The organism is Janthinobacterium longum (genome assembly GCF_051380735.1).
Taxonomy (GTDB): domain Bacteria; phylum Pseudomonadota; class Gammaproteobacteria; order Burkholderiales; family Burkholderiaceae_D; genus Janthinobacterium.
Map to the genome: position 1 here is coordinate 56,923 of NZ_JBNYXQ010000005.1, position 55,431 is coordinate 112,353.

The following is a 55,431-nucleotide window of genomic DNA, read 5'->3' on the forward strand; positions in this document are numbered from 1 at the left end:
TTGCTGGAGCGCATGGAGCATGAAGAACTGTGCTCGTTCCCGCCAGTGATTGTATATACCGGACGCAACCTGAGCCGCGAAGAAGAAGCTGACCTGATGAAGTATTCGCGCTCGATCATTATCAAGGGCGCCCGTTCGCCCGAGCGCCTGCTCGATGAAGTGACGTTATTCCTGCACAAGGTCGAGTCGGAACTGTCGACCGAGCGCCAGGGCATGCTGCAGCAGGTCCGCAGCCGCGAGCGCGTGTTCGAAGGGCGCAAGATCCTGCTGGTCGACGATGACGTGCGCAATATCTTTGCACTGACCAATGCGCTGGAGCAAAAAGGCGTGGTGGTGGAGATCGGCCGCAACGGCTTTGAAGCGATCAGCAAGCTCAATAGCGTGGACGATATCGACCTGGTGCTGATGGATGTGATGATGCCAGGCATGGACGGCCTGGAAGCGACGCGCCAGATCCGCGCCGACGGCCGCTACAACAAGCTGCCGATCATCGCCATCACGGCCAAGGCCATGAAAAACGACCAGGAAGAATGCCTGCAGGCCGGCGCGTCCGACTACCTGGCCAAGCCGATCGACCTGGACCGCTTGTACTCGCTGCTGCGCGTCTGGATGCCGAAGATGGAACGCATCTGATGCTGATAGACTACACGGAGGCGCAGTTGCGAGCGTTGCTCGATGCCATCTATCAGCGCTACAGCTATGATTTCCGTGATTATTCCACGCCCTCGCAGCGCCGCCGCCTGAACCACGCGCTGGGCCGCCTGCACTGCAGCAGCATTGAAGAGCTGCAAGCCAAGGTGCTCAATGATGCCGGCGCCTTTGGCCAGCTGCTGCAGATGCTGACCGTCCCCGTCACCGAGATGTTCCGCGATCCGGCGTTTTTCCTGGCCCTGCGCGAACAGGTGGTGCCGGTGCTGAAAACCTATCCGTCGCCGAAGATCTGGGTGGCCGGCTGCTGTACCGGCGAAGAAGCGCTGTCGCTGGCCATCATCTTGCATGAAGAAGGCTTGCTCGAGCGCAGCCTGATCCACGCCACCGATATCAATCCGGTGGTGCTGGACAAAGCCCGCCTGGGCGTTTATCCCTTGATGCACATGCACGACTACGGCGCCAACTATATGGCTGCAGGCGGCCTGGGCAGCCTGGAAGAGTATTACACGGTGGAACATGCGACGGCGCGTTTCGACAGCCGCCTGCTTGATCGCATCAATTTTGCCGACCACAGCCTGGCGACGGACAGCGTGTTTGCGGAAACGCAATTGATCTGCTGCCGCAATGTACTGATCTATTTTAATAAAACCCTGCAGGACCGCGCCCTGGGACTGTTCCATGAATCGCTGTGCCACCGGGGTTTCCTGGGGCTGGGCAGCAAGGAAAGCACCAATTTCAGTGCCTTTGCTACGCAATTCGAGCAACAGCCGGGACCGGAAAAACTGTATCGCAAGCGAGCGCAGTTCGGCGCCCAGCGACCAGAGACGCGGCACAAGCCGCGCCAGCATGCACAGCGAGACGAAGCAATACCAGGAAACAGACATGATGAATGACAACCAGACCCGTACCAAATTGCTGATCGTCGACGACCTGCCGGAAAACCTGCGCGCACTGAACGCGCTGATACGCGAAAACGACCGCAGCGTGTACCAGGCTTCATCGGGCGAAGAAGCATTGGCCTTGCTGCTCGAACATGATTTCGCGCTGGCCATACTCGACGTGCAGATGCCGGAAATGGACGGCTTCGAGCTGGCCCAGCTGATGCGCGGCACCGAAAAGACACGCCATATCCCCATTGTGTTCGTCACGGCGGCCGGCAAGGAAATGAATTTCTCGTTCCAGGGCTATGAAAGCGGCGCCGTCGACTTCTTGCACAAGCCGCTCGACATCAATGCCGTGCAAAGCAAGGTGAATGTTTTCGTTGCCCTGCACCAGCAGCGCGCCGAGACGCGGCGCCAGGTGCAGGCGCTGGAACACAGTCGCCAGCAGCAGGAAGCATTGCTGCAGGAGCTGCGGGCAACGCAAGCCGAACTGCAACGCTCCTTGCGCATGCGCGACGAGTTCATGTCCATGGTAGCGCACGAGCTGCGCACCCCGCTCAACACCCTGTTCCTGGAAACCCAGATGCGCACCCTGAACCTGGAGCGGGGCAACCTGGCCGCTTTTGCGCCTGAAAAACTGCCGAAGATGGTGGCGCGCGACGCCCGCCAGATCCGCAGCATGGTGCGCCTGATCGACGACATGCTCGACGTCTCGCGCATCAGCAGCGGCAAGCTGTCGATACGGCGCGAGCCGGTCGACCTGGTCGCGCTGGTGCGGCGCGTGGCCGAGGACCTGGCGCCCTGCCCGGATCAATTGCGGGTGCAGGTGCAAGAGGACGTACACATCGAAGGCTACTGGGACGGTTTCCGCGTGGAACAGATCGTCGTCAACCTGATCAGCAACGCGCTGCGTTATGGCGAAGGCAAGCCGGTCGATATCGGCCTGGCAAAAACCCGCAACAGCGCCGTGATCGAAGTGCGCGACCATGGCATCGGCATCGGCCCCAAGGACCAGGAGCGCATTTTCGACGCTTTCGAGCGCGTGATGCACCAGGACCGCACGGGCGGCCTGGGCCTGGGACTGTTCATTACCAAGCAGCTGGTCGACGCCCACGGTGGCGCCATTACCCTGCAAAGCCAGCCCGGCCAGGGCGCGCTGTTCAGCGTGACGCTGCCGCTGGCGGGGTCATGAGCATGGATAGCATGCACACTCCGGCACCAGCCCCCGATTTCCTGTTGCAGCTGGACCGCAGCTTGCGCCAACTGGAAGACACCGGCGACATACTGTCCGTCTCGGCGCGGCTGCTGGGCCAGCAATTGCAAGCCCAGCAAGTGGCCTGTTTCGACATCGGCCAGCAGTTGCACTATGCCACCTTGCAGCATGCCTGGAGCGATGGCCTGTTGCCGGGCGCGGCCGGCGAGTACTTCCTCGGTGAAAACGCCGCCGGTCTGGCTGCCGAGCTTGAAGCGGACCACCCGGTCGCTGTCGACGATGTCTGCCGCGACCCGCGAACGGCCTCGCCAGGCGCCCTGGCCACCTTCGAGCGCCTCGGCATACGGGCCTTTTTGAATATTCCCATCGTCAAGGACGGACAGCTGGCCGCCCTGTTCGTGGTGCACAGCCGCGCGCCGCGTGCCTGGCAGGAGGCCGAGATCGCGTTGGCCGTGCAGGCGGCCGAACGCATCTGGGCCAGCTTGTTGTGCGCCCAGGCCCAGGCACAGTTGCGCACCTTGAATGCAGACATGGAACGCCAGGTAGCCGAGCGCACGCGCGAATTTGGCCTGACCTGGCGCATCAGCCCCGATTTGCTGGGCGTGCTGAATCTGGAAGGCCGTTTCGAGCATCTCAATCCCGCCTGGGAAGCTACCTTGGGCTGGTCCGAGCAGGAAGTGCGCAATATGGCCTTCATGAGCCTGATCCACCCGGACGACCGCGATGCCACTGCGGCGGTCTGGCAGGCGCTGCTGCAGGGCCAGCCCGCGCTGCGCTTTGAAAACCGTTACCGCGACAAGGCGGGCGGCTGGCACTGGCTGCAATGGGTGGCAGTGCCGGAAAATGGCAAGATCTATTGCAGCGCGCGCGACGTCAGCGAAGAAAAGGCCGCTGCGCAAGCCTTGCGCACGGCCCAGGAGTCGCTCGACCACAGCGTCTCTGCCCTGCTGCAATCGCAAAAACTCGAGGCGCTGGGCAAGCTGACAGGCGGCGTGGCGCATGATTTCAACAATGTGCTGCAGATTATCTCGGGCAATCTGCAATTGCTGCAGATCACGGTGGGCAGCGACCCGCAGGCGGCCAAGCGCATTGCCAGCTCCAGCGCCGCCGTCGAACGCGGCGCCAAGCTGTCGGCCCAGCTGCTGGCATTTGCCCGCCGCCAACCCCTGAAACCGCTGGTCACCGATTTGAAAGCCCTGCTGCGCTCGACCGAAGACCTGCTGCGGCGCGCTGTCGGCGAAACGGTCGACACGCAGATGCATATTGCCGACGATGCATGGCAGGCGCTGGTCGACCCGAACCAGCTGGAAAACGTGATCCTGAACCTGGCCATCAATGCGCGCGACGCAATGGATGGCCGCGGCAAGCTGACGGTGTCCTTGTTCAATTGCGCACTCGACGGCACCGAAGACCTGGCGGCTGGCCAGTATGTCCAGCTGGCCATCAGCGACACCGGCAGCGGTATCGCGCCCGAACTGATCGACAAGATTTTCGAACCCTTCTTTACCACCAAGAAAGAAGGCGAAGGCTCGGGCCTGGGACTGTCGATGGCGTATGGTTTCCTGAAGCAAAGCGGCGGCCACCTGCGCGTCGAAAGCACGCTGGGCATGGGAACCACCTTCCGTATTTTCTTGCCGCGCTCGCTCGATGGCGTGACGGAACTGCCCTTGCAATTGACAGGGCCAGTGCTGGGTGGCACGGAAACCATTTTGGTGGTGGAAGACGATCCGCACGTGCAAACCACGGTGGTCGACATGCTGCGCGGCCTGGGCTACAGCGTGCTGAAGGCATCCGACGGCCAGGGCGCGCTGAACATTGTCGCCGGCGGTGTGCCGGTCGACCTGCTGTTTACCGACGTGGTGATGCCCGGTCCCGTAGCCAGCACCGAACTGGCGCGCCAGGCGCGGCAATTGCTGCCCGAACTGGCCGTGTTGTTTACCTCCGGTTATACGCAGGACGCCATCATGCATGGCGGGCGGCTCGATGCGGGTGTGGAGTTGCTGAGCAAACCCTACCGTCGCGAAGACTTGGCGCGGCGTATCCGCCATCTGCTTGCCAACCGCCAGCATGTTTCCGGCCTGCAGCAGGAACTGGAGCAACCATCGCCACCGGCTGCCGCGCGCACCGGCGGACGCAGCATCTTGCTGGTGGAAGACAACGAGGACGCGCGTGCCATGACGAGCGAATTGCTGGACATGCTGGGCCATGAAGTGACGGCGGTAGGATCGGCCGAAGAAGCACTGCCGCTGCTGGCCATGCAGGGCCTGGAAATCTTGCTCACCGATATCAGCTTGCCGCGCATGTCGGGCACCGAACTGGCCGAACTCGCGGCCAGGGAGCATCCGAACCTGCAAGTGGTGTTTTCTACCGGCCATGCACCGGCCAATTCCGGCGTGCAGGATCCAGCCGCCCGCTTCCTGCTCAAGCCGTTTTCGGTGGAGCAGTTGCAGCAGGCACTGCAGCCAGACCAATGACGCTTCAGCGCAGCGGCAGCCCTTCCAGCGAGCGCGGCAAGTAGATCTTGAAGGTGGTGCCGGCGCCCGGTGCGCTTTGCACGCGGATATGGCCGCCGCTCTGGCGAATAAAACCATCGGCCATGGATAAGCCCATGCCGGCGCCCTCGCCTTCTTCTTTGGTGGTAAACAAGGGGTCGAAAATCTGCTCGATCACTTCCGCGTCCATGCCATGACCGGTATCGGTAATGGTCAGCAATACATATTGGCCGGGCAGCGCATCGGCGTGGCCGGCCGTAGCGGCCTGGTCCAGGGTCACGTTACTGACGGAAAAGGTCAGCCGGCCGCCCTGCTCCATCGCCTCGCGCGCATTGATGGCCATGTTCAGCAGCACGTTTTTCATCTGGGCCGGGTCAACCAGCACAGGCCACAGCCCCACGCTGACAAAGGTTTCCTCAATAATCAGCTCGCCCAGGGCGCGCCGTATCAATGCCTGCATGCTTCCCAACAGCTGGCCGAGGTTGGTGAGCGGCGGACGCCAGGGTTGGCGGTGGGCAAACGCCACCAGTTGCAAGGCTTGCTCACTGCGGTCGCGCTCGGCCGTACGCTGCAGCAAACGGCTTTCCAGCGCGGCGTTATGGCCGGCTAGCTGTTCCAGCCGATCCCGTTCGATCACGTGCGAGATGCAGCGGGCCGCCAAGTTCATCCGGTCGATATCGACCTGGGTCGGGTGGCGCGCAACCTGGTAGAACTGGCCCAGCACGCCCAGCACATGGCCACGCGCGCCAAACACGGGCGCGACCCAGCAGGCGCGGTAGCCATGCAGCATCGCTTCCTTGCGCCCTGCACTCCAGCCCGGTTCACGCGCGATATCGCCGCAATACACGGGCGCGCCGGTAAACGCCGCCGCGCCGAACGGCGAAGGATGGGGCCCGTTGTCGTCATGCCGCAAGGCCTGCCGCAAGTCGTCTGGCAAGTTGGGCGCGCACAGGCCGCAAAAGCGGTCGGCCTCGTCGATCAGCGCGATGCAGCTGTGCAGTTGGTCGCCATCAGTATCGTCATCGCCTTGCAGCGCCAGCAACAACTGCGCCAGCGTGTCCTCCAGGCTGGCACCGGCGGCGACCGCACCGAGCGCCCGGTGTTCCGCGTCCAGCAAGTGTTGTATGTCGTGAGCGTGCACCGTATCCATCAGGCTGAGATTGAAGCCGGAATATACCATGGCGTAAAGTTTCTTAGAAAGCAATGCGAAATACTGTTTTTTTAAAAAATGCGAGCTGCAAGCAGGTTTTTGCACGATGAGCGCCATGTTAGAGTGTTGTTTTGCTTTTATCTGACGAAAAACACCCGATGACCTCGTCTTCTTCCCTGCTCGCCGCTGCCTTGCTGGCAACCTCTCATTTCACCGTCGCCGCCCCCATGACCCTGGACGACTACCTGGCCCTGAACGGCCCGCAAGCCACGGCGCAGATCGCCTACGGCCCCGCCCCCTCGCAATACGCCCAGCTGTTCCGGCCCAGCGGCCCCGGCCCGTTCCCGGTGGTGGTGCTGGTGCATGGCGGCTGCTGGACGGTCCAGTTTGGCGGCATCAAGCAGATGCGCAACGTCGCCAACGCCCTCAGCAGCCAGGGCATCGCGGTGTGGAACGTGGAATACCGCCGCGTCGACGAGGAAGGCGGCGGCTACCCCGGTACCTACCAGGACATGCATGCGGCACTCGACAGCCTGCAAAGCCACGCCAGCCAATATCAGCTCGACACCAGCCGCATCCTTGCCATGGGCCACTCGGCCGGCGGCCAACTGGTGCAATGGATCGCCGGAAGAAGCAAACTGCCGAAAACCAGCCCGCTCTACCGTGAGAAATACCTGCCAGTCAACAACATCGTCAGCCTGGGCGGCCTGGCCGACCTGCGCCATGAAGAAACGCTGATCAAAAGCAGTTGCGAGCGCGACATCAGGCAACTGGCCGGCAGCGCCAGCGTGGAACGCCCAGACATCTACAGCGACACCAACGCCGCCGACCTGATGCCCAACGGCACGCGCACGGTGTTGATCACCGGCGAGCTCGACACCATCTCGCCACCGCGCGTGGCGCATGATTACGCAGCGAAAGCCGTGAAGGCCGGCGACCATGCGGAAGTGCTGATCTTGCCGGGGGCCAGTCATTACGATGAGATTGCGGCGACGTCGCCGGCGTGGAAGATGATTTTGCCGGTGATCAAACAGATGCTGGGCCTGCAAAGCGACAGCCAATGAAAACCCTGAAATTCAATATTTTTGGCACGCTGATCGCCGTCACAGGCGCACCCGGCGCATGGCGGGCGTTTTACCTGGGCGCCGAAGGAAAGCGCCGGCCGGCCGACTTTATCGTCCCGAACGACATTGCCGAGGGAGACCTGTGCGAATACCTGGCCGACCTGTTCCATGAAGAAGCCACACCGCGCAACAACACCGCAACAGAGATCAACCATGAATGAACTGCCCACTGCCGGCATCGGCCATAACGATGCGATGCGCAAGAAAATCAGTGCCGCCGTCGCCAAACGCAACCTGGCCAGCGCCGCCAACAATACAAAATGGGACGAGTTGATCCACTACTTCCGCGAACGCGAAGACTGGTGGCCGTCCTACCGCTACAAAGCCGTGACAGGCTTTACTTCCGGCTGGGACGTGGAGTGGCTGTGCCACCTGCCCTTCCCGTTCGCACTGGTTGAATGGTTCGATATCGGCTTGAAAGAACTGGAGCCGTCAAAAGGCAGGCTGCTGGCACGTACCTATATCGACCATACGGAAGAAATATCGGAAGTGGTCAAGAAAATTGGAATGGAGTTCGAAGTACGCGGAGATGTGCTGCGCATATGGGGCTATTTGCCGAAGTCCTACGACGATCTTCCACCGACATAGCACAAGAAGGAAAAAGAAATGGCAGCTTGGCAATTCGATCTGATCCTTGTGACTGCTGGGGAAGCGATGCTGTCAGTCAGCGAGTCTCGAGCTATACAGGAAAGTTTGATGACCTGCTTCGGGTCCCCCTGGTTGATGCTGGAGAACTGGCTTGTGTATGGCACTGAAAACGGGACGCGTGTGGATTTGCTCTTCGATGAGACAGATATCCTGGAAGTGAGTGCAAGGCTGAATGTCGGGGCAGACAATGAAAAGGTCCTCGACGCTCTGTGCGCGATGGCAAGGCAACTTGACTGCCACTACCTTGACGAACAGGCAAAACAACGGCTCTTGCCCGAAAAAGAGGTGCTGCTGCAGGCAATGATGTCCTCGAAGGCAGCCGGTTTTGTAAAGAATCCAAACCGCTACATCGACAGATTAGCTGCAGCAACTGCAAAGCCTGGCAACAGCCAGGGTTAAAGCGACCCAAGCCACAAGTCAAGGCTCCCCGGGCCAAGGAAGGTTCGGTTCAGGTTGGACGAATCAGGCACCTGAACTCAATCTGTAAGCATCCCCCAAATTCAAAAAATCCTCACACACTCGCCATATCCCGATGGTAAAATAATAGTTAGACACCTAACCATTAGACGACTTACCTTATGATTTCTATTGAAGAGCGCTTCTCCGCTGCGCTCCACAAGACGGCGCGCGGCTGGCGCCATGCGATCGATCGCAGGTTGAAAGACCTCGATCTGGGCCAGGCCAGCTGGATGTGCATCGCCATGATCGCCAAATCGCCGCAAGCACCGTCGCAGAGCGAGCTGGCCCATCAACTGGGGGTGGAGAACCCGACCATGGTGTCGATGCTGGACCGGCTGGTGAAGTCCGGCTTCGTGCAGCGCCAGCCATCCGAACTGGACCGTCGCGTGAAGCTGGTGGTGCTTACCGAGGCGGGCATGCAAGTGTATGAAACGGTGCGCAAGGAAGCGGAAAGTTTCCGCAAGGAGCTGCTGCAAGGTGTCGATGCGCAGCAACTGCTGGCCGCCACTGAATTGCTCGAAGCACTGCAGGCGGCAACGGAGAAATCGGTGTGAGTTCCGTCACAGCCACCGCCCTTCCCGCCTCGGAAGACCCCACGCTGAACCGGCGCATGATCACCATTTCCATCATGCTCGCCACCATTATCCAGGCGCTCGACGGCACCATCGCCAATGTGGCCCTGCCGCACATGCAAGGCAGCTTGTCCGCCTCGCAAGACCAGATCACGTGGGTGCTGACCTCGTTTATCGTGGCGGCCGCAATTGCCACGCCGCTGACGGGCTGGCTGTGCGACCGTTTTGGCCAGAAAAAGACGTTTCTTGTCTCGGTGGCGGGCTTTACCATCGCTTCCGTGCTGTGCGGCTTGTCGGGCACCTTGTCCGAGATCGTTGCCGCCCGCCTGCTGCAAGGCGTATTCGGTGCGGCGCTGGTGCCGCTCTCGCAGGCGGTGCTACTGGACATCAATCCGCGCGAAAAGCACGGTTCGGCCATGGCTATCTGGGGCATGGGCGTGATGATCGGGCCTATCCTGGGGCCGACGCTTGGTGGCTGGCTGACCGACAGCTACAGCTGGCGCTGGGTCTTCTTCATCAATATCCCGATCGGTGCGATGGCGTTTTATGGCATCTGGCGCTATATCCGCAAGGACCCGCCGAACCGCCGCATGAATTTCGACATGTTCGGCTTTGCCACCCTGAGCCTGTCGATCGGCGCGCTGCAGATGCTGCTGGACCGGGGCGAACAGAATGACTGGTTTTCGTCGACCGAAACCTGGATCGAAGCGATCGTGCTGGCCATGAGCTTGTGCTACTTTATTGCGCACACGGCCTTGCGCCCGGCCGGCAAGTCTTTCCTTGACTACCGGCTGCTGAAAAATTCGAACTACGTCAGCGGCCTGCTGTTTATCTTTATCGTCGGCCTGGTGCTGTTCGCGACCCGTGCGCTGACCCCTTCGATGCTGCAGGGGCTGATGAATTACCCTGCCGCGATAGCCGGCCTGGTGACAGCCCCTAGCGGACTGGGCACCATGATGGCGATGCTGATCGTGGGCAAGCTGACCGGCAAAGTCGATACGCGCGTGCTGCTGGGCCTGGGGTTTTCAATCACCGCGTTCTCCCTGTGGCAGATGGCCAATTTCACCCTGGACCTGGTGCCGAAGACCGTGGTGTGGAATGGCATTATCCAGGGCATCGGCCTGGGCCTGGTATTCGTGCCGTTGAGCGCGGCCACGTTTGCCACCCTGTCGCCGCAAATGCGGGCGGAAGGCACGGCCATCTATAGCCTGGTGCGCAATATTGGCAGCAGTATCGGCATTGCACTGGTGCAGACCTTGCTGGTGCGCAATACGCAGATTGCCCATGCATCGCTGACCGAGCACATCAATATCGCCAACCCGGCCCTGCACGATCCGGCCATCGCCAGCGTGTTTGACCTGTCCACGGGCCCGGGCATGGCGGCACTGAATGCCGAGATCAACCGGCAGGCGTCGATGATTGCCTACCTCGATGACTTCTGGATGATGATGTGGCTGACCATCCTGGTGCTGCCGCTGCTGCTGTTGATCAAGCCACCGAAGAAAAATGCGCCGGTCGTGGTCGACCACGCGGCAATGGAGTAACCCTATGTCCGCATTACCTCTCATGAAACTTTCCTGCACAATTTTGGCGCTGGCCCTGGCCGGCTGCGCCAGCATTCCACCCGACACACATGTGTTGCCGCAGCAGGACCTGGCAACCAGGCAGCTGGCCGCCGATATTCACCTGGCCAGCGAGGGCTGGCCGGCTGCCCAGTGGTGGCGCCAGTTCCAGGATACGCAACTCAATGACCTGATCGAACAGGCACTGGCATCGAGCCCCGGCCTCGACGTGGCCAATACCCGCATCGGCTCGGCCCTGGCTGCGTTTGACTTCCAGCATGCGGACCGCGATCCGCGCGTGGACGTGAACGCCAGCGTCAACCGCCAGCGCTATTCGGCCAACGGCCTGACGCCGGCGCCTGTCGGCGGCAATTACTACAACGAAGCGGCGGTCGCCGTGCAAGCCCATTACGACCTCGATTGGTGGGGCAGGCACAAGGCGCAGATCGCGTCCGCACTCGGTGAAGTCAACGCGCGCCGCGCCGAATATGCGATGGCCGAACAGATGCTGGCGGGGGAAATCGCCAGCCACTACTTCAGCATGCAAAACAGCTGGGCCCGCATGGACAATCTGCATGCGCTGGTGGCCTTGCAGCAATCCCTGGTGACGGACAAGGAAAAGCGCATCGCAAACGGCCTTGGCGTCAACGACGACCATCTGTCGGCACAAACGCGTTTGAGCCTGATCGAGCAGCAGATCGCCTTGCTGGAAACCCAGATCGTTACCGAACGCGAAGCCTTGCGCGCCCTGTTGGGTGCGGACGGCACGGCGCTGGCCCAGTTGCGGCCACGCGCGGCGCAAGCCTTGCCGCATGAATTGCCGGGCAAACTGGGCATCGAACTGCTGGCGCGCCGGCCCGATCTGCAGGCGGCGCGCTGGCGGGTGGAAGCGTCGCTGAACCGCATCGAGGCGGCGCAGGCCGCGTTCTATCCCGATATCGACCTGGGCGCCTCGGTTGGCCTCGATGCGGTCAAGCTGGGCAAGCTGCTGGCGTCGGGCAGTCGCACCCTGTTAGTGGGGCCAGCCCTGTCCTTGCCGCTGTTCGACAGCGGCCGCCTGCAAGCCCAGTTGAGTGGCGCGCGCAGCGAGCGCAACGAACTGATCGCCGACTATAACCAGAACGTGTTCAATGTGGTGCGCGACGTGGCGCAAGCCGCTGCGCGCATGCAAGGAGTGGAAAACCAGCTGCGCCTGCAGGGTGAAAGCCTGCGCGCCAGCGAAGCCCAGCTGCGCAACGCCCGCGCCAGATTGCAACAGGGCCTGGCCGACCGCGCCACCGTGCTGAATGCGGAAATGACCGTGCGCGGCCAGGTGGACCTGGGCATGCAGTTGCAAAACCAGCGCCAGAACGCGGAAATCAAGCTGAACCTGGCACTGGGCGGAGGCTACCGCGGCGCCAGCGATTTTGCCTCTACAACGATCACCACCAAATAATCCATTCGAGAACCGACCATGAGCAACGACAACACTGCTGTTTCCACTGAAAATCCCGGCAAGCGCAAGACCGTGCTGATCGCCATTACCGCCGCCTTTGTGTTGGCCGGCCTGGGCTGGGCCGTGTATTACAAACTGGTGCTGTCCAAAGAGGAAGTCACCGACAACGCCTATGTGGGCGGCAACCTGGTGACCTTGTCGGCCCAGGTAACGGGCAATGTCGATGAAATCCGCGTCGACGAGACGCAGATGGTGAAGGCTGGCATGCCTTTGATCAGCTTGAACGCCATCGATGCGGACCTGGCGTTGCGCCAGGCCGAAGCGCGGCTGGGCAATGTGGTGCGCCAGGAGCGCGAGCGTTATTCCAGCGTGGCGCAGTACGACGCCGTGATCGAACAGCGCCGCCTGGCATTGAACACTGCCCAGGGCAATCTGGCGCGCCGCGCGCCGTTGGCGCTGGATCACACGATTTCCGGTGAAGACCTGGCGCATGCGAAACAGGCAGTCGACGATGCAAAAGCGGCCCTGACGGTGGCACAGCGCCAGGCCGAATCTGCCAAGGCCGGCGTGGCCGGCGTCAACCTTGCCAGCCATCCGGCCGTGTTGTCGGCCAAGGGTGACGTGGTGCAAGCCTGGCTGGCCGTGCGCCGCAACGCCGTGATCGCGCCGGTCTCCGGCTATGTAGCCAAGCGCAGCGTACAGCTGGGCAGCCATGTCACGCCGGGCACGCCGCTGATGTCGATCGTGCCGCTGGACCAGTTGTGGGTTGACGCCAATTTCAAGGAATCGGAATTGCGCAATATCCGCATCGGCCAGGCAGCGACGATAGAAACCGATCTGTACGGCAGCAAGGTGGTATATCACGGCAAAGTGCTGGGCATGTCGGCCGGCACCGGCAGCGCGTTTTCCCTGTTGCCGGCGCAAAATGCCACCGGCAACTGGATCAAGGTTGTGCAGCGCGTACCGGTGCGTATCACCCTGGACCCGAAAGAGCTGGCGGCCCATCCACTGCGCATCGGCCTGTCGACCACCGTCACGGTCGACACCAGCCATGCCGAAGGCGCGACGCTGGACCAGCCCATGGTGGCGTCAGTTTTATATACCACCAGGACACTGAGCCAGCCGGTGGCGGACGCGGAGAAGCTTGCCGATACCATCATTGCGCAGAATCTGGCGCACTGAGCAGGCGGCCAGGTGTTTACCATGCGCACAACACCGGGTGGCTTGCACGCTCCGGAGGGCCCGAATAAACGGCGCTTTCAGCTATACTTTCGCCTGCATAAGATTAACAAAATTTAAGCTGGATCAAAACGCGCTGCATTTACGGACATGTCTCTTTAGCCCTATGAAAATCGACCCAAGAAAAATAATTATCGCCACCTTGCTGGCATCGCCAGCCTTTGCCATGGCTGGCGAACTGGAACAACAAATGCAGCGTTGCGCCGTGCTCGGCGACGCCAGCGCCCGCCTGGGCTGCTTCGACGTTCTGGCCAAGGCGGCGGAACAAGCGACCAACGCCACCGGCGGCAATGCGCACGCTACCGGCGCCGCCCTCGCTGCGGCCGAGGCCGTCTCGCCCAGCACCGCGGCCAATCCGGCCGGGGTTGCTACCCCGGCTGCAGTGAACGCGGCCGTGCCAGCCGTCGCACAGAGCGGCGTCGCCCCTCCGGAAGCGCCAATTTCGCGCGTGACGCAGGTGTGGGAACTGGACGAACCGTCGAAACGCGGCCTGTTCAACCTGCGTCCGCACCGCGACAATTATTTGCTGCTGGCCAATTACAGCAGTGCCTCGAACGACCAGCCATTCCGTGAATTCACGCCTGGCGGCATCAAGTCGCAGCACGTGGAACTGACTTACCAGCTGAGCTTCAAGATGAAAATGCTGGAAGATATCGCCGGCTTGCCATTCGACCTGTGGCTGGGCTACACCCAGCAAAGTTTCTGGCAAGCGTATAACCGCAAGGCATCGAGTCCTTTCCGCGAAACCAACTACCAGCCTGAAATGATGTTGATCCTGCCGATCAACAAATCGCTGGCCGGCCTGGACTTCAAGTACGCCAACTTCGGCCTGGTGCACCAGTCCAACGGCCAGACTTCGACCCTGTCGCGCAGCTGGAACCGTCTGTATGCAGAGCTGGGCATGGAACACGACAATCTTGCCGTCACGGCACGCGTCTGGAAGCGCCTGGACAATGGCAAGTCGGACAATGACAATATCGACATCATCGACTACATGGGCCACGGCGACGTGCGTGTCAGCTACCGCAACGAAGGCCATGAGTTTTCCGCTACCATGCGCCGCAACTTCAGCGAGAAAAAGGGTTCGATACAGGCCGGCTGGGCGTTCCCCCTCAAGGCCAACCTGAAAGGCTATCTGCAGGTGTTTTCCGGTTATGGCCAGAGCCTGATCGACTACAATTATTCGCAGAAGTCGATCGGTGGCGGTTTTATGGTTGATTACTGATCCACAGGCAGGATGCAATTCAGTTAGCCCCCTACGCCACCAGCAAACCTGCAAAACGGATAAAGGCCCGAGTCGCCCGCACGGGTCCTCCGGGCCAAGCGGGTCCGAAAAATGTCGAGGGCAAGGCGCAGCGACGACAACAGTACGCATGTACGGTTAGGAGCTGCAACGCAGCCATCGGCATTTTCTCGGGCTCGCGTCTCCGGCCCGCCATTCTTGGGTTTTTACGCCTTGCAAGCTCAACGACGGATCAACGACGGCTACCACCACCTAGCACCCGCGCCGGCAGCATCACAACGGCGCGCAGCAATTCGAACACGCCTTCGACACCAATGCCAATCAGGCGGAACGGCAGCAAAAGCAGCCAGGCCAGCGGATACAGCACCAGGGCCAGCAACGCCAGCGGCCAGCAGACGATCAACAGCAGCAGCCACAACACGAATCCCAGCATCATCTTCTCCCGAAATAAATGTGCGGAGCAAGCCGCGCTTGCCCCGCTACCGAGATACCACTATAAAAACATGCGCGCGTTGTGGCAACGCCAATGCGACGCAATGCACACTGGCGTGACGAGGGGACCAAAAACGGGAATGAACGGTGGCCGCTTGCAGCCGTGGCTTATTGGCCGACGCAGATCACTTTCGTGATGTATTCGTGGGCGTTGGGTTTCTTGCTGGTGGCCCATTTGATGGCCTGGTTGGCTTCGGCGATGGTCATCACCGTGGCTTTTTCTTTTGACTTGATAAAGGAAACGCCTTCGAAGACGCCTTCCTTGCTGCGCATGACCTTGGCAAACACGGGCGGTCTGGTTTCGCCGTCACTGATTTTGTTTTGCTGCACGAGGTAGCGCTGATCGATCTGTTCCATAGTAATAAAGCTGTCCGGTGGGTAAAACACGGAATATACCCTGAATGGCACAACGCCGCAGGAGCAAATGCCGCGGAGTTGTCATTTCAGCAATAAAACATCAGGCGTAGACGACAGTCTGCGCGGCCGGCTGCAGGTTGACGTCGTACAGTACTTGCACGTTCATGGCCGCTTCCAGCGAAGGAATCGAGCCGCCGGCGCGGTACTGGAAGCTCACTTGCAGCACGTCGCCCGCTTTCACCGCCATCGGCTGGGCCAGCGGCAGGCACATATAGTGATTCAGCCAGTCAATGGTGGTGGACCGCTCGGGCACCACCGCCAGGATATTCTTGGTCACGAAACGCAGGGCGTTCAAGGTACCACTGCGCTCGACGACAAACTTGCCGTCAAAGCCGAACAAGGTGTCGGTCGGCTGGGTAAAGTCGATAATGCTGTAGACGGCCGGCGGCGCCAGTTCCAGCACGCCAGGGTGGATCGCCGTGGTTTCCTGGAATTGCACGATGGGCGCATAAAAACCTTCGAAGTCGTATTCCTGCTGCATCGGCTGCACGGCCATGATGACCGCTTCCGGCACGAACAATGGCAGCGGGCCGCCGAAGCGGGCCAGGTAGCGGCGCTTGAACGATTCGATCACTTCCACCTGCTTTTCGCGCAGCATCCCGACGTGGATCATCTCGCAGATGACAACGTCCACCGGCTCGGGCGGCAGGTACTCGAAGGCGTCGGCATGCACGACTTCGACCTTTTCGCCATTCGCATTGAGCGCAAGCATCTTGCGCGCTTCCCTGACCATGTCGGGATTGAACTCCACGCACCATACCTTGTCTGCCCTGGCGGCCGCAAAGCACGACAGCACGCCGGTGCCGCCACCCAGTTCCAGCACCTTCATGCCCGGCTTGACCGCATAATCGATGGCCGACTTGAAGCCATGCATGCGGTTCTGGTCCATCAGCATATTGTGATGGTAATGCACGGGGATGAATTGCCCCAGATAACAACTCTCGATCTCGCGTTCATTCAGCATGGGTGTCCTCATGGGGGCTGGTTCCGTGTTCGGTTCGATTTTGTCGTTCCAGAAAGCAGTGTCATCGCATGGGCTGCGTGCGGGCCGGCGGCAAACCAGCCGGCGCCTGGCGTAAAAGGGACTGCCCATTGCGTGACTCCTGATTAATGCGACACAGGCATTATCGTCAATCAGGAGCAAACACCATCGTTGGAGATGAGGGGCAAATGCGTGCCAGTTCGGAAATGGTTGCCGGCTGCTTCAGTTGCGGCGGCTGCGCTCTTGGCTGCGCTCCTGCTGGAATTTGTCGATAATCGCCGCCACGCCGGGCTTGTCGGCCGCCAGCGCAAACTGGGTGGCAGTCCAGCCGTGGCTGCTTTTCAGGCTGGCATCGGCGCCCGAAGCGAGCAGAAGTTTGACGGCCTCTTCCTGCCCTTCGCGGGCGGCAAACATCAGTGGCGTGATATTGGTGGGAGCAAACGCGTCGACCTTTGCGCCGCGCGCAAGGAATAGTTTCATGATGGGCACATCGCCGGCCGAGGCCGCATAGTGCAGCGCCGTCCAGCCGCTCTGATTGACCTTGGCGCCCTTGGCCAGCAAGGCATCAACCGCCTCGCGCTTGTGCTTGTAGGCAGCCATCATCAGCGCCGTATTGCCATTCGCCGAGCGCGCTTCCAGGTCGATGCGTGGCGTTTCCAGCAGCACCTTGAAGGCCTTGTCGGCATCGTCGCGCAGCGCAATAACCAGCGCGATATCGCCGCGCTGCTGATCGGGCAAGTTGGGATCGACGCCCTGCTGCAGCAAATCGCGCACGGCCAGGGCGTTGTCGATCGATACGGCGCGGTAAAAACTGGCCTGGTCAGGCGCTGCCTGGGCCGCAAAGGCGCAGCATACCAAGGCAGCCGCTAGCGTTTTTTGCATAAGGTTTTGCATGAGATCTTTACGCTATCTGATTGAAAAGCTTGAAGAAATTAGCGGTCGTCTGCTCTGCAACCTGGGCCAGAGGAATGCCTTTCAGGCTGGACAGGTATTCCGCCACATGCGCCACATAGCCCGGTTCATTCATGCGGCCGCGAAACGGCACCGGCGCCAGGTAGGGCGAGTCGGTCTCGATCAGGATGCGCTCAAGCGGCACTTCCAGGGCGACCGCCTGCAGGTCTTTCGCGCTCTTGAAGGTGACGATGCCCGAGAACGAAATATAGAAACCCATGTCGATGGCCGCTTTTGCCACCTCCAGCGACTCCGTAAAGCAATGCATGACGCCGGCCACGCCGCCATCGGCCACGCCAGCACCTTCTTCACGCATGATGCGGATGGTGTCTTCACTGGCCGCTCTTGTGTGAATAATCAAGGGCTTGCGCGTGATTCTTGAAGCTTTGATGTGAGTCCGGAAGCGCTCGCGCTGCCATTCCAGGTCACCAGTCAAACGGAAATAATCGAGCCCCGTCTCGCCGATGGCTATGATTTTCGGGTGATCCGCCAGCCGCACCAGGTCGTCGACCGAGGGCTCGGGCGTGTCCTCATAATCGGGATGCACGCCGACCGAAGCGAAAATATGCGGATACTGCTGCGCCAGGGCCAGCACTTGCGGGAAATCCGGCAAGTCAACCGACACGCACAAAGCGTGCGTTACCTTGTTCTCGGCCATTTTGGCAAGAATCTCGGGCATGCGAGCGGCCAGCTCGGGGAAATTGATATGGCAGTGGGAATCGATATACATAATCGAGATTGTACTAGACCCGGCCCTGCGCTGTTCAGCCTACCCGCTTGCCAAGAATAATCAAGTCGCGCTCGACCCCGTCCAGATTCGCCACCCGGGGCAAATTGGCCCACTGCTCAAACCCGAACTTCCTGAACAAGCCCAGCGATGGCGCATTGTGCCCAAAAATAAAGCCCAGTACCGTATGCACGCCGACTGCGGGTGCATGCGCGATCGCTTGGGTCAGCCCGTAAGCACCGATGCCCTTGCCCCTTGCCTCGGGAGCAATATATACCGACAACTCCGCCGTGCCCGAATACGCTGGCCGGCCATAAAAATTCGAATACGATAGCCAGCCCAGAATGGCGGGCGTAGCGGAGTCATGCGTTGCCGACTCAATGATCCACAATGGCCGCCGCTCGGGCGTGTGCTCGTTAAACCAGGCCAGGCGCGACTCCACCGTTACCGGCTCCGTATCGGCCGTCACTTCGCGCGAAGCAATCGTGGTGTTGTAGATGGCGACAATGGCAGGCAGGTCGGCAAGTGTGGCAAGGCGGTGGCGATAGCTCATGTGATATCTAAGATAATGATTGCAAGTAGTTGATATTATTTGTTTTTTACTGGCAGCTTGCCGTGTAATCAAGCAGCATGTCTTCCAGGAAAAGCTTAGGCGACAAGGGATGGTCGGCAATCGCGCGCCGCTCGTTGGCAGCCTTGATGGCGGCCATCAGGCGGCTGATATTGATGCGTGCGGCCAGGGCCTCGAGCTCGCGCCGGTGGCGCGGATAGTAGCGGATGGTGCCGGCCAGCTTGCACGAAAACACGTCATATAGCCAGCGCTGCAAGCACGCCACCAGCGGCGCCAGTGGCGACTTTTGCAGCTTGTCGGCGGCTTTCAGAGCGGCCTCCACGCCGGGATGCGCCAGCACCTGCAGCAATTGTTCGGTTTCTTCGCGGCCACCCGATTCGGACTGGGCCAGCGCCGCCAACGGCGCGCCGCCCTGCTCGCGCAGCCAGCTGTCGGCGTCGTTCAAACCCTGGGCCTTCAGCCAGGCCAGCGCCTGTTCATGGCTGGGCATGGGCAGGGCAAACTTGCGGCAGCGCGACAGGATGGTCGGCAGCAAACGATCCAGGCTGTTCGACGCCAGCAGGAACAGGGTGCCCGGCGGCGGCTCCTCCAGGGTTTTCAGCAAGGCGTTCGAGGCCGGCGTATTGAGCGCCTCGGCCGGATACAGCACCACCACGCGCAAACCCTGGCGGTGCGTCGAGATGTTCATGAAGTCGGCCAGGTTGCGGATCTGTTCGATCTTGATGTCTTTCGACGGCGTCTTGGTCTTGGCGCTTTTCCTGGCGCTTTCCTCACCCTCGCCGTCCTCGGGCAAGTCGTCTTCCAGTGCCTCCGGGCGCACGCGCCGATAGTCGGGATGATTGCCCTGCACAAACCAGCCGCAGGAAGCGCAGGCGCCGCAGGCATGGCCGTCGGCCCGCACGTCTTCGCACAGCAAGGCCTGGGCAAAGTGCTCGATGAAGTCGGCCTTGCCGATGCCTTGCGTGCCGTGGAACAGGATCGCGTGCGGCATGCGCGGGCGCATGGCCTGCAATTGCAGCCAGGCGTCCTGCTGCCATGGATAAAGTGAATTAGTCATGTTAATCAATCACTTGCCACGTTCTTCTCAAGCAGAATATCAAGCAATTTTACCAGTTCAAGCTGGATCTCGGCGATGCTTTGCGTGGCATCAATCATGCGGAAACGGGCCGGGAACTGGGCCGCGCGGCGCAGGTATTCATGGCGCGTGGCAGCGAAAAAATCGGCCTGCTCCTGCTCGAACTTGTCGAGCGTACGCGTACTGTCCAGGCGGGCGCGGGCCACGTCCAGCGGCACGTCGAACAGGAAAGTGAGGTCGGGCTGCAGTTGCGGATGGACCCAGGCTTCCAGTACTTCCATCTTGCGCAAGTCCATGCCGCGCCCGCCGCCCTGGTAGGCAAAGCTGGCATCGGTAAAACGGTCGGAGATGACCCACTCTCCCCGCTCCAGGGCCGGCGCGATCACTTGCGCGATATGTTCGCGGCGGCTGGCAAACATCAGCAGGGCTTCCGTTTCAAGGTGCATTTTTTCATGCAACAATAGTTCGCGCAGCTTTTCGCCCAGGCTGGTGCCGCCAGGTTCGCGCGTGGCGACCAGTGTCACGCCGTGCTGGCGCAGGTAGTCGGCAACAAAGCCGATATGGGTCGACTTGCCCGCGCCATCGATGCCTTCGAAGGTGATGAAGCGGGCGGTAGTTAATTGAGTCATGAAGCAGCTTATCTTGAAATGTTAACGCTGGTATTTGTTCACGGCGCGGTTGTGGTCGGGCAAGTTACTTGAAAACTCGCTGGTGCCGTTGCCGCGCGCAACAAAATACAAGGCATCGGTACGGGCCGGCGCCAGCGCGGCCGTCAGCGACTGGGCGCCGGGCAAGGCGATCGGCGTGGGCGGCAAGCCGCCGCGCGTATAGGTATTGTACGGGGTGTCCGCTTCCAGGTCGCGCTTGCGGATCTTGCCCTGGTAAGCATCGCCCATGCCGTAGATGACAGTCGGGTCGGTCTGCAGCAGCATGCCGGTTTTCAGGCGGTTGACGAACACGCCGGCGATCATGGCGCGCTCGGACTTTTGCCCGGTTTCCTTTTCCACGATGGAGGCCATGATCAAGGCCTCATATGGGTTCTTGTACGGCAAGGCCGGATCGCGCTTGTCCCACGCTTCCGACAGCCGCGCTATCATCGCCACGTGGGCCTGCTTGAATATCTGCATCTCGCTGGCGCCCTTGGCAAACAAATACGTGTCCGGAAAGAACAGGCCTTCGGGCTGCGTATATTCGGGGCTGATTTTTGCCATCAGCTCACGGTCGCTCAATTGCGCCGTATCGTGCTTGAGGCCCGGGTGGGTGGCCATGATCTGGCGCATCTGCTTGAAAGTCCAGCCTTCGATAATGGTCAGCGACTCTTGCGCGAATTCGCCGCGCGCCAGTTGCGTGATCAGGCGCTGCGGCGAGGTGCCAGGCTTGAGTTCATAGGAACCGGCCTTGATCTTCGAGGTCTTGCCTTCGATACGGGCCAGCAGGTTGAACAGCAGGGGTTCGATCGGAATGCCGGCATCAGCAATTTGCTGGCCGGTCGCGTGGGCGCCGCTGCCAGGCAAAATGGCGAACGGGATCGCCTCGCCCTCGGTGGTAATGGGCTGCTGGGCCCAGTACACAAAGGTGGCGCCGGCACCGATGGCGGCAATGACGGTACAGACTACAAGTTTTTTAAAGAAAGCCATTGTTCCGATTCTTGTAATGCGCGTCATGAAGGAAAGGCGCGCTGAATATGGTCGTCGTGAATAAGCCCGCTGCAAGCACCGAGAAGCGGACGATTCGGCCCGCTGCCGACGCGTTTGATGCGACATCACTATAATGAACCCGTAATCATAATGCTTAATTGCTGATCTAATGGAAATTATGAATAACTGGAATCAATTTTTACTGGCGCAGGGCGCCCGCAGTGCCGACACCGGCAGTGCCGGGATTGCCGATTTTGGCGCGCCGCTGAGCGTGGCCCAACTGCAGGACGGCTTCGTGGCGCCGGTTACCGACCAGGGCCTGATTGCGGTGAACGGCGACGACGCCGCCAGCTTTTTGCACGCCCAGCTGACCAATGATGTGCAACACCTGAAGCAGGAGCAAGTGCGCCTGGCCGGCTATTGCACGCCGAAAGGCCGCTTGCTGGCCAGCTTTTTGATGTGGAGAAACGCCACCACCGTCTACCTGCAGCTGTCGCGCAGCATCCAGGCTCCCGTTCAGAAACGCTTGCAGATGTTTGTGCTGCGGGCCAAGGCCAAGCTGCATGACGCCAGCAGCGACGAGGCCAACCAGGTGATCCTGGGCCTGGGCGGCAAGCATGCCTCCGCCGTATTGCCGCAGTGGTTTGACAGCCTGCCGGCAACCCCGTTCAGCAAGGTCGAAGGCAATGCGGGCACCTTGTTGCGCGTGGCCGATGCGTTTGGCCTGCCGCGCTACCAGTGGCTCACCACCGCTGCCAACGCTGAAGCCGTCTGGCCGCAGCTGGCCGGCAAGCTGGCCAAGGGTGGCAACAATGCCTGGCATTTGTCGGAAATCCATGCCGGCGTGCCGCAGATCAGCCTGGCAACGCAAGAGCAGTTCGTGCCGCAGATGGTCAATTTTGAATTGCTGGGCGGCGTGAACTTCAAGAAAGGCTGCTATCCGGGCCAGGAAATCGTCGCGCGCAGCCAGTACCTGGGCAAGCTCAAGCGCCGCACCACCCTGGTCAGCATCGACGATGCCACGGCAGTTGCGGGGAGCGAACTTTTCGCCGTCAGCGATCCGCAACAGCCTTGCGGCATGATCGTCAATGCGGCGGCCAATGGCGCGCGCGGCGTCGATGCGCTGGTGGAAATGAAGCTGGCGGCGATCGAAGAAGGCGGCAGTACCCCAGGCGCTGTCAGGCTCGGCTCAAGCGAGGGCGCCGCCGTGCGCTTTTTGTCCATGCCGTATTTACTCGATGCACTCGACCTGTGAGAATGCCATGAAAGACTTGTATATCTATTACCAGGTAAAAGAAGAACACGCGCAAGCATTGGAAGCGCGCGTACGTTCCCTGCAGGCAAAACTGGCGGCCAACTCCGGCGTGTCGCCCCAGCTGAAACGTCGTCCCGAAAGCCGCGACGGCTTGCAGACATGGATGGAAATCTACCCGGTGGTCGGCGAAGGCTTTGCCGAACAGCTGGCGCTGGCTGCCGACGAGGCCGGTCTGCTGAGCCTGACGGCGGGTGGGCGCCACGTGGAAACGTTCATGGACTTGCCCCCATGTGCCTGATCGTTTTTGCCTGGAAAGTCAATCCGCACGTACCGCTGATTGCCGCCGCCAACCGCGATGAATTCTATGAACGCGCCAGTGCCCCGGCCGGCAGCTGGCCCGAGCATCCGCAAGTGTATGCGGGCCGCGACCTGCAAGGCGGCGGCAGCTGGATGGGCATCACCCAGGTTGCGGGCGGCGCTTCGCGCTTTGCGGCCATCACGAATATCCGCAGTCCGCAAGACCACCGTGCCGACGCCCCGTCGCGCGGCGCGCTGGTGGCCGACTACCTGGCAGGTACCATGTCGGCTCAGGACTATATCGCGCAGATCCTTCCCGCCTGCGCCGCCTACAATGGTTTTAACCTGGTGTTGGGCGACGCCGATACCCTGATCTGGTTTTCCAACCGCGGCGACGGCGACCCGCGCAACGGCCAGCCTTTGGAACCAGGCATCTACGGCCTGTCGAACGCGCTGCTCGACGCGCCCTGGCCCAAGGTGTTGAAAACCAAGGCCCAGTTTGCCAGCCTGATGTGCCTGGGCGCGCCCGATGAAGCGTATTTTGAAATGCTGGCCGACACCACCCGCGCACCGGACTTCCGCTTGCCGGACACCGGCGTGCCGCTGGACCTGGAGCGGGTCTTGTCGGCCGTCTGCATCGCCACGCCCGGCTACGGCACGCGTACCTCGACGGTGGTCAAGCTGTTCCCGGACGCGCCGGGCGAACTGCACGAATTACTGGTGCAATAAACGCCTTATCGCAGCGCCACATGGTAGCGCGCGGCCAGCTGGTGCAGGAATGGCGAGCCGCGCAGCACGCGGTATTGTTCGCGCAGCCGTTCGACCGTCGCGGCCGGCGTGCCCAGGCTGGCCGCCACATAATAATCGGAGTCGTCCGACAGCAGGATGGTACGCCTGACCGCCGATTCCGGCACGCCCGCGCTGGCGCACAGGCCACGGATGGAATGCGGATTGCCGACGATCAGGTCGACCCGCCCCGCCAATAGCTTGTTCATGCCCGACAGTGCATTGTTGCTCAGGTCCAGCCGGCCTTGCTGCGCCAGTCCCATCGCTGCCAGCTGCGTGTGCGCAATATCGTCGCGGTTCACCGAGGTGATGTAGTGCGGCAAATCGGCCAGGCTGCGCACCTCGATATCATTGCGCTTGCTGAGCTGGTACAGATAGACCTGGCGCCGGGCCAGCGGCGCGATCCACTGAAATTGCTTTTCGCGTGCAGGCGTGCGTGCCAGGCTGAAAATGAGCACATTGGGCAGTTGCTGCGCCATGCTGTAAGCGCGCGCCCATGGATAGGCCGCGATACTGTAGGCGATGCCGGCACGCTCGACCAACGCGCGCGCCACTTCCACGCTGTAGCCGGTCAGCTTGCCTTGTTCCAGATAATTGAACGGTTCAAATTCCTCGGTCACCAACATCAAACGCGGCGCTGCCGCAGCCGGCTCCCCCTGCGCGCCAGCACCGCCCATCCAGACCAGGCCCAGCAGCGCCAGGATTGCCGCTGCCGCCGTGACTTTGCGCCTGCCCTGCTCCACCGAGTCCATCACCAGATTGCTCTCCATCAAAGACGGGCCCGCGAGGCGGGCGAATAGTGGGCACGATACACCATTCCCCTCAAGAAACAAAAACGAGAGAGCTTGAAAAGCGTGCGTTCGTTAAAAAGAAAGCGCTTGCGCAAGCGCTTTCTTTTGTTTAGGATGGCATCAAACGCGGCCAAGCCGTGCATCAACATCATAAAAATAAAAAGATCACCAGGAGACACCATGGCCACCATGGAAGATGTAGCGCGGGCGGCGGACGTATCGCTGTCGACCGTCTCGCACGTACTGAACGGCACCCGCAAGGTCAGCCCGAAAACCGTCGCCGCCGTCAACGCGGCGATGCAGCAGATTGGCTATGTGCCCAATATGCTGGCGCGCGCACTGGCTGGCTCGTCTTCCGGCACCATCGGCGTGGCCATCTCCGCATTTACCAATCATTATTTCAGCGAAACCGTGCGCGCCATCGAGGCCGCCTGCACGCGCCATGGCCTGATGATGCTGTTTTCCGATACCCACGACGACCCTTCGCAGGAACTCAAAGTGGTGCAGAACCTGCACCAGCGCCGTGTCGATGGCATCGTGCTGGCGCCATCGGGCGATCCGCAGGGCCGTGCACTGGAATATCTTCAAAGTAACAAGATCGCCTCGGTACTGGTCGATCGCATGTCGCCGCAAGCGTTTGACCAGGTCGGCGTGGAAAATATCGAAGCGACGTGCGAACTGGTCAGCCATCTGATCACGGTGCACGGCCACCGCCGCATCGGCTTTATCGCTGGCGCGCCGGGCCTGTCGACCACCGACGAGCGCATCGCCGGCTACCAGCTGGCGCTGCAGCGTGCAGGCCTGCCGTTTGATGCCGCCCTGCTGCAATGGGGCCATTCCAATCTGGAGCTCAGCGGCGCGGCCACGCGCGAACTGCTGGCGCTGCCGCAGCGCCCGACGGCGATTGTCGCCGGCAATAACCTGATGACCATCGGCACCATGCATGCGCTGCGCGATGCCTGCCTGGCCGTACCGCAAGACATGGCGCTGGCCGGCTTCGATGATTTCGACTGGGCCGATTATTTCAGTCCGCGCCTGACCGTGATGGCCCAGCCACTGGAGGAACTGGGCGCGATGGCGGTCGACCTGCTGATCGAGCGGCTGGCCCACCCGCAACGCGCGCAATATGTGCAGCGATTGTCGCCGGTGCTGCGCGTGCGCAACTCGTGCGGCTGTTCCTGATTCCTTTACCTGAAGACCATGATCAACAAAATTTCCCTCGGTATCGATCTCGGTACCTCCGAACTGAAAACCGTGCTGATGGACAGCCACGGCGCCATCCGCGGCCAGGCCTCGGTACGACTGGCCGTGTCGCGCCCGCAGCCGGGCTGGTCCGAACAGGCGCCGCAAGACTGGTGGGATGCCTGCGTGGCGGCGCTGGCGCAATTGCGCAGCAACCATGCCGACGAATACGCGGCCATCGCCTGCATCGGCCTGTCGGGCCAGATGCATGGCGCGGTGCTGCTTGACTGCAATGACGCGTGCATCCGCCCCGCCATCCTGTGGAACGATGCGCGCGCCCATGCGGAAGCGGCGCAGCTGGCGCACGACTACCCGGCGTTTGCCGACGTCACCGGCAGCCTGGCGATGGCCGGCCTGACCGCGCCAAAATTGCTGTGGCTGCAAAAACACGAGCCGCAGGCGTTTGCCGTGATCGATTGCGTGCTGTCGCCGAAAGACTATCTGCGCCTGCGCCTGACGGGCCAGCGCATCACCGACATGTCCGACGCGGCCGGCACGCTGTGGCTGGACGAGGCGCGCCGCGCCTGGTTTGCCCCCATCGTGGAGGCGTGCGGCCTGCGCCTGACACAATTGCCGCCGCTGGTCGAAGGCGATGCCGCCACCGGCACCGTGCTGGAGCCAACCGCCAAACAGCTGGGCTTGCCCGATGGCGTGGTGGTGGCTGGCGGTGGCGGCGACAACCCGGTCTCGGCCGTGGGCATCGGCGCAGTCCATGCGGGCGACAGCTTTATTTCGCTCGGCACCAGCGCCGCCATCGTGTCCGTCACCGAGCAGCCGCTGGGCAATCCGAACGGCGGCGTGCACAGCTTTTGCCACGCCCTGCCCGGCCGCTGGTACGCCATGGGCGCCATTTTGTCCGGTGCCAGCTGCCTGCGCTGGGCCACTGGCGTGCTGAACCAGGCCAGTGAAGCGGCGCTGCTGGCGCTGGTCGAAGCCGGCATCCCCCTGAGCCAGGCCGTCACGCCTGACGCGCCGCTGTTCCTGCCCTATCTGTCGGGCGAGCGCACGCCGCACAACGATCCGCAAGTGCGCGGCGCGTTTTTACAGCTGGGCCATGACAGCAATCCGGCGCAGCTTGGCTATGCTGTACTGGAAGGCGTGGCATTTGCCTTGCGCGACGCCATGGCGGCCGTCATGTCGACCGGCGCCAGCGTGCCGCACTGCCTGCTGGTTGGCGGCGGCGCGCGCAGCCAGTACTGGGCGCAATTGCTGGCCAACGTGCTGGGCCGCGAAATGCGCACCCTGCACAACAGCGAGTTGTCGGCCAGCATGGGTGCGGCCAAGCTGGGCTTTGCCGCCATCGGCCACACCAGCCTGCTGGCGACGGGACTGCCGATCAAGAACAGCTTTGCACCGGATGCGGCGCAATATGCGGCACTGACGATCCGCTATAACAAGTACCGCAGCCTTTTTCCTGCCGTCCAGGCCCTGCATCAACTGTCGTCTACCTAAGGACAAGTCACGATGAATCAACTGCAACAACTGAAGCAAGCAAGCACGGTAGTCGCCGACACCGGCGATTTCCTGCAACTGGCCCGTTTTGCGCCGCAAGACGCGACCACCAATCCTTCCCTGATCCTGAAAGCGGTGCTGCAGCCTGACTACGCGCCCTTGCTGGCGAGCACGGTTGCCGAACACAAGACCGCTGCACTGGACGATATCGTCGACCAGGTGCTGGTGCGTTTCGGCCTGGAAATCCTGAAAGTGGTGCCGGGCCGCGTGTCGACCGAAGTCGACGCCCGTTTGAGCTTTGACCGCGCCGCCACCGTGGCGCGCGCGCGCCGCCTGATCGCGCTGTACGAGGCGGCCGGGATAGGCCGCGAGCGCGTGCTGATCAAGATCGCCGCCACCTGGGAAGGCATACAGGCTGCGCGCGAACTGGAAGCCGATGGCATCTTCTGCAACCTGACGCTGCTGTTTGCGTTCTGCCAGGCGGTAGCCTGCGCCGACGCCAAAGTGCGCCTGATTTCGCCTTTTGTGGGTCGTATCTACGACTGGCACAAGAAGTCGCTCGGCGCCTCGTGGGACGAAACGGCCCGATCGCTGTCCAACGATCCGGGCGTGCAGTCGGTCACCCGCATCTACCAGTATTACAAGCAGCATGGCATCCCGACTCAGGTAATGGGCGCCAGCTTCCGCAACACCGGGCAAATTACCGCCTTGTCCGGCTGCGACCTCCTGACCATCAGCCCCGACCTGCTGGCCAAGCTGGAAGCGTCCGACGCGCCATTCGAGCGCGCCCTGGGCGGCAACCATGGCGCGCCGCAAGCAGCCGTCACGTATGACGAAGCAGCTTTCCGCTACGCCCTGAACGACGATGCGATGGCGACCGAAAAGCTGGCCGAAGGCATTCGTGGCTTTGCCGTCGATGCGGCCAAGCTCGACAAGCTGATCGAGGACTTGCGCCAGACAGCCTGACAAGCCGTTTTACACCAGAAGTTTAACCCGTAACACTGTTGTTTTTGACAATAAGACCCTTGGAGATTCTCATGAAAAAAGTAATTACCGCCACCCTGCTGTTATCCGCTGCCTGCAGCGCTTTCGCTGCCGACAAGCCGTTGAAATCGATCGGCGTGAGCGTGGGCGACCTGGCCAACCCGTTTTTCGTGGCAATTGGCCGCGGTGCTGAAGAAAGTGCCAAGAAAATCGGCGGCCCTGGCGTGAAAGTGACCACAGTGTCGAGCAAATATGACTTGAACACCCAGGTCGATCAGATTGAAAACTTTATCGCCAACAAGACCGACATCATTATCCTGAACGCTGTCGATTCCAAGGGCATCGCACCGGCCATCAAGAAAGCGCGCAATGCGGGCGTGATCGTGATCGCGGTCGACGTTGGCGCCGTTGGCGCCTCGGCCACCGTGATGTCCGACAACACCATGGCCGGCGACGTCTCGTGCGCCTACCTGGCCAAGCAGATCGGCGGCAAGGGCAATGTGGTGATCCTGAACGGCCCACCAGTCACCTCGGTGATCGACCGCGTCAACGGTTGCAAGAAAACCCTGGCCGCCTTCAAGGACATCAAGATCCTGTCCGACAACCAGAACGCCGGCGGCAGCCGTGACGGTGGCATGACCGTGATGTCGAACCTGCTGACGGCCAATCCGAAGATCGACGGCGTGTTCGCCATCAATGACCCGACCGGTATCGGCGCCGAACTGGCGATCAAGCAAGCCAAGCGTACCGACGTGAAACTGATCACCGCCGTCGACGGCGCGCCGGACGGCCAGAACGCCCTGAAAAACAAGGCCGGCCTGTTTGCCGCCACCGCGGCGCAAAACCCGTACCGCATGGCCACCGACGCCGTGCAAATGGGCTACGACATCATGAACGGCCGTACGCCGAAGCAAACCATGGTGCTGCTGCCGACCCCGGCCATCACCAAGGAAAACGTCGCCACCTACACCGGTTGGGTAAAAAACTGATCTGGCTGGCCTGACCACGCGTCGTCCGCCCCGGCCCTGGCCGGTGGCGGGCGGCAGTTTCAAAGCAAGGAAGGACAGTCATGAGCGACGAAATCATTTTTGAAATGCGCGGCATCGAAAAGCGCTTTGGCGCCACGCGCGCGCTGCGCGGCGTGCACCTGACGGTGCGCAGCGGCGAAATCCATGCCGTGATGGGCGAAAACGGCGCCGGCAAGAGTACCCTGATGAAAATCTTGTCTGGCGTCTATACGCCGGATGCCGGCGAGATCATTCTAGACGGCAAACCGATCAAGATCCGCAATCCGGGTGAGGCACGCGCACTGGGGATCAACCTGATCTACCAGGAACTGAGCGTGGCCAAGAACATGACGGTGGCACAGAACGTCTTTATGGGCAGCGAGCCAAAAGGACCATTCTGGACCGTCAAGGGCGGCGAAATGCGCGCCCGCACCAACGCCATCCTGGCCGACCTGGGCTCGCGCTTCAATGCCGACACCATGGTTTCGACGCTGTCGATCGCCGAGCAGCAGCAGGTGGAGATCGCCCGCGCGCTGGTGCACGAAAGCCGCATCCTGATCATGGATGAGCCGACAGCGGCCCTGTCCGACCGTGAAACAGAACAATTGTTCCGCATTATCGAAGAACAGCGCGACAAGGGCCTGGCGATTCTGTATATCAGCCATCGCATGGCCGAAGTCGAACGCCTGGCGCGCCGCATCACGGTGCTGCGCGACGGCGCCTATGTAGGCGAGCTGGGCAAGGACGAACTCGATCAGAAGAAAGTCGTGCAAATGATGGTCGGCCGCCCTGCCGACGACTTCTATTCGCACGAACGGCGCACTTCGCGCGGCGCCGAGCGCCTGCGCGTGGAAAACGTCGGCGCGGGCAAGGTCAAGCCGGCCAGCTTCGTGCTGCATGCCGGTGAAGTGACGGGCCTGGCAGGCCTGGTCGGCGCCGGCCGCACGGAACTGGCGCGCCTGATCTTTGGCGCCGACAAGAAGCAAACGGGCCAGGTCTGGCTCGACGGCCAGGAAGTCCATATTACCGAACCGCTGGCGGCGATCCGCCACGGCATCGGCTACCTGCCGGAAGACCGCAAGAGCCTGGGCCTGTTCATGCAGTTGTCGGCCATGGAAAACATGTCGATGAATATATTGTCGCAGCACGCGACAGCCGGCGTAGTCGACCGCCGCGCGCTGACCCGCCTCACGCGCGAATCGATCAGCAGCCTGAACGTCAAGGTATCGGGGCCGGAAGGCATTGTCGGCGGCCTGTCGGGCGGCAACCAGCAAAAAGTGCTGCTGGCGCGCTGGCTGGCGATCAAGCCGAAAGTGCTGATCCTCGACGAACCGACGCGCGGCGTTGACGTGGGGGCGAAAAGCGAAATCTACAAGATCATCCACCAACTGGCGGACGCTGGCACGGCGGTACTGTGCATTTCCAGCGAACTGGCCGAACTGGTCGGCATCTGCGACCGCGTGATGGTGATGTGCGAGGGCAGGCTCACCGGCGAAGTGACGGGCGACGATATCACGCAGGAAAAAATCCTTGCCTATGCCACCCATCTGGATGCAGCGTAAAAAATCAATCACGGGAAAAACATCATGACCACTACCACCAACGGCGGCGCCGCAAACGCCAGCCAATCTTTCAATGCCTCGAACCTGATGCGCCGCCTGGGCATGCTGCCCGTGCTGGTGGTGCTCTACCTGGCCATGTACGGCCTGACCGTGTATTTCTCGGCCAACGGCGAATCGACTTTCATGACCAGCAACAACACCATGAATATCTTCCGCCAGGTGTCGATCAATATCGTGCTCGCTTCCGGCATGACCTTCGTCATTCTCACCAGCGGCATTGATCTTTCCGTCGGCTCGGTGCTGGCCGTGTCGGCCGTGGCCGGCATGCTGATGTCGCTGTCGGCGCAATTCGCCGGTTTCTCCATCCCCACCTTTTTGATCGTCGGCCTGCTGCTGGGCGCGCTCAACGGCGTGCTGGTGGCGCTGGTCGGCCTGAACCCGTTCGTGGTCACTTTGGGGACCATGACGGCGCTGCGCGGCGCGGCCTATCTGCTGGCCGACGGCACCAGCGTGCTGAACACGGAAATCCCGAGCTTCGAATGGATGGGCAACGGCAGCTTCCTGGCGATTCCCTGGCTGATCTGGCTGGCCGCGCTGGTGGTGATCGTGACCTGGTTTATCTTGCGCAAGACCACCCTGGGCCTGCATATCTACGCCGTCGGCGGCAATATCCAGGCAGCACGTCTGACCGGCATCAAGGTCGGCCTGGTACTGATGTTTGTCTACACGATCAGCGGCCTGTTCGCCGGCCTGGGCGGCGCCATGTCGGCCAGCCGCCTGTATGCAGCGAACGGCAACTGGGGCACCGGCTACGAGCTCGACGCAATTGCGGCCGTGGTGCTGGGCGGCACCAGCCTGATGGGCGGCGTCGGTTCCGTCTGGGGCACCGTGATCGGCGCGCTGATTATCGGCGTGATGAACAACGGCCTGACCATCCTGGGACTGTCGTCGTTCTGGCAGTATGTGGCCAAGGGCGTAGTCATCGTGCTGGCGGTCATTCTGGATAAATGGCGCCAGTCGCACGCACAGAACTAAAGTCCGGGGTCAGACCCTCAACACCGCTAACGACTTGTTCATCGCTAACGGTGACGGGGGTCTGACCCCAGCAGTTACCTTACTTCAACACCAGGCGCATTTCAATATGCGCTATCCCCGCCTCCGCAAACTCCTTCCCCTGCTGTACAAAGCCATGGCGCGCATAGAACGGCGCGGCCACGGTTTGCGCATTGAGCACCACCGCCGCATCGCCGCGTGTACGCGCTTGCTCCATCAGTTGCTGCAGGATGGCGCCGCCGATACCGGCGCCGCGCCCCGCCTTGCGTACAGCCATGCGGCCGATATGGCCGTCCGGCAACAAGCGGCCGGTGCCGATGGCCTTGCCGGCAGCATCATAAGCAACAGCGTGCAGGCAGACAGCGTCCATTTCGTCGAGTTCGATCTCGGCGGGGACTTTCTGTTCGTCGACAAAGACTTCAAAGCGGATGGCGGATGCGTCGGGGCCCAGGGTGGCCCAGTCGCCGAGGCGGATGGTGTAATCGGTCATGATGGCATCGGAGTGGAAACAGGCCGCCATTGTCGCACGGCCTGCGGTGCCAGAGATTGGTCAGCTCAACTTCACCAGTTGCTTGCCGAAGTTACGGCCTTTCAGCAAACCGATGAACGCTTCCGGCGCGCTGGCCAGCCCGTCGGCGATGGATTCACGGAATTTCAGCTTGCCTTGCGCCACCAGCTTGCCCAGCTCGGCCAGACCTTCCGACCACAGTTCCGGATGCTCGCCAACGATAAAGCCGCGCACGGTCAGGCGGTTGATCAGGATCAGGCGGAAATTGTCGATCGGCGTAGCCTGGCCATCGTAACCCGAGATCCAGCCGCACACTGCGATTCGACCGAATGCATTGGTGCGCGCCAGCGCGGCGTCAAACACCTTGCCGCCCACGTTTTCAAAGATGGCGTCGATGCCGCCCGGCGTGGCCGCCTCAAGGTCCGCTTCCAGCTTGCCGGCCTTGTAGTCGACGCAGGCGTCAAAGCCCAGCTCATCGACCACGTACGCGCATTTTTCCGGACCGCCGGCAATGCCGACCACGCGGCAGCCCTTGAGCTTGGCGAGCTGGCCTACCACACTGCCGACGGCGCCACTGGCGGCAGACACCACCACCGTTTCGCCGGCCTTTGGTGCCATGATATGGTTCAGTCCATACCAGGCCGTCATGCCGGGCATGCCGACGGCACCCAGATAGGCGGACTCGGAAATATGCGTGGTATCGACCTTGCGCAGCATGCTGCCATCGGAGACGGCCACTTCGGTCCAGCCCAGGGTGCCGACGACGGTATCGCCGACAGCAAATTTCGGATGCTTCGATTCGATCACTGCACCGACCGTGCCGCCGATCATGGTTTCATCGAGCGCCTGCGAGGCAGCGTAGCTCTTGCCCTCGCTCATGCGGCCGCGCATATACGGGTCCAGCGACAGGTAATGGTTGCGTACCAGCAGCTCGCCATCCTTGATGGCGGGCATGTCGACAGTTTCCAGACGGAAGTTATCGGGCTGGACTTCGGCTTTGGGACGGGAGGCGAGGACGATGCGTTGGAAGGTGGTCATGGTGTTCCTTTGATATTGGTTGCGTTAAATCTCGTAGTCCATGCACTGGCGCGCTTCGCGCACGGCGCCAAAAAACGGCTTGATTTTCACGTGTTCGGGATGGTTTTGATAGGCATCGAGCGATGCGCGGCTGTCGAACTCACTGTACAGCACGATGTCATGGGTCGCTTCCAGGCCCGGCTGCGCCACCACCGCTTCGAACGCCAGAATGCCGGGCACGATAGCTGAACAGCTGTCGAGCAGGGCCTTGAGCTTCGCGGCGTTGGTGGCGCGGTCGGCGCCTTCGGCATAATCTTTGAGTTTCCAGAAAACGATGTGCTTGATCATGGGGGAGATAGACGGAAAGGAAGCCGACACTGTAACCGCTATCGGCCCGCCATGCAGCACGTTACACTACTTCGAACAATCCCGCCGCGCCCTGCCCGCCGCCGATGCACATGGTGACCACCACGTATTTCACGCCGCGCCGCTTGCCTTCGAGCAGGGCGTGGCCGGTCAGGCGCGCGCCCGACACGCCGTAAGGGTGGCCGACGGCGATCGCACCGCCGTTCACGTTCAGGCGGTCCATGGCAATACCGAGGGTGTCGGCGCAGTACAGCACTTGCACGGCAAATGCTTCGTTGAGCTCCCACAGGCCGATATCGGCCACCGTCAAACCGGCCTTTTTCAGCAATTTCGGGATCGCGTAGACGGGGCCGATGCCCATTTCGTCCGGTTCGCAGCCGGCCACGGCAAAGCCGCGGAAAATGCCGAGCGGCTGCAGGCCTTTCGCTTCGGCCGTCTTTGCGTTCATCACGATGGCCATTGCTGCGCCATCGGAAAACTGGCTGGCATTGCCGGCGCTGATCACGCCACCCGGCACGGCCGGGCGTATCGTCGACACGCCTTCATAGGTGGTGTCAGGGCGGATGCCTTCGTCGCGAGAGATCGTCACTTCGCGCGTCAACAGCATGCCGCTGGCCTTGTCGGCCACGCCCATGATGGTGGTCATCGGCACGATTTCCGCATCGAACAGGCCGGCGGCCTGGGCAGCTGCCGCGCGCTGCTGGCTCTGCGCGCCGTAGTGATCCTGGCGCTCGCGCGAAATATTGTAGCGACTTGCGACGGTTTCCGCCGTTTGCAGCATCGGCCAGTACAGGGCCGGCTTGTCTTCCTGCAGCCACACCTCGCGGTACATATGTTTGTTCATTTCGTTCTGCACGCAGGAGATCGATTCGACCCCACCGGCCGCATAGATATCGCCTTCGCCGGCGATGATGCGCTGCGCCGCCGTGGCGATCGCCTGCAGGCCAGAGGAACAGAAACGGTTGATGGTCATGCCGCCCGTGCCGACCGGACAGCCGGCGCGCAGCGCGATCTGGCGGGCAATATTGCCGCCGGTGGCGCCTTCCGGAAAAGCGCAGCCAGCCAGCACGTCTTCCACCTCGCCCGCCTCGATGCCTGCCCGTGCAATGGCGGCGGCCAGCACATGGCCGCCCATGGTGGCGCCGTGCGTCATATTGAAGGCGCCCTTCCAGGACTTGGCCAGGCCCGTGCGGGCGGTCGATACGATCACGGCTTCATGCATGTTGCGTCTCCTGAAATGATAGTAAGTGGTGGCTGAGAATAGCACATATTAGTACGGTCGTTCGCTATTGCAAAGACCTTGCAAAGCCTGTGCAAATGACTGCAATTGTAAGCGCCGCGTAAGGTTCCGGGGACAGACTGAGCCGCAGCTGTTGCAAGAATGGTCAGCAAGACCTCGGCAACGGTCCACTATAAAACATAGGGAGACAACACCATGGCAACACCATCCGGCTCGGCCGACGTACGGAAATTTGCGGCCAAGGGGGCGCCGATGACCAAGGAAGAACGCAAGGTCATCTTTGCCTCCTCGCTCGGCACCGTCTTTGAATGGTACGACTTTTATCTGTACGGTTCGCTGGCAACGATTATCGCCAAGCAGTTCTTTATCGGCGACCCCACTACCACCTTCATTTTTGCATTGCTGGCGTTTGCCGCCGGCTTTATCGTACGTCCGTTCGGTGCGCTGGTGTTTGGTCGCCTGGGCGACATGATAGGCCGCAAATACACCTTTTTGATCACCATCCTGATCATGGGTGCCTCGACCTTTATCGTCGGCCTGCTGCCGGGCCACGCTTCGATCGGTATCGCGGCGCCGATTATCCTGGTCATCCTGCGCATCCTGCAGGGCCTGGCGTTGGGCGGCGAATATGGCGGCGCAGCCACTTACGTGGCCGAGCACGCTCCGGAAGGCAAGCGCGGTGCGTTCACTGCCTGGATACAGACCACCGCCACGCTGGGTTTCTTCCTGTCGCTGATGGTGATCCTGGGCACCCGCCTGGCGACCGGCGAAGCGGAGTTCGAGGCCTGGGGCTGGCGCGTGCCGTTCCTGGTGTCGGTGGTGCTGCTTGCCATTTCCGTATGGATCCGCCTGGCGATGAGTGAATCACCGGCCTTTACCAAGATGAAGGCCGAAGGCCGTACCTCGAAAGCACCGCTGACCGAAGCGTTCGGCCAGTGGCGCAACCTGAAGATCGTGATCCTGGCGCTGGTCGGCCTGACAGCCGGCCAGGCTGTAGTCTGGTACACGGGCCAGTTCTACGCCCTGTTCTTCATGATCCAGACCCTGAAAGTGGACCTGGCCACGGCGAACATCCTGATCGCCATCGCACTGCTGCTGGGCACGCCCTTCTTCCTGTTCTTCGGCAGCCTGTCGGACCGGATCGGCCGCAAATACATCATTCTCGGCGGCTGCCTGATTGCCGCCCTGACGTATTTCCCGATCTTCAACGGCCTGACCCACTTTGCCAATCCGCAACTGGAAACGGCGCTGAAAAATTCGCCCGTGGTAGTGGTGGCCGATCCGGCATCGTGCCACTTCCAGTTCAATCCAACCGGCACGACCAAGTTTCCGTCCTCGTGCGACATTGCCGCCGGCTTCCTGACAAACAGCTCGGTGAACTACACCAAGGAAGATGCACCGGCCGGCTCGATCGCCAAGGTGCGCATCGGCACCAGGGAATTTACGTCATTCAACGCCGTCATGACAGCCGATGGCCTGAACTTCGACGCCGACAGCAAGGCCAAAGAAGCAGCCTTCAAGAAGGAAATCGGCACTGGCGTCAAGGAAGCGGGCTATCCTGCCAAGGCCGACCCGGACCGCATCAACAAGCCGATGGTAGTGCTGCTGCTGTTTATCCTGGTGCTGTATGTCACCATGGTGTACGGCCCGATTGCCGCCATGCTGGTGGAAATGTTCCCGACCCGCATACGCTACACCTCGATGTCGCTGCCCTACCATATCGGCAATGGCTGGTTCGGCGGCCTGCTGCCGACCACCGCGTTCGCGCTGGTTGCCTTCAAGGGCGACATCTATTATGGCCTGTGGTATCCGATCATCGTGGCCCTGGCCACGGTCGTGATCGGCACCCTGTTCGTGCGTGAAACCAAGGACAACAATATCTACGCTGACGATTGATGCAGCATCTGCACCGGCACACGTGCCGGTGCATCGCCATGAGAAAACGCCGCCGGGATCACTCCCGGCGGCGTTTTTTCATGCACAACCCATATTACTTTTCGCTCGCGCCCTTCTGCAACTTGTCGCGCTGCTGCACATATTCCTGATAGCTGGTCTGGTTGCGTTTGCGGCAGGCGTTGCGGTCATCAAAATTGTTGAGACTGTTGCAATACTCACCGATCTTGTCCCGATTCGCCTCATACAAAACCTCGCAGCCGGTAATGGCCAACAAACAGGGAATGATCAGATATTTCATTGCATCTCTCGTAAGATGGGGTAAGTGAACTGCGCAAGGACAATATGACCAATCACGCCAGGTTGGTTTATCTTAACGCGATCCCGGCGCGAAGTACAAGCGCTCGGTTTTTCTTTTTGGAAAGATGTGCAAGCCAGCGTGCGCTGGCGCATGCTACAGTCCGGCTTTTCAAACACCAGCCTATCGCATGACCGTCACCGCACGCACCATCGCCCCCGCTCCACGCGGCCCTTTCCAGCCAGCTTATCTTGACCTGATCGACGACCTGCGCACGGCGCTGCTGGCGCAGGCCGGGGAACTGCTCGACGGCATTTATCTGTACGGCAGCGTGGCGCGCGGCGATGCGACGCCGGGTGTGTCCGACCTCGACGTGACCCTGATCCTGCGTCACCGCCCGGCGCCGCGCGACAGCAGCATGCTCGAAGCACTGCGCCTGGCGCTGGCGGCCCGCCATCCCGAGGTGAGCAAGATCGATTTCGATATCGGCACGCGCATCGACGCGCTGGCGCCGCGTAACCTGCACAGCTGGGGCTATTGGCTCAAGCACCATTGCCGCTGCATCTGGGGCAACGACCTGGCGGTGTGCTTCCCGCCATTCCAGCCGTCGCGCACCATCGCGCTGGCCGTCAATGGCGATGCCGTCGAGGTACTCGAACGCCAGGCACAGGAGATGGAACAAACCCGGGATGCGGCAAAAATCGTGCGCAGGCAACGAGAAGCGGCGCGCAAGCTGATCCGCGCGACCAGCGTGCTGCGTGCGGAAAACGAACCATCGTGGCCGCAAACCCTGGAGCAGCATGCGGCGCTATTTCTCAGCACCTATCCGGCGATGCAGGAACAGATCGACTTTTTCATGGCCCATGCGGGCCAGGGTGGCGTGCCGGACGGACAATTCGTGCCGCGCCTGCGGGCCTTTGCCGGGTGGCTGCAGTTGCAGCTGCAACAACGGCAAAGCTAGGCAGGATCATTGAGCGCAGGGCAGTTTTGCGCAAATTGCGCCAGGTGTTCCAGCAGCACCCGCACCCGGGCCGGCAGGTAGCGGCGCTGGGTCCACACCGCATACACATGACGCGGTTGCGGCATCCAGCCGGGCAGCACGCGTACCAGACGGCCATCGGCCACTTCCTGGCGGCATTGCAGCAGTGGGCACAGCAATACACCGATGCCCGCTTCCGCCATCTCGACCGCCAGGCGCATTTCATTGACGCGCAGCCGCGCCTGCGGCTGCAGCACCATCTCGGCGCCATCGCCGGGCCGGTGCAAGCGCCAGGTGCGCAGCGGCTCGGCCACGATCAGTTCATGCTGTTCGAGTGACGCCAGGTCGTGCGGCACGCCGGCGCGCGCCAGGTAGGCGGGCGCGGCCACCATCACCAGAGCCGCGCTGCCCAGGCGGCGCTGCATCAGCGAGGAATCGTCTAGCGCACCGACGCGTATCGCCAGGTCGGCGCCGCTGCTCACCATGTCCTGCAGCCGGTTCGATAATTCCAGTTCCAGCCGGATGGCCGGATACTGCTGCATGAAACTGACCCAGGCCGGCGTCAGCAGGCCGCTGGCGAAATTGACGGGAGCCAGCACGCGGATAGAGCCGGACACGGCCGACAGGCTGGCGTCGAGCTGGCGCGTCGCCTGCCGCAGGGCGTGCACCAGCGGCCGGCACTGTTCATAATATTGCCAGCCTTCCGCCGTCGGCTGCAGGCGGCGCGCGCTGCGGTTGAGCAAGCGGTAGCCCAGCTGGCTTTCGAGCTTTTGCAGCCGGCGCGTGACGGTGGCCGCCGGCAATTGCTCGGCAGCGGCCGCCGCATTCAGGCTGCCGGCCTCCACAATGGCAACAAACAGGGCAAGGTCATCGAGCATTCGTACGATTTAATTCCATTTATGGAATTTCAGATTAAAAATATGCATCTAGTATAGATTGTTGCAAGTGACTATGCTGCTTGTCTGTTCACTTTTTTGAAAGATTTCCCATGTCCGAGGCCCTGCGTTTGCGTTTTGTATTTGCCGTCATCATGTCGCTGGTGATGACCTTGCTGATGAGCGCCTGGGTGACCTGGCTTAATATCGGCTTGCAGGATGACTTCCTGGCGCGCTGGCGCCATGCTTTCCTGGCTGCCTGGCCGGTAGCGTTTTGCGCGGTGATGCTGTTCGCGCCTCATGTGCAGGGCCTCAGCCGCCAGATCGTGCTGCGCCTCAAGCGTGGCAGTTGACACCTCGTACGATGGCGCCGGGCCGTGCGTCAGCGCACGCTGGTGACAAAAGCACTGGAGTTCCCTCTGTTCAATGTTTTCAAGCTCGCATGATGTGCCTATAATGGGAGACGTCATACCGAACCATGAACAAGAAGGAGTTTCATGCAGCATCTATCCGCCGTCCGCCCCGCGCGCGCCATCCTTCTCGGCAGCGTAGCGCTGTTGATGTCCGGCTGCTCCATGCTGCCTTCATCCGCACCGGCACCCGTGCCGCCAGCCAGCGCCACCCTGCCCGACGCCACCATCGCCTACACCTTGACCGGCCAGGGCGCGCTGCCGGTGGTGTTCCAGTCGGGCCTGGGCGACGGCAAGGATGTGTGGGACGGCGTGGCGCCGGAAGTGGCCAGGCAGCACCGCGTGCTGATGTATGACCGGCCCGGCTATGGCGCCAGCCAGAAAACCGCCACCCCGCGCGACCCCTGTACCATCGCCGCCCAGCAGCGTGCGCTATTGGTACAGGCCGGCTTGAAACCACCGTATATCCTGGTCGGTCAAGGGCTGGGCGGCCTGTATCAATATGTGTATGCCAGGCTGTACCCGCAGGACGTGGCCGGCCTGATCCTGCTCGACCCCACTCATCCGCAGCAATGGCAGCGCATGCAGACCGAGGCCTCGACCTACGCCATGTTGCTGAAAACCCGCCGCAAGCTGATGTTCAACAGCACCGAAACGGCGGAGTTCGACGCCCAGTCACAATGCCTGCAACAGATCGACATGAAGACGCCGCTGCGCGCCCCGGCCATGCTGCTGGTGCGCGACAAGTTCGGCATCGAGGAAATGGGCTCTTACGAGACCCTGGTGCGGGCCCAGGAAAAAGACTGGCAGCGCCTGTCCGGCGCCCCCGCCATTGAACGCATCACCGGCGCCGGCTATTACATCCAGAAGGACAATCCGGTGATCGTCAATGAGGCGGTGAAGATGGTGGTGAAGAAGAGGTAATCCGGGGTCAGACCCGTCGGGTCTGACTCCAGCTTTCTGCTGCTGGGTCTATCAGGAGTTAAAACCCCTGCCCTCTGCAGCCAGCCTGACCAGCAGCGGCGCCGGCGTCCAAGCCTCGCCATGGCGCCCCTGGGCATAGCCGGCCATCGCATCAAGTACATTCGGCAGGCCTACCGTATCGGCATGGAACATCGGCCCGCCACGGAACAAGGGGAAGCCGTAGCCGGTCAGGTAGACCATGTCGATATCGGAGGCGCGCAGGGCGATGCCCTCTTCCAGGATGCGTGCACCTTCGTTGACCAGGGCATAGACCAGCCGTTCGACGATTTCCTGGTCGCTGATCTTGCGCCGCTCCACGCCGATGTCCTGCGAGTGCTGCACTATCATGGCGTTGACCTGTTCCGATGGGTAAGCCTTCCGGTCGCCCGCCTTGTAGTCATACCAGCCGGCGCCCGTCTTCTGGCCGTAGCGACCCATTTCGCACAGCAGGTCGGCCGTCTTCGAGTACGTTACGTCCGGCTTTTGCACATAGCGTCGCTTGCGGATGGCCCAGCCGATATCATTGCCTGCCAAATCGCCCATGCGGAACGGGCCCATGGCAAAGCCGAAATGTTCGACCGCCTTGTCTACCTGTGCCGGCAAACAGCCTTCTTCGAGCAGGAAGCCAGCCTGGCGGCTGTACTGTTCTATCATGCGGTTGCCGATAAAGCCGTCGCACACACCTGACACCACGCCGGTTTTTTTCAATTTCTTCGACAGCGCCAGCGCACTGGCCAGCACGTCCTTGCCAGTTTCCCGGCCGCGCACGATTTCCAGCAGCTTCATCACATTGGCCGGGCTGAAGAAATGCGTGCCGATCACGTCTTGCGGGCGGCCGGTAAAACTGGCGATCTGGTCCAGGTCCAGGGTCGACGTATTCGACGCCAGGATGGCGCCCGGCTTCATGACGGCGTCCAGCTGCCTGAACACCGCTTCCTTGACGCCCATCTCTTCAAACACGGCTTCAACCACGATATCTGCCTGCGCGATGTCGGCGTAATTCAGGGTACCGCTGACGAGCGCCATACGCTGCTCGGCTTTTTCCTGCGTCAGCTTGCCCTTCCTGACAGTGTTTTCGTAATTCTTGCGGATCGTCGCCAGGCCCTTGTCCAGCGCTTCCTGTTTCGTTTCCAGCAGCTTGACGGGGATGCCGGCGTTGGCGAAATTCATGGCGATGCCGCCGCCCATGGTACCGGCACCCACAATCGCTGCCGAGGCGATCGCGCGCACGGGGGTATCGGCCGGCACGTCCGGCACCTTGCTGGCGACGCGCTCGGCAAAGAAGGCATGGCGCAGTGCTTTCGATACAGGCGACTGCACCAGTTGCATGAACAGTTCGCGCTCGAATTTCAGGCCATCGTCGAATTTCATGGTCACCGCGGCAGCCACCGCTTCCACGCACTTCAACGGCGCCGGGAACGGGCCCGCCATCGCTTGCACGGTATTGCGCGAGAACTGCAGGAACGCTTCGTGATTCGGGTAATCGACCTTTCGCTCGCGCACTGTCGGCAGCGGACGCACGTCGGCCACCTTGCCGGCAAAGGCCACGGCGGCCGCCAGCAGGTCGGCGCCGGGCGCGGTCACTTCATCGAACAGCGCCGTGCCGGCCAGTTTTTCGGACGCCACCGGCGTGCCGGAAACAATCATGTTGAGCGCCATTTCCAGACCCAGCACGCGCGGCAGCCGCTGCGTGCCGCCGGCACCCGGCAAGATGCCCAGCTTGACCTCCGGCAAAGCCATCTGCGCGCCCGGCGCGGCAACCCGGTAATTGCAGCCCAGCGCCAGCTCCAGCCCGCCGCCCATGCAGACGCTATGGATGGCGGCCACCACCGGCTTGGTCGACTGTTCCACCACATTGATCAGGGTATGCAAGGTCGGCTCGGTGAGGGCCTTGGGCGAATTGAATTCCTTGATATCGGCGCCGCCCGAAAAGGCTTTACCGGCACCGGTAATCACGATGGCCTTGATGGCGTCGTCGGCCAGCGCCTGCCTGATGCCGGCCACGGCTGCTGTACGGGTAGCCAGGCCCAGTCCATTGACCGGCGGATTGGCGAGGGTGATCACGGCTACGGAGCCATTGACTTGATACTCGGCGCTCATTGTCTCTTCCTTGTTGGTGTGGGTGTCTTGGATAGGGCAAGCATTGCCGCTTTACTATACCGCAGAAACGAACGCTCGTATTATTTTTTCCTGCCGAGCGATGTCTGGCGCCATGGTACAGGATCACCTCCGTCGGCGGTGTGCGCGGCAAGCTCAGCCACCGTTTTTGACTATCAACGTGATATTCGCAACAGTATTACAAAAACAATATATAAAACAGGCACTTAATAATGCCAATACAGTGTTTTCATCAGAAAAATAAGCAATAACGACACTTTCCGCGCTATTTAAATTTGTCGCTTGTTTTTCCATATTGACTGAGGAATAATAAAATTATTGATAAAAATCAACACTCTAGAAAATGTCGTACATCAGTCGAAACATATTCAATCAAAAACATCAATGACTGCGACATTCTCACCAATTATCACGCAATGTAACAAGTAGCCCGATAAAAAAATCCCCTTTTATATACGCCGACTCGAATTGAAGGAAATATTATGGACGCAGCCAGTCATGTCACCCAGTCCCGGGATCTGGACCTACAAGCGACCTACACCGCCATCAACCGCGTGCAGGCCGTGATCGAATTCGAGCTCGACGGTACCATCCTGCACGCCAACGACAATTTCCTCAAGGTGGTCGGCTATGGCCTGGCCGAAGTACAGGGCAAGCATCACGCCATGCTGTGCGACCCCGAGTATGTGAAGACGCCGCAATACCGCGAATTCTGGGCCAGGCTGGCGCGCGGTGAGTTCGACCAGTCCGATTACAAGCGCATCGCCAAGAATGGCCGCGAAGTCTGGATCAGCGCTTCCTACAACCCGGTGTTCGACGCCGATGGAAAACCTTATAAAGTCGTCAAGTTTGCCACCGACGTCACTGCCGTCAAGATGCGCAACGCGGAATATGAAAGCAAGGTCAGCGCCATCACCAAGGCGCAAGCCGTGGTGGAATTCGACATGCATGGCAATGTGCTGGACGCCAATGCCAATTTCCTCGACTTGATGGCTTATGAACTGGGCGATATCAGGGGCGAGCACCACCGCATGTTTTGCGAAGCGGATTATGCCAACAGTCTCGACTATAAAAAATTCTGGCAAAAACTCAATCGCGGCGAATTTGACTGTGGCCGCTACAAGCGCATCGGCAGCAATGGCAAGGTGGTGTGGATACAGGCCACCTACAATCCCATCCTCGACCTCAATGGCAAACCCTGCAAGGTGGTGAAATTCGCCATCGACATCACCGAGCAGATCAGGCTTGAAACAAGCATTCACGACAAGTCGGACGATGAAAGCCGCAAGGTCAAGGTATTGCTTGAATCGGTGGCGCGCGCGGCGCAAGGCGACCTGACCTGCAATATCGTGCAGGAAGGCAATGAAGCTATCGACCTGCTGGCCGGCGGCATCGGCAAAATGATCGTCGACCTGCGCGGCGTGATCGCCAACGTGGTCGCCGCCGCCGGCGGTTTTGCCGATTCCTCGCATGCAATTTCCGAGCGCGCCACGGGCGTGGCGGTCGGCACGCAGGCGCTGGGCGCCACCGTCGAACAAATGAACGCGTCGATCGACGGCCTGACCTTTTCCATCAACTCGATTGCCGAGAACGTCTCCAACGCCGACTTCCTGGCCCGCACCACACAGCAGGAAGCCGAGGCAGGCGCGCGCGCTGTGGCCAAATCGATCGAGGCGATGGATCTGATCAATCGCTCTTCGGAAGATATCGGCGAAATCGTCAAGGTGATCAGCGAGATTGCCAACCAGACCAATATGCTGGCCTTTAACGCGGCCATCGAGGCGGCGCGCGCCGGTGAGCACGGCCTGGGCTTTTCGGTGGTGGCCGACGAGGTACGCAAGCTGGCCGAGCGTTCCTCGCAGGCAACCAAGGAAATTTCCAAGCTGATCAACGAGTCGGTCAAGCGGGTCACTACCGGCAGCGAGATTTCGCGCCAGGCCAGCGACGCCTTTGACAAGATCGTCACGGGCGTGGGCAAGACCACCCTTGCGATCTCCGATATTTCCAAGGCAGCCAACGAACAGCTGCTGACGGCGCGCGAGGTGTCGACGGCGATCCAGTATATTGCCGAGGAAACGGAAAAATCGGCCGCCAATGTCGACAGCATCGCCCGCTCCACCGACGCACTGAATGACCGCGCCGGCAAGCTTAACCAGACCGTCTCCGGTTTCACGGTCTAGCCGGCGACACGATGAACCACGCCGCCACCCTGACGCCGGAAGTGCTCTCCAGCCTGATCGCCATGGTGCGCGAGCATACCGGCATTGCCATGACGCCGCGCAAGAGCATCTTGCTCGAGCGGCGCCTGCAGCCGCGCCTGCAGGCGCTGTCGCTGCACAGCTACCAGGCCTACCTGGACAAGGTGGCCAGCGACCGCGAGGAGGTGGCCCATTTCATCGACCTGGTGACCACCAACGACACCCTGTTTTTCCGCACGCCGCAAATCTGGACCTATTTTAGCGAGCGCTACCTGCCGGCCTGGGCGCGCCAGCATCCCGGTGGCTGCCTGAAAGTATGGTCGGCAGCCGCCGCCAGCGGCGAAGAACTGTATTCGATCGCCATGCTGTGCGAACAGTTCAAGGCGTTGCAGCCGGCTTTTCGCTACCAGATTTTCGCCAGCGACATTTCGCAACAGATACTCAATGCAGCGCGCGCAGGCCATTACAGCGGCCGTTCGGTCGAGCGCCTGCGCTTGTCGCATCCGGACTTGCTGCGCAAATATTTTACGGCCTCCCCATACGGCGTGCAGATCAACGATGCGCTGCGCCAGCACGTCAGTTTTGCGCTGCACAACCTGCTCGAACCCCTGCGCCCGGCCCAGCAGTTCGACGCGGTGTTCCTGCGCAATGTGCTGATTTATTTCGATGCCGAACACCAGGAAAAGGTGTTGCGCCAGGCGCGCCACAGCTTGAAAGTCGACGGCCGGCTGATCCTGGGCGAATCGGAAACCATCGCCCGGCTCGGCACCAGCTATCAATTCGAGTTTCCGATGATCTACAAGACAGGCGAGGCATAAGATGACGAGCAGCGATATCCGGGATACGCCGCGCAAACAGGTGGGCATGGGACAACTGAGCGTGGGTGCGCATGATGATCAGCTACAGGCCTTGCTGGGTTCTTGCATCGGTATCGGCTTTATCTGGAAAAAAGGCGATCGCTGCGGCCTGGCCCATTGCCTGCTGCCCGAAGCGCCAGGACCAGATGCCAGCCTCGGTGCACGCTATGTCAGCCAGGCTGTGCCATCGCTGCTGCGACTGATGGGTGCGTGCATGGCCGACTACGGCGATATCGAAGTGGTGCTGGCCGGTGGCGCCAATATGTTTGGCAACTGCAACAGCCGCTTGCAGGTAGGCAAGCAAAACATGGCCGCAGCTCAAAAATACCTCGATCGCTGCGGTCTGCAGGTCGGCTTCTGCGCCCTGGGCGGGCAGCACGGGCGCCAGTTGTTGATCGACTGCGCGCGCCACAGCTTTGCCGTGACCGAGGTGGCGCCGACGGCAAATCGGCCCGGCCACGCCACCAATCCGTATCTGGGAGGCGTACATGGACACGCATGAGGGCGCAGGCGCGGAGCTGTTCGGCTCCTTCCACCTCGGTGGTGACGAGTTCGCCCTGCCGGCCAGCTGTATCCGCGAAGTAGTCAATTACCCGGCAAAAATGACCGTACTGCCGCTGTCACCGGCCTACCTGGAAGGGATGTTCACCCTGCGCGGTAACGTCATTCCGGTGGTCAACCTGGGCCGGCTGTTCCGGCCTGGCGCACCGGCTGCCACCGCTACCGACAAGGTTGCCATTCTCGACTTCCAGCAAGTGCTGATCGGCATCGTGTTCCAGGAGACGGGCGAAATCATGCGCGTGCAGCCGGCCCAGCGCTCGACGCTGCACTATGCCGCTGGCGACACGCACGCCGTCATCGCCGGCACCATCTTGCAGGACGATGGTGCACGGCTGCTGCAGATACTCGATCCGCATGCGCTGATCCGCATTGAAAACGTGCCGCAGGTACTGGCCCGCCAGGCATCGAATGGCAAGCACAACGCGCGCCTGCAAGCCCAGGGCGAACGGCGCCAGTGCGTCAGCTTCCATGCGGCCGGCTCTGCCTTTGCCTTCAATATGGCGGCGATCCAGGAAATCATCAGCGTGCCGGAGCTGCAAAGTTCCCTGCTTAACAGCGAGTTGTGCCTGGGCCGCATGCATTTTCGCGGCAGCCAAGTGGCGGTAGTCGATTTTTCCGCCTTGCTGCGCGTGCCGGCCACTGACAAAGCCGCGGCTATCGACCAGCGCGTGATCGTGGTGCGACTTGATAAGGCCACGGTCGGCTTCCTGGTCGACTCGGTCGACAGCATCATCCATTATTTTGCCGACGAAGTGCTGCCGATACCGCTGTTGAGCAAGGCGCGCGCCGCCATGTTCGCCGGTTGCCTTTCCAGGGAAAACGTCGGCGACATCATCGTGCTCGACCATCGTGAAATCCTGTCGCAGGCAGAGATCGTCGAGATGCAGCAGGGCCATGCGCGACTGTATCCGGCCAGTGAAGAAGCCGCCGCCACGCGCCAGGCCCAGCGCCAGGTCTATATCACTTTTATGGTAGAGACCCCGTTTGCCGTCGAAATCAGGCAGGTGCGCGAAATCATCGACGCCGGCGGCGCCATTACCCGTCCGCCGGGCCAGCCTTCCTTCATGCGCGGCATCCTCAATTTGCGCCAGCAAATGATCAGCATTGTCGACCTGCGCCAGTTGTATGGCATGGCGCCGCTGGCCGACGAAAGCAGTGCCAAGATCCTCATCATCGAACGGGGCCAGGAACGCTACGGCTTCCTGGTCGACGCCGTCAACAACATCATGACGATCTGCGACAGCCAGCGCTTCTCGGCGCCCCAGCTGATCCGCACCGGCAGCCATGACGACCTGCGCAGTGAAATGGAAGAGATGATCGATATCGGCAGCGCCGAACAGCGCCAGACGCTGAGTGTGTTTCGCTGTGATCGTTTGCTCGACAAGCTGGGGCAGAGCCTGCCCCAGGCTGCATAAGGGGCATTAACCGAGCTGATGCCCCTTGAACTGCTCGCGCAGCTTGTTCTTCTGGATCTTGCCGGTAGCCCCCATCGGCAGTGCGTCGACAAACAGCACGTCGTCCGGGGTCCACCATTTTGCGATCTTGCCGTCGAAGAACTGCAACAACTCGGCGCGCGAGACCGTCATGCCGGGGCGCTGCACCACCACCAGCACCGGGCGCTCGTCCCATTTAGGGTGGAACAGGCCGATACAGGCTGCCTGCAGCACGGCCGGGTGGGCCATGGCCAGGTTTTCCAGGTCGATGGTGCCGATCCATTCGCCGCCCGACTTAATCACGTCCTTGCTGCGGTCGGTAATCTGCATATAGCCGTCGGCATCAATCGTGGCCACGTCGCCGGTGGGAAACCAGCCATCCTGCAGCACGTCGCCACCCTCTTCCTTGTAATACGAGGCAATCACCCACGGCCCTTTCACCATCAAATGGCCATAGCTGCTGCCGTCCCACGGCAGTTCCTTGCCCTCGTCGTCGACGATCTTCATGTCCACGCCATAGATCGCATGGCCCTGCTTTTGCAGGATCTTGCGCTGGGCTTCCCTGGACAAATCCAGGTGCCTGGCCAGCAAGCCGCCGGTGGTGCCCAGTGGCGACATTTCGGTCATGCCCCAGGCGTGGATCACTTCCACCCCAAACTGGTCGATCAGGGTATCCATCATGGCCGGCGGGCAAGCCGCGCCGCCGATCACGGTACGGCGGAAGGTGGAAAAACGCAGTTTATTCTGCAGCACATGGTTGAGCAAACCGAGCCAGACAGTCGGCACGCCGGCCGAAAACGTCACCTTTTCCGCTTCGAACAGCTCGTACAGCGACTTGCCGTCGAGCGCCGCGCCGGGAAACACCATGCGCGCGCCGCACAAAGGCACGGAGTACGGCAGGCCCCAGGCGTTCACATGGAACATCGGCACCACCGGCAACACCGTATCCGAGGCGCTTACGTTCAAGCCACTGGGCATGGCCGAGGCATACGCGTGCAAGACTGTCGAGCGGTGTGAATACAGCGCGCCCTTGGGGTTGCCGGTAGTGCCCGAGGTATAGCACAGGGTGGCGGCAGCGTTTTCGTCGAACAGCGGCCATTCGTACTGGTCGGAGTAGCTGGCGATCAGGTCTTCATAGCACAGCAGGTCGGGGATGCTGCTGGACGCCGGCATGCGCTCGCGGTCGCACATCAGCACAAAGTGGCGCACAAAGGTGCAGGCGGCGGCGATTTTTTCCACTACTGGCAAGAACGTCAGGTCGAACAGCAATACCTGGTCTTCGGCATGGTTGGAGATATAGGTGATCTGGTCGGGAAACAGCCTTGGATTAATCGTGTGCAAGACCGCGCCCGAACCGGACACGGCGTAATACGCTTCCAGGTGGCGGTAGCCGTTCCAGGCCAGGGTGGCGACCCGGTCGCCCATGCCGACACCGAGGCCATGCAGGGCATTGGCCAGGCGCCGCGCGCGCTGGTGGCAGTCGCGGTAAGTGTAGCGGTGCATATCACCTTCCACCCTGCGCGAGACGATCTCGCTGGCACCATGATGGCGTGCGGCGAACTCGATGATGCTGGAAATCATCAGGGGCTGATTCATCATCTGGCCCATCACCGGACTGAGCTGGAATACCGACATCGTGTCTCCTCGATAGTTAGTTTTTAAGTAATTGACTTCAGTTTCGACCGATCGTGCTATTCCGGTCAACGCATTTCGATATTGCGCTGCAGCATCTAATCGGGGCTGACGTTTTGCCGCGCGCCGCAGGGAACCACGCGCTGCGGTAAAATCGCGGTTTCGGCCCTCGGCCGGGCTTGCAAGCTCATTATGACTGGAACTGCCATCAGCGCCCTGACCCTCCCCCTGAACAATGGTTTTGCCGGCCTGCCGCCCGCGTTCTACACGCGTTTGATGCCAACGCCGCTGCCGGCGCCGTATTTTGTCGCCGCCAGCGCCGCCGCAGCCGCCCTCGTGGGGATAGCTCCTGCGCGCCTGGCCGATGCCGACTTTGTGGAACTGCTGAGCGGCAACGCCGTCGCCGAGCAGTCTCAGCCACTGGCCGCCGTCTATTCCGGCCACCAGTTTGGCGTATGGGCCGGCCAGCTCGGTGACGGCCGCGCCATCCTGCTGGGCGATATCGCCACCGCAGATGGCCCGATGGAACTGCAGCTGAAAGGCGCCGGTGCCACGCCATATTCCCGCATGGGCGACGGGCGCGCCGTGCTGCGCTCGTCGATCCGCGAATTCCTCTGTTCGGAAGCGATGGCGGCGCTGGGCATTCCCACTTCGCGCGCGCTGGCCATCACCGGCTCGCAGCAAGGCATCATGCGCGAAACGGTGGAAACGGCCGCCGTGGTGACCCGCATGGCGCCCAGCTTTGTCCGCTTTGGCTCCTTCGAACACTGGTTCTCGCGCAAGAAACCCGAGGAACTGAAGATCCTCGCCGACTATGTCATCAACAGTTTTTATCCTCAATTGCAGGCGCAGGACAACCCCTACCAGGCGCTGCTGGCCGAAGTGTGCCGGCGCACGGCGCACATGATCGCGCACTGGCAGGCGGTCGGTTTCATGCATGGCGTGATGAACACCGACAATATGTCTATCCTGGGCCTCACGCTCGACTATGGCCCGTTCGGCTTTATGGAAGCGTTCGACGCCGGGCACATCTGCAACCATACCGACAGCCAGGGCCGCTATTCCTATGCGAACCAGCCGCAGGTAGGCCACTGGAACTGCTATGCGCTGGGCCAGGCCCTGCTGCCGCTGATCGGCGAAGTTTCCCTGGCGCAAGCTGCGCTCGACAGCTACGAGCCGGCGTTCGCAGCCAAAATGAATGAATTGCTGCGCGCCAAGCTCGGCCTGCGCACGGAACAAGCCGGCGACAGCGATCTGTTCGACGCCATGTTCGCCGTGATGCAGGCCAATCACGTCGATTTCACCAATTTCTTCCGCGCCCTGGGCAATCTGCAGCTGGCGGCGCCGCAGCACGATACGCTGCTGCGCGACATGTTTATCGACCGGCCTGCATTCGATGCCTGGGCCACGCAATACCGTGCTCGTTTGCTGCTCGAAGACAGCGTTGACGCCACGCGCAAGCTTGCAATGGACAAGGTCAACCCCAAATACGTGCTACGCAACTATCTGGCCCAGGTCGCCATCGACAAGGCGCAGCAGCAGGACTACTCGGAAGTGGCGCAATTGCTGGCGGTGTTGCAAAAGCCATTTGACGAACAAGCCGAACACCAGCACTATGCGGCCCTGCCGCCCGACTGGGCCAGCCATCTTGAAGTAAGCTGCTCTTCCTAAGGAGTCACCATGAGCACCAATAAAGTACAAAAAACCGACGCCGAATGGCGCGCCATGCTCGACACCATGCAATACCAGGTAACGCGCCATGCCGCCACCGAACGCGCTTTCACCGGCAAGTTCTGGGACCACCATGAGCAAGGCATCTACACCTGCGTCTGCTGCAACACGCCGCTGTTCGCCTCCGATACCAAGTTCGATTCGGGCTGCGGCTGGCCCAGCTATTTCCAGGCGCTCGACCCGGCCAATGTGAAGGAAATCGTTGACCGTACGCATGGCATGGTGCGCACCGAAATCATTTGCGCCGTCTGCGACGCCCACCTGGGTCACGTGTTCCCGGATGGTCCGCCACCGACAGGGCTGCGCTACTGCATCAATTCCGCCTCGCTGCGCTTCGATCCACAGCCCTGATGCAATACGCGCATGGGAATGGCCTAAGCCATTCCTAAGCTGCTTTTTAGTTGACCATAGTAAAGTCTTGCAATGAAATTTCTCTTCGACCTCTTTCCGCTGATCGCCTTCTTTACCGCCTTCAAACTCGGCGGCATGTATGAAACGGCGACGCACGACTTCGTGCAGCAGTATTTGTCCGGCATTGTTTCCGGCGGCGTGATACAGCCCGAACAGGCGCCTTGGGTATTGGCGACCCTGGTCGGCATCGTTGCCACCGCCTGCCAGGTCAGCTATCTGCTGCTGCGCAGGCGCAAGGTCGACGGCATGCTGTGGCTGTCGCTGTTCATCTTCGTGGTGTTCGGCGGCGCCAGCATTTATCTGCACGACGACTTCTTCCTCAAATGGAAGCCGACCCTGATTTACTGGCTGTCCGGCCTGGCCCTGCTGGTTGCCCACTTGGGCTTCAGGAAAAACCTGATCCGCAAGACCATGGAAGCGCAGGTGCAGTTGCCTGACGCCGTGTGGAACCAGCTGCTGGCTGCGTGGATCATCTTCTTCGGCTTCCTGGGCGCGCTCAACCTGTTCGTCGCCTTCGTGCTGTACAAGGGCGACATGGCGGCCTGGGTCAGCTTCAAGGCGTTTGGCGCCACCGGCATTTTCTTTGCCTTCATCGTCGCGCAGACCCTGTTCCTGTCCAAACATATCAAGGAAGAAGCATGATGACTGAACTCAATACCGCCACGGATACCTCGCCGGCCACGCGCATGGAACGCATGCGCGCCCGCCTGGAAGCGGCGCTTTCCCCTGTGGAATGCGTGTTGGAAGACGACTCGGCCAGCCACCGCGGCCATGCTGGCGCCGCCTCCGGCGGAGGCCACTATAATGTGCGCATCATTTCCAGCAAATTTGAAGGGCTCAGGCTCGTCATGCGCCATCGTCTGGTGTATGATTCCGTGCACGATATGATGCATAATGAGATACATGCATTGGCTATTGTCGCATTGGCGCCTTCGGAAGCATGACGCTGAAGGCGTTTTTGGCGTAGGCCGGCAATCCGGCATCACGCTGCAGCAAACGCGATAAACACAAAAATTTTGATGCGTTTTTTACGAAACTTTCCCTAACAGGATTTAATAATGACTTTTAAGCCAGCCCGCTTGCTGATCGCACTACTCGCCGTAGCCGCTGTACCTGTTTTTGCGCAAAATGTTGCCGTTGTAAATGGCAAGGCTATCCCAACGTCGCGCGTTGATGCAGTCGTCAAGCAAGTCGTCGCCCAAGGCCAGCAGCCGGATTCGCCGCAACTGCGCGAAGCGATCAAAAAAGACCTGATCGGCCGTGAAGTGCTGATGCAGGAAGCGGAAAGCAAGGGTTTCGGTAAAGACGCAGCCGTCAAATTGCAAATCGAGAACGCACGCCAGGCCATCGTCATCAACGCCCTGGTAGGCGACTACCTGAAAAAGAATCCGGTCAGCGACGCCGACATCAAGGCTGAGTATGATCGTTTCGTCAAGCAGACCGGCGACAAGGAATACCATGTGCGCCATATCCTGGTGGGCACCGAAGCCGAAGCGAAAGATATTATCACCAAGCTCAAGGGCGGCGCCAAGTTCGAAGACCTGGCCAAGCAATCGAAAGATGCCGGCTCGGCTGGCAATGGCGGCGACCTGGACTGGGCAGCGCCTTCGTCCTTCCCGCCAGTGTTCTCGGACGCCTTTGTGAAACTGCAAAAGGGCCAGTTCACGGACACCCCGGTGCAAACGCCTAACGGTTTCCACGTGATCAAGCTCGACGACACGCGCCCGGCAAAACTGCCTACCCTGGAAGAAGTCAAGCCACAGATCTCGGAAGCGCTGCAGCAGAAAAAACTGCAGGCGTACCAGGAAGACATGATCAAAAAAGCGAAAGTTCAATAAGAACTGACCACCCCGGCGCCCCTTTCGGCGCCGGTCGTGTATTCTGCGTTTGAATAAACTATCGTTATTGTATTTTTATAGGAATAAACATGATTTTAAAGCCAGCCCGCCTGATTCTTGCTTTGGTTGCCGTAGCCGCCGCACCAGCTTTCGCGCAAAACGTCGCCACCGTCAATGGCAAGGCCATTCCGGCATCGCGCGTCGACCAGGTCGTCAAGCAAGTCGTCGCCCAGGGCAAGCAAGCGGATTCGCCGCAACTGCGCGAAGCCATCAAGAAAGACCTGATCGGCCGCGAAGTGCTGATCCAGGAAGCTGACAAGCAAGGCTATGGCACTCGTCCTGAAGTCAAGGCCCAGCTCGACAACGCGCGCCAGAGCATCATCATCAATGCCCTGCTGGCCGACTACATCAAGAAAAACCCCGTCAAGGACGCTGAAATCAAGGCCGAGTACGACAAGTTCAAGGCGCAAGCCGGCGACAAGGAATACCATGCACGCCACATCCTGGTAGCCACCGAAGCCGAAGCGAAAGACATTATCGCCAAGCTCAAGGGCGGCGCCAAGTTCGAAGAACTGGCCAAGGTCTCGAAAGACGGTTCCGCAGCCAATGGCGGCGACCTGGACTGGGCCAGCCCGAACTCCTACGTCAAGCCGTTCGCCGACGCCCTGGTGGCCCTGAAACCAGGCCAGGTCACGCAAACGCCGGTGCAATCGCAATTCGGCTTCCACGTGATCAAGCTCGAAGAAACCCGCCCGACCAAACTGCCGTCGCTGGAAGAAGTCAAAGGCCAGGTTGCCGAGTCGATTCAACAGAAAAAACTCGCCGCTTACCGCGATGAACTGATGAAAAAAGCCAAGGTTCAGTAATCCGGACCTGGTGAAAAAAAAGCGCTCTTCGGAGCGCTTTTTTTATGCCAACCGCTTATGCAAAACTGAACCAGGCCCGTACAATGCGGCCATCGACCACCTCATAAGTGGCCACCAGTTCCTGCTCGGCAGCCCCTTCCTCGGTCACGCTGGTTATAGTGTGCGCGGGAGTACGGACAAGCCTGTTCCGTGCTGCCAGACTGTCGATCCAGCATAAACAGGGCAATCTCCATGTCACGATCCACCACCGCCCCTCCCCTGCCCGGCCATGTCAGCGTGCGCGGCGCGCGCGAGCATAATCTCAAGAATGTCGACGTCGATATACCGCGCGATGCGCTGGTGGTCTTTACCGGCGTGTCCGGTTCCGGCAAGTCCTCGCTGGCTTTCGGCACCCTGTACGCCGAAGCCCAGCGGCGCTACCTGGAGTCGGTCTCGCCATATGCGCGCCGGCTGTTCCACCAGATGGCGGTGCCGGAAGTCGACAGCATTGATGGCCTGCCGCCGGCCGTGGCCCTGCAGCAGCAGCGCGGCGCACCGACCACGCGCTCGTCGGTCGGCAGCGTCACCACCGTTTCAAACCTGTTGCGCATGCTGTATTCACGCGCCGGCGACTATCCGAAAGACCAGGCGCTGCTGTATGCGGAGTCGTTTTCACCGAATACGGCCGAAGGCGCCTGCCCCGAATGCCATGGACTGGGGCGCGTGTATGAAGTGACCGAACGGTCGCTGGTGCCGGACGACACGCTCACCATCCGCGAACGCGCAATCGCCGCCTGGCCCACCGCCTGGCATGGACAGAACCTGCGCGACATCCTGACCACACTGGGTATGGAAGTCGATACCCCCTGGCGCGACCTGCCGAAAAAGGTACGCGACTGGATTCTGTTTACCGATGAGCAGCCGGTGGTGCCCGTGTATGCGGGTTTGACGCCGAAAGAAACCCGGGCGGCGCTGAAGGCCAAGCTGCCGCCCAGCTACATGGGCACGTTTACGGGAGCGCGCAAATACGTGCTGCAAACCTTTGCCACCAGCCCCAGCGCGCAGATGAAAAAGCGCGTGGCGCAGTACATGCTGGGCGCCGACTGTCCGCTGTGCGAAGGCAAGCGCCTGCGCCGGGAATCGCTGTCGGTGCGCTTTGCCGGCCTCGATATCGCCGAGATGTCGCGTTTGAGCCTGGCAAAACTGGCGGCCCTGTTCGCGCCGTATGTCACTGGCAAGGCCAAGGTGCGCGACAGCCGCGCTCATCCCGAAAAAGCCATTGTCACCCAGCGCATCGCCCAGGACCTG

56 protein-coding genes (2 of these 56 cut by a window edge) are annotated in these 55,431 nt (G+C 61.1%); 37 read left to right on the forward strand and 19 right to left on the reverse strand.

The features are described 5' to 3' along the window. The 4 genes in view from ACQ4WM_RS14680 to ACQ4WM_RS14695 are tightly spaced (each overlapping or abutting the next) and all read left to right on the forward strand, a layout consistent with a single transcriptional unit that may run on beyond the window. Positions 1–633: the end of a response regulator gene (locus tag ACQ4WM_RS14680; RefSeq protein WP_436547416.1), read on the forward strand. It extends 2,856 nt beyond the left edge of the window; 633 of the gene's 3,489 nt are visible here — the last part of the coding sequence; its start codon lies beyond the left edge, outside the window; it ends in the stop codon at positions 631–633. Next, positions 633–1,544: a CheR family methyltransferase gene (locus tag ACQ4WM_RS14685; RefSeq protein ID WP_436547417.1), complete on the forward strand. Its 912-nt coding sequence runs from the start codon at positions 633–635 to the stop codon at positions 1,542–1,544. The genes ACQ4WM_RS14680 and ACQ4WM_RS14685 overlap by 1 nt, the downstream gene beginning before the upstream one ends. Further along, positions 1,537–2,724: a hybrid sensor histidine kinase/response regulator gene (locus ACQ4WM_RS14690; protein ID WP_436547682.1), complete on the forward strand. Its 1,188-nt coding sequence runs from the start codon at positions 1,537–1,539 to the stop codon at positions 2,722–2,724. The genes ACQ4WM_RS14685 and ACQ4WM_RS14690 overlap by 8 nt, the downstream gene beginning before the upstream one ends. After that, positions 2,721–5,219, forward strand: coding sequence for a response regulator (locus ACQ4WM_RS14695; RefSeq protein WP_436547418.1), 2,499 nt, complete (start codon positions 2,721–2,723; stop codon positions 5,217–5,219). The genes ACQ4WM_RS14690 and ACQ4WM_RS14695 overlap by 4 nt, the downstream gene beginning before the upstream one ends. A 4-nt stretch (positions 5,220–5,223) precedes the next feature. On the opposite strand, the gene ACQ4WM_RS14700 is transcribed toward ACQ4WM_RS14695, so the two are convergent. Further along, positions 5,224–6,417, reverse strand: coding sequence for an ATP-binding protein (locus ACQ4WM_RS14700; RefSeq protein WP_436547419.1), 1,194 nt, complete (start codon positions 6,415–6,417; stop codon positions 5,224–5,226). 128 nt (positions 6,418–6,545) lie between these two features. On the opposite strand from ACQ4WM_RS14700, the gene ACQ4WM_RS14705 reads away from it, so the two are divergent. From ACQ4WM_RS14705 to ACQ4WM_RS14745, 9 genes are all read left to right on the forward strand, one after another. Further along, positions 6,546–7,451 carry an alpha/beta hydrolase gene (locus ACQ4WM_RS14705; protein ID WP_436547420.1) on the forward strand — a complete coding sequence of 302 codons (906 nt, stop codon included), beginning with the start codon at positions 6,546–6,548 and terminating at the stop codon, positions 7,449–7,451. Continuing rightward, positions 7,448–7,672 (forward strand): DUF7661 family protein, encoded by a 225-nt coding sequence (locus ACQ4WM_RS14710; protein ID WP_436547421.1) that lies wholly within the window; start codon positions 7,448–7,450, stop codon positions 7,670–7,672. The genes ACQ4WM_RS14705 and ACQ4WM_RS14710 overlap by 4 nt, the downstream gene beginning before the upstream one ends. Further along, positions 7,665–8,099, forward strand: a complete 435-nt coding sequence (locus ACQ4WM_RS14715; protein ID WP_436547422.1) for a DUF6678 family protein — start codon at positions 7,665–7,667, stop codon at positions 8,097–8,099. Before ACQ4WM_RS14710 ends, ACQ4WM_RS14715 begins: the two co-directional genes overlap by 8 nt. An 18-nt stretch (positions 8,100–8,117) precedes the next feature. Further along, the gene (locus ACQ4WM_RS14720; protein ID WP_436547423.1) at positions 8,118–8,558 is read left to right on the forward strand and encodes a hypothetical protein; all 441 of its coding nucleotides are present in this window, start codon (positions 8,118–8,120) and stop codon (positions 8,556–8,558) included. Positions 8,559–8,737: 179 nt separating this feature from the next. Then, on the forward strand, positions 8,738–9,172 hold the full coding sequence (locus ACQ4WM_RS14725) for a MarR family winged helix-turn-helix transcriptional regulator (protein ID WP_436547424.1): 435 nt from the start codon (positions 8,738–8,740) through the stop codon (positions 9,170–9,172). A gap of 56 nt (positions 9,173–9,228) precedes the next feature. After that, the gene (locus ACQ4WM_RS14730; RefSeq protein WP_436547683.1) at positions 9,229–10,734 is read left to right on the forward strand and encodes a DHA2 family efflux MFS transporter permease subunit; all 1,506 of its coding nucleotides are present in this window, start codon (positions 9,229–9,231) and stop codon (positions 10,732–10,734) included. Positions 10,735–10,756: 22 nt separating this feature from the next. Beyond that, complete coding sequence (locus ACQ4WM_RS14735) at positions 10,757–12,187, forward strand: efflux transporter outer membrane subunit (protein ID WP_436547425.1); 1,431 nt, start codon at positions 10,757–10,759, stop codon at positions 12,185–12,187. Positions 12,188–12,205: 18 nt separating this feature from the next. Next, positions 12,206–13,369 (forward strand): HlyD family secretion protein, encoded by a 1,164-nt coding sequence (locus ACQ4WM_RS14740; protein WP_436547426.1) that lies wholly within the window; start codon positions 12,206–12,208, stop codon positions 13,367–13,369. A 163-nt stretch (positions 13,370–13,532) separates the two neighbouring features. Continuing rightward, a complete protein-coding gene (locus ACQ4WM_RS14745; RefSeq protein ID WP_436547427.1) occupies positions 13,533–14,651 on the forward strand; it encodes a phospholipase A in 1,119 nt (372 codons plus the stop codon). 250 nt (positions 14,652–14,901) lie between these two features. Here the strand turns inward: ACQ4WM_RS14745 and ACQ4WM_RS14750 are convergent, their stop codons facing one another. The 9 genes from ACQ4WM_RS14750 to mltG all read right to left on the reverse strand — a co-directional run bounded on the left by ACQ4WM_RS14750 (position 14,902) and on the right by mltG (position 21,521). After that, positions 14,902–15,102 carry a hypothetical protein gene (locus ACQ4WM_RS14750; protein ID WP_436547684.1) on the reverse strand — a complete coding sequence of 67 codons (201 nt, stop codon included), beginning with the start codon at positions 15,100–15,102 and terminating at the stop codon, positions 14,902–14,904. A gap of 167 nt (positions 15,103–15,269) precedes the next feature. Further along, entirely contained in the window at positions 15,270–15,548 is a 279-nt protein-coding gene (locus ACQ4WM_RS14755; RefSeq protein WP_436547428.1) for a hypothetical protein, read from the reverse strand. Between the two features lie 70 nt (positions 15,549–15,618). Beyond that, complete coding sequence (locus ACQ4WM_RS14760) at positions 15,619–16,542, reverse strand: class I SAM-dependent methyltransferase (protein WP_436547685.1); 924 nt, start codon at positions 16,540–16,542, stop codon at positions 15,619–15,621. Between the two features lie 240 nt (positions 16,543–16,782). After that, a complete protein-coding gene (locus ACQ4WM_RS14765; protein WP_436547429.1) occupies positions 16,783–17,442 on the reverse strand; it encodes an ankyrin repeat domain-containing protein in 660 nt (219 codons plus the stop codon). A gap of 19 nt (positions 17,443–17,461) precedes the next feature. Further along, a complete protein-coding gene (locus tag ACQ4WM_RS14770) occupies positions 17,462–18,241 on the reverse strand; it encodes a TatD family hydrolase (RefSeq protein WP_436547430.1) in 780 nt (259 codons plus the stop codon). Positions 18,242–18,275: 34 nt separating this feature from the next. Continuing rightward, entirely contained in the window at positions 18,276–18,791 is a 516-nt protein-coding gene (locus tag ACQ4WM_RS14775) for a GNAT family N-acetyltransferase (RefSeq protein ID WP_436547431.1), read from the reverse strand. A 46-nt stretch (positions 18,792–18,837) separates the two neighbouring features. Then, positions 18,838–19,866, reverse strand: a complete 1,029-nt coding sequence (locus ACQ4WM_RS14780) for a DNA polymerase III subunit delta' (RefSeq protein WP_436547432.1) — start codon at positions 19,864–19,866, stop codon at positions 18,838–18,840. A 5-nt stretch (positions 19,867–19,871) separates the two neighbouring features. Further along, positions 19,872–20,513, reverse strand: a complete 642-nt coding sequence (gene tmk, locus ACQ4WM_RS14785; protein WP_436547433.1) for a dTMP kinase — start codon at positions 20,511–20,513, stop codon at positions 19,872–19,874. A gap of 21 nt (positions 20,514–20,534) precedes the next feature. Then, positions 20,535–21,521 (reverse strand): endolytic transglycosylase MltG, encoded by a 987-nt coding sequence (gene mltG, locus ACQ4WM_RS14790; protein ID WP_436547434.1) that lies wholly within the window; start codon positions 21,519–21,521, stop codon positions 20,535–20,537. 178 nt (positions 21,522–21,699) lie between these two features. Between mltG and ygfZ the strand changes: the two genes are divergently transcribed. The 3 genes from ygfZ to ACQ4WM_RS14805 are packed head-to-tail and all read left to right on the forward strand — an operon-like array spanning position 21,700 to position 23,802. Further along, the gene (gene ygfZ / locus ACQ4WM_RS14795; protein WP_436547435.1) at positions 21,700–22,776 is read left to right on the forward strand and encodes a CAF17-like 4Fe-4S cluster assembly/insertion protein YgfZ; all 1,077 of its coding nucleotides are present in this window, start codon (positions 21,700–21,702) and stop codon (positions 22,774–22,776) included. Between the two features lie 7 nt (positions 22,777–22,783). Further along, positions 22,784–23,074: a DUF4936 family protein gene (locus tag ACQ4WM_RS14800; RefSeq protein ID WP_436547436.1), complete on the forward strand. Its 291-nt coding sequence runs from the start codon at positions 22,784–22,786 to the stop codon at positions 23,072–23,074. Continuing rightward, positions 23,065–23,802 carry an NRDE family protein gene (locus ACQ4WM_RS14805; RefSeq protein ID WP_436547437.1) on the forward strand — a complete coding sequence of 246 codons (738 nt, stop codon included), beginning with the start codon at positions 23,065–23,067 and terminating at the stop codon, positions 23,800–23,802. The genes ACQ4WM_RS14800 and ACQ4WM_RS14805 overlap by 10 nt, the downstream gene beginning before the upstream one ends. A 5-nt stretch (positions 23,803–23,807) precedes the next feature. Here the strand turns inward: ACQ4WM_RS14805 and ACQ4WM_RS14810 are convergent, their stop codons facing one another. After that, a complete protein-coding gene (locus ACQ4WM_RS14810) occupies positions 23,808–24,629 on the reverse strand; it encodes a substrate-binding periplasmic protein (protein ID WP_436547438.1) in 822 nt (273 codons plus the stop codon). A 201-nt stretch (positions 24,630–24,830) separates the two neighbouring features. Here ACQ4WM_RS14810 and ACQ4WM_RS14815 point away from each other — a divergent pair, with 201 nt between their 5' ends. From ACQ4WM_RS14815 to ACQ4WM_RS14840, 6 genes are all read left to right on the forward strand, one after another. After that, the gene (locus ACQ4WM_RS14815) at positions 24,831–25,832 is read left to right on the forward strand and encodes a LacI family DNA-binding transcriptional regulator (protein ID WP_436547439.1); all 1,002 of its coding nucleotides are present in this window, start codon (positions 24,831–24,833) and stop codon (positions 25,830–25,832) included. 30 nt (positions 25,833–25,862) lie between these two features. Further along, complete coding sequence (gene xylB, locus ACQ4WM_RS14820; RefSeq protein ID WP_436547686.1) at positions 25,863–27,344, forward strand: xylulokinase; 1,482 nt, start codon at positions 25,863–25,865, stop codon at positions 27,342–27,344. Positions 27,345–27,356: 12 nt separating this feature from the next. Continuing rightward, positions 27,357–28,310, forward strand: a complete 954-nt coding sequence (tal, locus tag ACQ4WM_RS14825; protein ID WP_436547440.1) for a transaldolase — start codon at positions 27,357–27,359, stop codon at positions 28,308–28,310. Between the two features lie 71 nt (positions 28,311–28,381). Beyond that, positions 28,382–29,317 carry an ABC transporter substrate-binding protein gene (locus ACQ4WM_RS14830; RefSeq protein ID WP_436547441.1) on the forward strand — a complete coding sequence of 312 codons (936 nt, stop codon included), beginning with the start codon at positions 28,382–28,384 and terminating at the stop codon, positions 29,315–29,317. Between the two features lie 80 nt (positions 29,318–29,397). Further along, positions 29,398–30,897, forward strand: a complete 1,500-nt coding sequence (locus ACQ4WM_RS14835; RefSeq protein WP_436547442.1) for a sugar ABC transporter ATP-binding protein — start codon at positions 29,398–29,400, stop codon at positions 30,895–30,897. Between the two features lie 24 nt (positions 30,898–30,921). Beyond that, a complete protein-coding gene (locus ACQ4WM_RS14840; protein WP_436547443.1) occupies positions 30,922–31,932 on the forward strand; it encodes an ABC transporter permease subunit in 1,011 nt (336 codons plus the stop codon). Between the two features lie 79 nt (positions 31,933–32,011). Here the strand turns inward: ACQ4WM_RS14840 and ACQ4WM_RS14845 are convergent, their stop codons facing one another. The 4 genes from ACQ4WM_RS14845 to ACQ4WM_RS14860 form a co-directional block, all read right to left on the reverse strand. Beyond that, positions 32,012–32,440, reverse strand: a complete 429-nt coding sequence (locus tag ACQ4WM_RS14845; RefSeq protein ID WP_436547444.1) for a GNAT family N-acetyltransferase — start codon at positions 32,438–32,440, stop codon at positions 32,012–32,014. Positions 32,441–32,500: 60 nt separating this feature from the next. Continuing rightward, the gene (locus ACQ4WM_RS14850; protein WP_436547445.1) at positions 32,501–33,496 is read right to left on the reverse strand and encodes an NADP-dependent oxidoreductase; all 996 of its coding nucleotides are present in this window, start codon (positions 33,494–33,496) and stop codon (positions 32,501–32,503) included. A 24-nt stretch (positions 33,497–33,520) separates the two neighbouring features. Next, positions 33,521–33,823 (reverse strand): Dabb family protein, encoded by a 303-nt coding sequence (locus ACQ4WM_RS14855; RefSeq protein WP_436547446.1) that lies wholly within the window; start codon positions 33,821–33,823, stop codon positions 33,521–33,523. A 61-nt stretch (positions 33,824–33,884) separates the two neighbouring features. Next, entirely contained in the window at positions 33,885–35,063 is a 1,179-nt protein-coding gene (locus ACQ4WM_RS14860; protein WP_436547447.1) for an acetyl-CoA C-acyltransferase, read from the reverse strand. A 213-nt stretch (positions 35,064–35,276) separates the two neighbouring features. On the opposite strand from ACQ4WM_RS14860, the gene ACQ4WM_RS14865 reads away from it, so the two are divergent. Beyond that, on the forward strand, positions 35,277–36,977 hold the full coding sequence (locus ACQ4WM_RS14865) for an MFS transporter (RefSeq protein WP_436547448.1): 1,701 nt from the start codon (positions 35,277–35,279) through the stop codon (positions 36,975–36,977). Positions 36,978–37,071: 94 nt separating this feature from the next. Here ACQ4WM_RS14865 and ACQ4WM_RS14870 read toward each other — a convergent pair whose 3' ends face one another. Then, a complete protein-coding gene (locus tag ACQ4WM_RS14870) occupies positions 37,072–37,275 on the reverse strand; it encodes a hypothetical protein (RefSeq protein WP_436547449.1) in 204 nt (67 codons plus the stop codon). 187 nt (positions 37,276–37,462) lie between these two features. On the opposite strand from ACQ4WM_RS14870, the gene ACQ4WM_RS14875 reads away from it, so the two are divergent. Next, complete coding sequence (locus tag ACQ4WM_RS14875) at positions 37,463–38,233, forward strand: nucleotidyltransferase domain-containing protein (protein WP_436547450.1); 771 nt, start codon at positions 37,463–37,465, stop codon at positions 38,231–38,233. Here the strand turns inward: ACQ4WM_RS14875 and ACQ4WM_RS14880 are convergent. Beyond that, entirely contained in the window at positions 38,230–39,129 is a 900-nt protein-coding gene (locus ACQ4WM_RS14880; RefSeq protein ID WP_436547451.1) for a LysR family transcriptional regulator, read from the reverse strand. The two genes, ACQ4WM_RS14875 and ACQ4WM_RS14880, sit on opposite strands and share 4 nt — an antisense overlap. Positions 39,130–39,239: 110 nt before the next feature. On the opposite strand from ACQ4WM_RS14880, the gene ACQ4WM_RS14885 reads away from it, so the two are divergent. Together ACQ4WM_RS14885 and ACQ4WM_RS14890 are read left to right on the forward strand one after the other, a co-directional pair. Then, positions 39,240–39,479, forward strand: coding sequence for a DUF2798 domain-containing protein (locus ACQ4WM_RS14885; protein WP_436547452.1), 240 nt, complete (start codon positions 39,240–39,242; stop codon positions 39,477–39,479). A 144-nt stretch (positions 39,480–39,623) separates the two neighbouring features. Beyond that, the gene (locus ACQ4WM_RS14890; RefSeq protein WP_436547453.1) at positions 39,624–40,460 is read left to right on the forward strand and encodes an alpha/beta fold hydrolase; all 837 of its coding nucleotides are present in this window, start codon (positions 39,624–39,626) and stop codon (positions 40,458–40,460) included. A 51-nt stretch (positions 40,461–40,511) separates the two neighbouring features. On the opposite strand, the gene ACQ4WM_RS14895 is transcribed toward ACQ4WM_RS14890, so the two are convergent. Beyond that, positions 40,512–42,599, reverse strand: coding sequence for a 3-hydroxyacyl-CoA dehydrogenase NAD-binding domain-containing protein (locus tag ACQ4WM_RS14895; protein WP_436547454.1), 2,088 nt, complete (start codon positions 42,597–42,599; stop codon positions 40,512–40,514). A 500-nt stretch (positions 42,600–43,099) separates the two neighbouring features. Between ACQ4WM_RS14895 and ACQ4WM_RS14900 the strand changes: the two genes are divergently transcribed. From ACQ4WM_RS14900 to ACQ4WM_RS14915, 4 genes are read left to right on the forward strand one after another with little or no spacing between them, the layout of a single operon-like run. Then, entirely contained in the window at positions 43,100–44,797 is a 1,698-nt protein-coding gene (locus tag ACQ4WM_RS14900; RefSeq protein ID WP_436547455.1) for a methyl-accepting chemotaxis protein, read from the forward strand. Positions 44,798–44,808: 11 nt separating this feature from the next. Then, the gene (locus ACQ4WM_RS14905) at positions 44,809–45,633 is read left to right on the forward strand and encodes a CheR family methyltransferase (RefSeq protein ID WP_436547456.1); all 825 of its coding nucleotides are present in this window, start codon (positions 44,809–44,811) and stop codon (positions 45,631–45,633) included. A 1-nt stretch (position 45,634) separates the two neighbouring features. Next, positions 45,635–46,174: a chemotaxis protein CheD gene (locus ACQ4WM_RS14910; RefSeq protein WP_436547457.1), complete on the forward strand. Its 540-nt coding sequence runs from the start codon at positions 45,635–45,637 to the stop codon at positions 46,172–46,174. After that, entirely contained in the window at positions 46,161–47,648 is a 1,488-nt protein-coding gene (locus tag ACQ4WM_RS14915; protein ID WP_436547458.1) for a chemotaxis protein CheW, read from the forward strand. The genes ACQ4WM_RS14910 and ACQ4WM_RS14915 overlap by 14 nt, the downstream gene beginning before the upstream one ends. A 6-nt stretch (positions 47,649–47,654) precedes the next feature. On the opposite strand, the gene ACQ4WM_RS14920 is transcribed toward ACQ4WM_RS14915, so the two are convergent. Further along, a complete protein-coding gene (locus ACQ4WM_RS14920) occupies positions 47,655–49,301 on the reverse strand; it encodes a 3-(methylthio)propionyl-CoA ligase (protein ID WP_436547459.1) in 1,647 nt (548 codons plus the stop codon). Positions 49,302–49,490: 189 nt separating this feature from the next. Here ACQ4WM_RS14920 and ACQ4WM_RS14925 point away from each other — a divergent pair, with 189 nt between their 5' ends. From ACQ4WM_RS14925 to ACQ4WM_RS14955, 7 genes are all read left to right on the forward strand, one after another. Further along, entirely contained in the window at positions 49,491–50,969 is a 1,479-nt protein-coding gene (locus ACQ4WM_RS14925) for a protein adenylyltransferase SelO (RefSeq protein WP_436547460.1), read from the forward strand. A gap of 9 nt (positions 50,970–50,978) precedes the next feature. Next, positions 50,979–51,380 (forward strand): peptide-methionine (R)-S-oxide reductase MsrB, encoded by a 402-nt coding sequence (msrB, locus tag ACQ4WM_RS14930; protein ID WP_436547461.1) that lies wholly within the window; start codon positions 50,979–50,981, stop codon positions 51,378–51,380. A 72-nt stretch (positions 51,381–51,452) separates the two neighbouring features. Further along, on the forward strand, positions 51,453–52,082 hold the full coding sequence (locus ACQ4WM_RS14935; protein ID WP_436547462.1) for a septation protein A: 630 nt from the start codon (positions 51,453–51,455) through the stop codon (positions 52,080–52,082). Then, positions 52,079–52,384 (forward strand): BolA family protein, encoded by a 306-nt coding sequence (locus tag ACQ4WM_RS14940; protein ID WP_436547463.1) that lies wholly within the window; start codon positions 52,079–52,081, stop codon positions 52,382–52,384. The genes ACQ4WM_RS14935 and ACQ4WM_RS14940 overlap by 4 nt, the downstream gene beginning before the upstream one ends. 114 nt (positions 52,385–52,498) lie before the next feature. Next, entirely contained in the window at positions 52,499–53,278 is a 780-nt protein-coding gene (locus ACQ4WM_RS14945; RefSeq protein WP_436547464.1) for a peptidylprolyl isomerase, read from the forward strand. 89 nt (positions 53,279–53,367) lie between these two features. Next, the gene (locus ACQ4WM_RS14950; protein WP_436547465.1) at positions 53,368–54,144 is read left to right on the forward strand and encodes a peptidylprolyl isomerase; all 777 of its coding nucleotides are present in this window, start codon (positions 53,368–53,370) and stop codon (positions 54,142–54,144) included. A 231-nt stretch (positions 54,145–54,375) separates the two neighbouring features. Next, on the forward strand, positions 54,376–55,431 hold the 5' portion of the coding sequence (locus ACQ4WM_RS14955) for an excinuclease ABC subunit UvrA (RefSeq protein WP_436547466.1). The gene runs 1,464 nt beyond the window's last position; 1,056 of the gene's 2,520 nt are visible here — the first part of the coding sequence; its start codon is at positions 54,376–54,378; its stop codon lies off the right edge, out of view.

Excerpts from the sequence above, each read along its gene's own strand:
- ACQ4WM_RS14740 (WP_436547426.1), top strand. The coding sequence starts at position 12,206 with ATGAGCAACGACAACACTGCTGTTTCCACTGAAAATCCCGGCAAGCGC.
- ACQ4WM_RS14760 (WP_436547685.1), bottom strand. The coding sequence starts at position 16,542 with ATGCTGAATGAACGCGAGATCGAGAGTTGTTATCTGGGGCAATTCATC.
- ygfZ (WP_436547435.1), top strand. The coding sequence starts at position 21,700 with ATGAATAACTGGAATCAATTTTTACTGGCGCAGGGCGCCCGCAGTGCC.
- ACQ4WM_RS14895 (WP_436547454.1), bottom strand. The coding sequence starts at position 42,599 with ATGAGCGCCGAGTATCAAGTCAATGGCTCCGTAGCCGTGATCACCCTC.
- ACQ4WM_RS14935 (WP_436547462.1), top strand. The coding sequence starts at position 51,453 with ATGAAATTTCTCTTCGACCTCTTTCCGCTGATCGCCTTCTTTACCGCC.
- ACQ4WM_RS14880 (WP_436547451.1), bottom strand. The coding sequence starts at position 39,129 with ATGCTCGATGACCTTGCCCTGTTTGTTGCCATTGTGGAGGCCGGCAGC.
- ACQ4WM_RS14910 (WP_436547457.1), top strand. The coding sequence starts at position 45,635 with ATGACGAGCAGCGATATCCGGGATACGCCGCGCAAACAGGTGGGCATG.
- ACQ4WM_RS14840 (WP_436547443.1), top strand. The coding sequence starts at position 30,922 with ATGACCACTACCACCAACGGCGGCGCCGCAAACGCCAGCCAATCTTTC.
- ACQ4WM_RS14735 (WP_436547425.1), top strand. The coding sequence starts at position 10,757 with ATGAAACTTTCCTGCACAATTTTGGCGCTGGCCCTGGCCGGCTGCGCC.
- ACQ4WM_RS14700 (WP_436547419.1), bottom strand. The coding sequence starts at position 6,417 with ATGGTATATTCCGGCTTCAATCTCAGCCTGATGGATACGGTGCACGCT.
- ACQ4WM_RS14845 (WP_436547444.1), bottom strand. The coding sequence starts at position 32,440 with ATGACCGATTACACCATCCGCCTCGGCGACTGGGCCACCCTGGGCCCC.
- ACQ4WM_RS14885 (WP_436547452.1), top strand. The coding sequence starts at position 39,240 with ATGTCCGAGGCCCTGCGTTTGCGTTTTGTATTTGCCGTCATCATGTCG.
- ACQ4WM_RS14950 (WP_436547465.1), top strand. The coding sequence starts at position 53,368 with ATGATTTTAAAGCCAGCCCGCCTGATTCTTGCTTTGGTTGCCGTAGCC.
- ACQ4WM_RS14860 (WP_436547447.1), bottom strand. The coding sequence starts at position 35,063 with ATGCATGAAGCCGTGATCGTATCGACCGCCCGCACGGGCCTGGCCAAG.
- ACQ4WM_RS14855 (WP_436547446.1), bottom strand. The coding sequence starts at position 33,823 with ATGATCAAGCACATCGTTTTCTGGAAACTCAAAGATTATGCCGAAGGC.
- ACQ4WM_RS14915 (WP_436547458.1), top strand. The coding sequence starts at position 46,161 with ATGGACACGCATGAGGGCGCAGGCGCGGAGCTGTTCGGCTCCTTCCAC.
- ACQ4WM_RS14940 (WP_436547463.1), top strand. The coding sequence starts at position 52,079 with ATGATGACTGAACTCAATACCGCCACGGATACCTCGCCGGCCACGCGC.
- ACQ4WM_RS14835 (WP_436547442.1), top strand. The coding sequence starts at position 29,398 with ATGAGCGACGAAATCATTTTTGAAATGCGCGGCATCGAAAAGCGCTTT.
- ACQ4WM_RS14695 (WP_436547418.1), top strand. The coding sequence starts at position 2,721 with ATGAGCATGGATAGCATGCACACTCCGGCACCAGCCCCCGATTTCCTG.
- ACQ4WM_RS14720 (WP_436547423.1), top strand. The coding sequence starts at position 8,118 with ATGGCAGCTTGGCAATTCGATCTGATCCTTGTGACTGCTGGGGAAGCG.
- ACQ4WM_RS14750 (WP_436547684.1), bottom strand. The coding sequence starts at position 15,102 with ATGCTGGGATTCGTGTTGTGGCTGCTGCTGTTGATCGTCTGCTGGCCG.
- ACQ4WM_RS14765 (WP_436547429.1), bottom strand. The coding sequence starts at position 17,442 with ATGCAAAAAACGCTAGCGGCTGCCTTGGTATGCTGCGCCTTTGCGGCC.
- mltG (WP_436547434.1), bottom strand. The coding sequence starts at position 21,521 with ATGGCTTTCTTTAAAAAACTTGTAGTCTGTACCGTCATTGCCGCCATC.
- tal (WP_436547440.1), top strand. The coding sequence starts at position 27,357 with ATGAATCAACTGCAACAACTGAAGCAAGCAAGCACGGTAGTCGCCGAC.
- ACQ4WM_RS14900 (WP_436547455.1), top strand. The coding sequence starts at position 43,100 with ATGGACGCAGCCAGTCATGTCACCCAGTCCCGGGATCTGGACCTACAA.
- ACQ4WM_RS14870 (WP_436547449.1), bottom strand. The coding sequence starts at position 37,275 with ATGAAATATCTGATCATTCCCTGTTTGTTGGCCATTACCGGCTGCGAG.
- ACQ4WM_RS14850 (WP_436547445.1), bottom strand. The coding sequence starts at position 33,496 with ATGACCACCTTCCAACGCATCGTCCTCGCCTCCCGTCCCAAAGCCGAA.
- ACQ4WM_RS14715 (WP_436547422.1), top strand. The coding sequence starts at position 7,665 with ATGAATGAACTGCCCACTGCCGGCATCGGCCATAACGATGCGATGCGC.
- ACQ4WM_RS14710 (WP_436547421.1), top strand. The coding sequence starts at position 7,448 with ATGAAAACCCTGAAATTCAATATTTTTGGCACGCTGATCGCCGTCACA.
- ACQ4WM_RS14800 (WP_436547436.1), top strand. The coding sequence starts at position 22,784 with ATGAAAGACTTGTATATCTATTACCAGGTAAAAGAAGAACACGCGCAA.
- ACQ4WM_RS14890 (WP_436547453.1), top strand. The coding sequence starts at position 39,624 with ATGCAGCATCTATCCGCCGTCCGCCCCGCGCGCGCCATCCTTCTCGGC.
- ACQ4WM_RS14745 (WP_436547427.1), top strand. The coding sequence starts at position 13,533 with ATGAAAATCGACCCAAGAAAAATAATTATCGCCACCTTGCTGGCATCG.
- ACQ4WM_RS14810 (WP_436547438.1), bottom strand. The coding sequence starts at position 24,629 with ATGGAGAGCAATCTGGTGATGGACTCGGTGGAGCAGGGCAGGCGCAAA.
- ACQ4WM_RS14685 (WP_436547417.1), top strand. The coding sequence starts at position 633 with ATGCTGATAGACTACACGGAGGCGCAGTTGCGAGCGTTGCTCGATGCC.
- tmk (WP_436547433.1), bottom strand. The coding sequence starts at position 20,513 with ATGACTCAATTAACTACCGCCCGCTTCATCACCTTCGAAGGCATCGAT.
- ACQ4WM_RS14945 (WP_436547464.1), top strand. The coding sequence starts at position 52,499 with ATGACTTTTAAGCCAGCCCGCTTGCTGATCGCACTACTCGCCGTAGCC.
- ACQ4WM_RS14815 (WP_436547439.1), top strand. The coding sequence starts at position 24,831 with ATGGCCACCATGGAAGATGTAGCGCGGGCGGCGGACGTATCGCTGTCG.
- ACQ4WM_RS14830 (WP_436547441.1), top strand. The coding sequence starts at position 28,382 with ATGAAAAAAGTAATTACCGCCACCCTGCTGTTATCCGCTGCCTGCAGC.
- ACQ4WM_RS14920 (WP_436547459.1), bottom strand. The coding sequence starts at position 49,301 with ATGTCGGTATTCCAGCTCAGTCCGGTGATGGGCCAGATGATGAATCAG.
- ACQ4WM_RS14775 (WP_436547431.1), bottom strand. The coding sequence starts at position 18,791 with ATGAGCTATCGCCACCGCCTTGCCACACTTGCCGACCTGCCTGCCATT.
- ACQ4WM_RS14925 (WP_436547460.1), top strand. The coding sequence starts at position 49,491 with ATGACTGGAACTGCCATCAGCGCCCTGACCCTCCCCCTGAACAATGGT.
- ACQ4WM_RS14730 (WP_436547683.1), top strand. The coding sequence starts at position 9,229 with ATGATCACCATTTCCATCATGCTCGCCACCATTATCCAGGCGCTCGAC.
- ACQ4WM_RS14905 (WP_436547456.1), top strand. The coding sequence starts at position 44,809 with ATGAACCACGCCGCCACCCTGACGCCGGAAGTGCTCTCCAGCCTGATC.
- ACQ4WM_RS14780 (WP_436547432.1), bottom strand. The coding sequence starts at position 19,866 with ATGACTAATTCACTTTATCCATGGCAGCAGGACGCCTGGCTGCAATTG.
- ACQ4WM_RS14805 (WP_436547437.1), top strand. The coding sequence starts at position 23,065 with ATGTGCCTGATCGTTTTTGCCTGGAAAGTCAATCCGCACGTACCGCTG.
- ACQ4WM_RS14705 (WP_436547420.1), top strand. The coding sequence starts at position 6,546 with ATGACCTCGTCTTCTTCCCTGCTCGCCGCTGCCTTGCTGGCAACCTCT.
- ACQ4WM_RS14770 (WP_436547430.1), bottom strand. The coding sequence starts at position 18,241 with ATGTATATCGATTCCCACTGCCATATCAATTTCCCCGAGCTGGCCGCT.
- ACQ4WM_RS14725 (WP_436547424.1), top strand. The coding sequence starts at position 8,738 with ATGATTTCTATTGAAGAGCGCTTCTCCGCTGCGCTCCACAAGACGGCG.
- ACQ4WM_RS14690 (WP_436547682.1), top strand. The coding sequence starts at position 1,537 with ATGAATGACAACCAGACCCGTACCAAATTGCTGATCGTCGACGACCTG.
- msrB (WP_436547461.1), top strand. The coding sequence starts at position 50,979 with ATGAGCACCAATAAAGTACAAAAAACCGACGCCGAATGGCGCGCCATG.
- ACQ4WM_RS14865 (WP_436547448.1), top strand. The coding sequence starts at position 35,277 with ATGGCAACACCATCCGGCTCGGCCGACGTACGGAAATTTGCGGCCAAG.
- ACQ4WM_RS14875 (WP_436547450.1), top strand. The coding sequence starts at position 37,463 with ATGACCGTCACCGCACGCACCATCGCCCCCGCTCCACGCGGCCCTTTC.